The sequence below is a fragment of the Rossellomorea sp. KS-H15a genome, from assembly GCF_024195245.1.
Taxonomy (GTDB): Bacteria; Bacillota; Bacilli; order Bacillales; family Bacillaceae_B; genus Rossellomorea; species Rossellomorea vietnamensis.
On the sequence record NZ_CP096886.1, the window covers coordinates 2,722,742 to 2,779,663 of the forward strand.

A 56,922-nucleotide genomic window follows, 5' to 3' on the forward strand; every position below is an offset into this window, starting at 1 on the left:
AAAGATCAATGATCGATACTTCATCAATATTGTGGCAGTCGGAGCATTGGCAGAGGCTTCATTTTCCACACCGGTTGAACAGAAATCAAAACTTGGTCCACTTGCCTATATAATAGAAGGAATGAAGAAAATGAAAGAGAAGCAGCCGTTTGAGCTTAAAGTCCAATCCGAACATGATTGGGAAGGGGAAGCCCTTCTTATGCTTGTTGCCCTGACCAATTCTGTGGGGGGGATGGAAACCATCGCACCGGAAGCCAAGGTGAATGATGGACAGCTTCATGTCTTTATCATTAAAGATATGGCCCTTCCCAAGTTCCTTTTATTACTTCCTAAAATCCTGCTGGGTGAATTAGCGGAAAGTGAACATGTACACTATATGAAAGTGACCAAACTTCAGGCGAAATCCACCTATGAGATGATAGCCAATGTTGATGGGGACGAGGGAGACCAACTCCCTATCACAATAGAAAATTTGAAACAGCATCTGGACATTCTCGTTCCCGTTCAAAAATAAGAATTCACATAAGGAAATGGAGAGGTGGAGGGCAATCCTTTTTCAGGGAAGTACTTCGTAGTATAGTAATTCTATCCTTTTTGTGTTACCATTACTTCTTAGAGCAAACAAAGGACGTGACCATTCATGATAAACATTCAAATCCCTCAAGCGGATATTTCCATAACGGAACGAAAACAAGCAAAAGACTCAGAAGAACCAAAGATCAAAAGTATCCAGGGCTTTATCGATCTTCACGAAATTCCAAGAGATAAGGGAGGCATCATCTTATTTTATAATATCAATGATGAACTTCTATTCGTTGGGAAAGCCAGAAAGCTGCGACAAAGAGTGAAGAAGCATCTTGAGGATACTGTATCACCACTGCGTAATCACAGAGATGAAGTCTACCGAATCGATGTAGCTATCGTAGAGGAAGCGATGGATCGTGACATTTATGAAACATACATCATCAATAAACTTCAAGCGAAATATAATGTAGACAAAGTATTCTATAAGTAAGAAATTAAAAAGGTACCAGGGTCAGATTAAGGACCCTGGTACCTTTTTGATTTATAGAGATGTATATAAGCTTCTAGCGGGTAAGTGTGGATTCCATTTAACCAACAATTCTTCCCGAACTCCAAAATAGGTTGTAGCTGTCCGATCAGTCACCCCATAAGAAACCTCGGTTCCTTCCTCACTCCAATGAATGGTGATCGATACGATTACAGAAGGTCTCTTTACCCCGGCTATCTCAATATCAACCGGTTGCTTCAGGTCAAATAACGTTTCAAAGCTGATTTCCTGTCTTTGGATTGATGGGGGCGAGAGGGAATCTTCAATATTCACATATTTCTTTTTATGATCCAGGATATCATATGTTATAAAAGATTCCCCGGGATTAATCCAGTACACGATGTGCACAATGCGCCCTGCCTTTAAAGAAGTTCCGGAATATGTTTCATGAAAAAGATCCTCATACTCAATGACTTCATTCAATTTGATGGGATTTATGGTTCCGTTCACAAGAGCCCCTCCTGTAATAAAGATAGAAAGCCTTATAGTTATAGTTATTGGAGGGGTGTCACTCATAGAACCATGAGAAAAAACAACTGATCCATTTTTAAAGAATCATAGAGAAGGATATCTGAAGATGACTATCTATCGGTAAAACCATAATGTAAGAGCACCGCGCAGTTCAAAATAAAAGACCCTTCGTAAAAGAAGGATCTTAATAGTTTACTATCTTCTATAAGCAATGGATAATCGAAGATCCTCATCTGTCAACACATACTGATGAACCATCTCCAATGTTTCTGTCAACGTACTTGATAATCTGTGACTTGGATATGCACAAACAGATAGCATACCTTCTTGAAGGACATAATCATCCGCGATCGATTCAAATTCCTTGATTAAGTTTGCGTTCGGTTCTTTCGAAATCCATTCGACATGGCCCCAGGTTCTTATGGAAGGGTTCAATTTCTTTATGACAGAGAGATCCTTCTGGAAAGCGTTGAGAATATGCTGAGTGTTAAAATCCCCGTTTAAAAAATAGTAGTCAAAATTATCAACTAATGAAATGGATGAGAGCTGTTCCTCTGTATACAATCTGTTCATTCTATGCTTGACCTTGGTGATATTTCTCATGCTTTCAATAATAAGCATATGTTGATTGTTTTCCAAGCCAGCCCGAATAAATAACATCAGATTTCGAATGTAGGCTTCCTCCTGTTGAAAGGGGTAGAAAATATGACCTTTCTGTAACGTTGCGAGCTTCACATCATTTAACACTTCCAAATATCCTCACCTCTCGTCCCAAGAAAATATTGCCTTTATTCTACTTTAAGCATAACATAAACGTGTATGAAGCTATATACATTTAAGTTTGAATATTCTAACAATTGTCCACCTGATACATTCCGTGGTCATTTCACCATATTTACAGGATGAGAAAGAGAGGAAGAGACATGAATCTTCATATTGAAAAATTAACCCACCCAAATAGTGATATCCTTAATGCTTTAAATAAATGGGATAACCATCCCGATTTGATTCCTTTCATTCGGCCCAATCGGAACAGGGAAGAGCTTGAGCAATGTAGGAACATGGACATGGATGAGTTGAAAGATCGATTGGAATCTCATCCTATGTTTCTTATATACGTGGAAAATAAACTTGTAGGGGAAATGAATTATATGATTGACCCCCCTCATCTATTTAAAAAAGTGAGGGGAACTGCCTGGGTAGGGATTACGATTGGCGATCCTGATGCACGGGGGAAGGGAATAGGGTATGAAGCCATCCGGTATTTGGAAAAGGAAATAAAAGAACAAGGACTGGCCAGAATAGAACTTGGTGTTTTTGAGTTTAACGCTCAGGCACATAAGCTATACAGTCAGATGGGTTATCAGGTAATAGGCAGGATCCCGGATTTCACCTATTGGAATGAAAAAATGTGGTCCGATATCCGCATGGAGAAAGTCCTGGTTTGATTTTATAAAAATTTAGAGGGCGACCATACCGAATGCATTTTTATTTATTTCATTTTTGTAACAATTATGACAATAATGGTATTCCAACAGAATTCAACCCCTTACCTCAATTCAATCAGAATCCATCAGGTTGGATGATAACACATTTGGATACCCTTCCATTAATATGTATAAAGGGAACTTAATTAGGGGGTTGTGAACCCATACAAGCAGATAGAATCGTAAACTTCACCTCTGGTTCCTCCGCGAAAAAATATATTTGTAAAATCGTGGTAACCTACCTAATCTTGTAATAAAGTATACTGTAATCAGATGATGAAGGAGGGAACCATATGCAAGAAAGTATTCGTAATTACGATGATTTATTAACCATGCTTGATTCATTTTTACGGGAACCTGAACCATTTTGGGATGAGTTTTTTTCTGACCGCGAGAAACCAGTACCTATCTTTGTAAATGCACCCGACGAAAACTTAGTTTCTTATATAGACCGTGGAATCATCACAAGGGGAAAGGTACTCGAGCTTGGCTGTGGACCAGGCAGGAATGCCATTTTTTTAGCAGAACATGGATTTGAGGTTGACGCAGTCGATCTATCCAAAACGTCCCTTGATTGGGCAAGGGAACGGGCTGATGAAAGAAATTTGACCATCAACTTTCTACATCAAAATATATTTGATTGTGACCTCACCAATGAAAAGTACGATTTCATATACGATTCAGGATGTTTTCACCATATCGCTCCCCACAGAAGGATAAGTTACATAAATCTAATTGAAAGAGCATTAAGGGAAGGAGGATACTTTGGCATAACGTGTTTTTATAAGGGTGGTAAACTAGGCGGATCTGATCTATCTGATTGGGAAGTGTATAAAAAAGGATCTCTGATGGGAGGATTAGGGTATACAGAAGAACGTTTAATGAGAGTCTTTCAATCATTAAATCCCATTGAAATCAGGAAAATGATCGATAAAATAGGTTCAGATAACATGTTCGGAGCATCTGACTTACTGACAGGTCTTTTTCAAAAAAGGTAATCTATCCAAAGGATGCCATGGACACTAAATCGTGCCCATGGTATCCTTTTTTACACTCTAAATCGGGACAGAAAACGTAAAAATTCGTTTTGTGTTTTATGTTGGTATTTTGTAAGTGCGAAGGTCTTAGCTTCCGGCATGGGAAAAGCACTTGTATGAACTTCTAGCAGCCTCCCTTCCAACAGCTCTCTCCTGACTGAAGAGGAAGGAAGATAGGATACGCCAAGTCCTTCTGCAATGAACCGTTTCGTAATATGTGTCTGCGAAACTCTCATCATCCTTGTTGTCGGATAAAATTGTTTAATGGTATAACAGAGTTCATCCCAATAGGAAGGGTGATTGTGGGTCAATAAGTAATTCGATGCCAATAACTCTTCTTCGTCCAGGGGTGGTGCTGATTCAAAATCCCTTCCATCATGAGGAGCCACCAAAATGACCTTATCTGAGAATAAGAGAGTCTGTTCAAGTTCAGGACTAAAACAGGGGAGACAGGAAAGTCCGATATCCACCCTTTCTTCCAAAACCGCCTTCTCTATTTCCGCAGATTCAATGATTTCAACCGAAATTTCCACCTGGGGATGATTCTCAAGATACTGCTTTAATACAAAAGGCAGGACATTATCAGCAATCAAGGGGGAGATAGCCATTTTAAGTGTGGTTGTGTAACCCTGACTAAAGGATTGTATATCTGTAATCCCTTCCTCATACACCTCGATCAATCTCTTCGCATTTTGTAAATAGGATCTCCCCGCTTCTGTCAGTTTGATTTTCTTCCCATCTCTTTCGAATAGGATCACCCCGAGTTCTTTTTCAAGTTGTTTAATATGTACCGTGACGGTCGGTTGTGAAATATATAATCGCTCGGCAGCTTTCCTGAAATGGTTGAATTCAGCTGCAATAATAAATGTTTTAATAATACTCAAATCCACTAGACCCACCCCTTATTATAAAATGTAATCAATTCAATTAAATATATTTAATTTTCTTAATTATAAATCCATTATACAATCATTGTAATTAAGCGAAAAGGGGATGTTGGGAATGTTTAGTGAAGGGTTAAAAGGGATTGTGGCAGCTCAAACGTCGATCAGTCACATTGATGGAAATGAAGGTGTCCTCATTTATAGGGGATATGAAATCGGAGATCTCGGTCATCTGTCATTTGAAGAAGCTGCGTTTTTGTTGTGGTATGGGGATCTTCCGAAAAAGGAGGATGCAGTGGAAATCAAGAAGAAATTGAGCACCTATCGCACTCTGACACCTGCAATGAAGGAAATTCTTCATTCACTACCAGAAGAAATGGATATGATGAGTGTATTAAGGACGGTTATCTCTTCCATAGGAGGATCAGAATACAACTGGAAGCCGACAATAGAGCAATCTTTGCGATTGACAGCTGTCATACCGACCATCATTGCCCATCGATTTAATATGCTGATGGGTGGACCTTTATTTGAGAGTGATACCGAGTTAAGCCATGTAGAGAATTATCTATTTATGCTAACAGGAAAAAGGCCGTCTAAGGCAGTTGCGGATGCAATTGAAACGTATATGGTACTTACGATGGAACATGGAATGAATGCTTCGGCCTTCTCGGCAAGAGTCACGGCATCAACGGAATCTGATCTTGTTTCAGCCATCACTTCAGCGATCGGGACAATGAAAGGACCCCTCCACGGTGGGGCACCATCCGGGGTCATTGATTTATTGAACGAAATAGGTGTGGCTGAAAGAGCCGAAACAATCATTAGAGAAAAATTGCTGAAAGGTGAGAAGCTGATGGGATTCGGTCATCGGGTATATAAGACTCATGATCCAAGAGCCCTTGCTTTAAGAACAAAGCTGCTAGAAAATAAGGGTGGTGATTCCTCTTTGGATCTGGCAATATTTGTCGAGAAGAAGGCGATTGAATTGTTAGCTGAATTGAAGCCGGGAAGATCTCTGTACACCAATGTAGAATTTTATGCAGCAGCCATCATGAAATCGATTAATCTGCCAACTGATCTATTCACACCGACTTTTACGGCCGCTCGCATCGTTGGTTGGACAGCCCATGTATTGGAGCAGGCTGAAAATAATACAATATTCAGGCCACAGTCTGAATATATAGGAATACGAAACGCCTGAAAAACAACTCCTTCCTGTCTACTTGATGCAGACTTTTGTGTGAGACTGGGACATATCTAAATACATCTTCTCTAAAGACGATCAATAAAAATTAGGTAGGATCTCTTGTTACACCGCTTTTGATTTCCGTGCAAGACTTCGCTTTCCTCGGGCGGAAGGCAAGCCTCCTCGTCGCTAACGCTCCTGCGGGGTCTTACCTATTCCGCTTTTCCCGTAGGAGTCTTCGTCTTGCACTCCAATCAAAAGCTAGATCCTGCTCTCTACAGTGTTTAAACTTTAGCAAAAATATTAAAAGGCCCGTTACACTATGGTTGTTATTCATACAAAGACTTTATAGTTTCGGATGTTCGATCATTCGGAGCATAATGAGTCATTCTCATCAGGTAAGTAAGAGTATGTGTATAAGTAACGGTAATTGGTAATTGATCATTGGAACTTTATAAGATAAGAGTTGGTGTATGAAATGGGGGACTCTACAATGTTATAGTTAAACACTTAAGCTTGGAAAGTTGATTGGAACGGAAGTTGCTCGACTCCTGCGGGAAACGCTGGACAGTAAGAAAAGCGGAGGCGGCTCGCCTAGCCCCGCCAAGCATAAGCTAAATGGGCATAGAAGGCGTCTTTTGCCTTCTATGCCCATTTAGCTTATGACCTCGAGGGGCTAGCCGCCGTAGCTAGACAGGTGAGACCCCGCAGGGCTTTAGCCCGAGGAGGCTCACCGCCAGCCCCGCGGAAAGCGAGCAACTCTCGCTGTAATCAACCACTACTCACTACATTCAAAACCAACTGTATTTACGTAAACAGCTAAATGATAAATCCGAACGATTTCGAATGATCGTTCGGATTTTCTTTTAACTAAACTCTTTTGTCCAAACCTCTTTCTTTGCAAAACATTATTCGCTTGAAGGACAATGGGAAATTTTGTCGAATTGTAAATAGTGCGTAATGGTATCAGGGATCATCTTTAAGTGAGGTCAATTTAACATGATAAGAAATGTGGAGGGAATGAATGTGAAAAATCGAAATGGAAAAGTGGTTGGCTTTGAAATAAGCAGTCAGGCTCCAGAAAAAGCAGCAGCCTTTTATTCGAATGTTTTCGGGTGGGAAGTGGATGAACCCAAGTGGGACTACCATACAGTCTCGACCGGACACAAAGATGGAATAAATGGGGGGATTAGCAAGGGACCCCATGATCATCCACACGGTACACGAATTCAAATTGAAGTAGAATCCATTGAAGAAACCATTTCTGCAGCTAAAGAAAATGGGGCAATGGTGGTAAGAGACAGGATGGAATTCGAGCATTTTTTCCTTGCGTACTTAGTGGACCCCACCGGTGTTGGGATTGGATTGATTGAAAACAAATAGGAAATAAATCAACATAGTAGAAGGGAGAGTGAGACAACCTTGTTTGAAACTGAATTAGGAAAACCCAAAAGCTTGGTAACTGAATACAAAATGAAATATAGAACCGCCGTTAAGGCAGTCATCATACAAGATGGTAAAATTCTTCTTATGCATTCCAACAGGGGAGATTATAAATTTCCAGGAGGAGGAGTCGAAGAAGATGAAAGTCTGCCTGCTGCCCTGATAAGGGAAGTGGCCGAAGAGACCGGCTACATACACTGTCAGGTTAAAGAGCCTGTAGGTATCGTGATACAAAGGCATCTGGACTTATATGATGAAGATACAATATTCGAAATGACTTCACATTATTTTCATTGCGAACTATCAGACTTTGATAAAATACCTCAACAATTAGAGGAATACGAGTCGGAGTTGGAAATGGCTCCCCGATGGATCACCTTGGATGAAGCCATTGACGGGAATGAGAGGCTGATGGACAAGTATGAGAACAATCGATGGATCAAAAGGGAAAACTATGTTTTGGAAGAATTAAAGAAATTATACGAATAGATACGCTTACCCGGTATAGGGTATGGAAAAGAGCTGTCGATTTATTATGACCCAGCTCTTTTCGATATGAGAAAACGTGAATTACGTTTAGTACATTTCCTTTTAGTTAGATTTTCAATCCGTATTTTTTCAATTCTTCTGTATCATTGGGCAATGTCACATAACCGTCAGACGTCATACCCAACTTTTCAAGAAGTTTAGAAGAAGGTTCATTATCTTTTGACGTAATCGCTACGAGCCGTTTAATCCCCGATTCTTTAGCAAACTCCACCGTAGCGCATGCAGCTTCATACGCATACCCCTGAGTTTGATAGGCAGATAGAAAGGCAAAGCCAATATCCACGTCTTCCAGTCCGTCTCGCTTAATCAGTCCACACAAACCGATTGGTGTATGATCAAGTTTTCGTTCTGCCAAGAATAATCCAAATCCTTTTTGGGCATACATGGCTCTCGGACCATTCAAAATATAAAGATTTGCATCTTCTAAAGTATGAACCCCTTTATCTCCAATGTATTGAAGCCATCCAGGCTCATTCAATAATGTTAAAATAAATCCTGCATCCGACTCCTCCACCCATCTAAGGGAGAGGCGATTTGTTTCTGTAATTTTCATAAGGAACACCCCATTTCTTATTACTCCACCTTATTGTACTTGAAATATATAAGAGAGGAAATCGATTATTTTCATTCAACAATGCTCCATACTATAAACTTGACGACTAACATCATGGCGAGACACACACCTAATAAAAATCCAAGACTACAATTCAATTTTCTTCATGATATAGTTTCTTTATACAAAATGAAGATAATCCGAGGTGTAATCATGGCCCACAAATTTAAAATCGAAGACCCAAAAATCCCTGCTCGTTTAAGCTCTGCCAATTTTCAAGATATCTTTTATGAAGAAGATCCGTTCCTATCAAATGGTTTGATCGAAAATATAGGATTGGAAGGGGAAGAAATCGATCAGCTCGTGATTTCAAAAGTCATGTTTAAAAATGTCTCCTTCACCGGTGCATCTTTGCCCCGTATCGACATGACAGATGTTGTGTTTGAAAACTGTGACCTGTCGAATGCAAACTTCAGTGAAGGAATCATTCATCGGGTCATCTTCAAAGAATGCAAATTATTGGGTGTGAATTTTACCGGTGCTCATTTAGGAAATGTCCGTTTTGAAGAGTGCCTGGCGAATATGAGTGACTTTGTTGAAACACGATTAAAACAAGTAATATTTAACGAGACCTTTTTACAAAATGCCAATTACTCTGACTGTGAACTGCTTAAGGTCAGCTTTAATCAGTGCAATCTTAATGATATTGACTTCACTCAAACTGACCTCAAGGGTATCGATATTAGTACTTGCAAGTTTACACGCATCAATGTAGCTCTTGAAAATCTTTCCGGTTGTGAAATTTCACCTGAGCAGGCGATCGGGTTTGCAAGCTTATTGGGATTGAAAGTGAAGGAGTAATATAAAGGCTGTTGTTATTCATAACGACCTTCATCTAGGGGTTTAAATACGGTACAAGGCATGAAATGATTCAAACGAGAATAACTATGTATCAATAACACCTACCTGCTTTCAATTCGAAGGGGCTGGCGTTGTCAATTCATCCGAGAGATATTGAAAAACGAAAGGAGTGGAAGATAATCCCACTCCTATTTCTTTCGTTTCTTACTATTAGTTGAAACTTTTACCAATTATGATTCGTACATCTTATTATTATGAGGAACTGTTTGGAGGAGGTATATTCATGATCATGGTTGATAACGTAAGCAAGCGATATGATTCACTTCAAGCGCTAAACGACATTCATTTCTCGATTCAGGAAGGCTCTTGTTTCGGCCTTGTAGGACCCAATGGTGCGGGAAAATCCACTTTGATGAAAATCTTTTCCGGTGTATTGCAAAACTTTAATGGGGACATCAATGTCCAGGGCCTATCTGTCAAGAAAGATAGAGTAAAGGTAAAAAAGCTGATCGGCTACATACCTCAAGAAATCTGTTTGGAAGAATCCCTTACTGCCAAGGATAATTTATTGTATTTTGGTAGCCTTTATGGTCTGAAAGGAAAAGACCTTCAAGATCGAACCGGGAAAGTGTTACAACAAATCGGTTTAGAAGAACGAGGGAAAGATAAAGTCAGCACCTTTTCAGGGGGGATGAAGCGCCGGTTGAACATTGGCTGTGCCATTCTACATGCTCCCTCCATTATCATCATGGATGAACCGACAGTGGGAATTGATCCTCAATCAAGAAACTCAATTTTTTCATTCATACATGAACTAAAAGAGAAGGGAAGTACAATCATTTATTCGAGTCACTATATGGAGGAAGTAGAGCAGCTTTGTGACAGCATCGGACTGATTGATAAAGGTTCATTAATTGAATGTGGATCTCTGGGTGAGTTGCAGCAAAAATATAATAAACCGTCATTGTTTGTTTCCGGAGAAGGTTTAGATAATGTTGGTTTATCCAAACATGGAGAGGTCGAATCGAAAGGAAACGGATTTATTCTGCGAAGTGATGATCCTTTGATGACATTGGAAAAATTGATTGCCGAGTTCCGCATCTATAACATTTTGCCAAGAAGGCTAGAGTTATATCAACCGAAACTGGAGGATATCTTTTTCACATTAACTGGAACGCAACTTCGAGATTCATAGAAAGGGGAGGATGATATGTGGGCCATTGCCAAAATGGAATTTAAGAAAAATATACAGGATAAAGGCTTGTGGTTTTGGACATTTATCTTACCGATCGTCTTTATCATTGCCTTTGTTTCCATTTTTTCAGGTGATGAAAATACGAGTTACAAAGAAGTCGTCACTCAAATCATTGCAGGCTATACCATCATGTTCGCTTTTTATATTATGATTTCAATGGTCATCGGACTAGTGAAGGATAGGGATAAAGGAATGGTTGCGAGGATTGCCAGTACGCCACTTCCTATCATGAGCTATTTTATAGGGAAATGGATTCCTTTCATGGTGATCGTGTTGATTCAGATTGCTGTATTATTTGGATTTGGCGTCGTTGTGTATGACCTTCCTTTAGGGGATCCCCTTGGACTGATCATTTTATCCATTTCTTTGGCGTTTATTGTAACCGGTTGGGGCATGGCGCTCGCCGTACTCGTGAAAACGGAAAATATGGGTATTGCCATGACCCAGATCATAGCTCTTGGTGGTGCAATGCTTGGGGGATTGTGGTTACCAGTCGATTTGATGCCGGAGTTCATGCAAACAATCAGTAAGTTACTTCCTCAATACTGGGCAATTGAAGGGTACAAAGAGATCATTTTAGAAGATGGAACCATATTAGATGTCTTATTCAATATTATGATATTGGTCATTGCAGGAATATCTGGTGGCTTGATTGCCATCGCTGCCTATCCACGGTTTCTTCGTACCTCCAAGAGTTAAAGACAGATGGGAAATTTTCTATTTATTTTTAAAAATGAAAATCCTCTCCTTATTTCTTGAAATTCATGGTATGATTCTATGGTCTGAAATACAAGATCTTCGTAGATTGAAAGGGGAACATACTTGAATAAGAATCAAGTGAAAATCGCAGAAGTAAACGCAGAAAATTGGTACGAGTGTTGTCAACTGGAACTTTCCAGGGAGCAACAGGAATTTATTGAGCCTAATGCCATTTCGATTGCTCAATCGAAATTCGAAACTACTTTAAAACCATTCGCCATTTATTTTGAAGATAAAATCGTAGGGTTTTTAATGTTAAACTCTGTACCTGAAGAACTGGATGCTTATTGGGTTTACAGAATCATGGTGGATAAAAACCATCAAGGTAGAGGCATCGGAAAAGCCGCAACAGATCTGATGATGAATGAAATGATAGAAACCTATGGTATAAATAAAATTATAGTAGGATATCATCCTGAAAACCATGGGGCTCACCGCTTATATGCGAGTTTGGGGTTTGTCGATCACGGTGACCGATTCGGCAGGGAAATGGCGGTAGTGAAAGAAGTAACGATTAACTAAGATATCTCAAAAGGGCCAAAAACGCTTGGCCCTTTTTGAGCTTGCATTAAACCCCCTTTTCTAATACCTCTTGAGCAAACGGCTTATTATTCACCCGTTAATGTCCAATATCCCTCGAACCTTTTCCTTTGCTCCCTTCCGCCACTTTTTCACGGCGGATATGGACACATTCTCTACCTCTGCAATTTCACTGACTGTCAGCATATGCAGACAAGTATACATGACCCATTTTCTTTGGTTCGCAGTTAAGTCCCCACAGTAACTGAACAATAATTCTTCGGCCAGTCCTTCGTTGATATGCTCATCTTCGATCATGTCAAAAAACTCCGTCTCTTTGAAAATACTTTTCTCTTCATTTCGACTTTCACTTGTTAATTGAGAAAGTATTCTGCCTCGAACATATGAATAAGCATAAGCAGGAAATGCACCTTTTTCCGGATCGAATTTTTGATGTGCCTCCCAAAGTGCTATGAGACCGGTCTGATAGTATTCAGGTTTGTTTTTATAAATGTGCAGAGAATGAATGATCTTGTGAATCATTCTGTCATATTGCATATGAAGCTTTTCGAATTTCTCTAAGTCAGTATCCTTTTGACCGGCGCGCCGTTCTTTGTATTCCCAGGTAGCTTAACCTTACAAAGGAACTTGGCTTTTTGACAAAAGAGGATAACACTCGTTTTCATGGAAGAAATCTAGCATTACCAAGGTTAGTCATCATCATTTATCGGTAGGGAACAGACAGTTATGCTGGAATTTTCAGTGTGGTGAATTACTTGAGTTTAACTTTACCCACCAATAGCAATACTAAAAGGACCATCCACTTACAAGGAGGTCCTGGTATGCCTAATAAAAAGGATGAAAGCAACGATGTCCTCGGTCAGAAAAATGAAGAGATTGAAAAGCTTGAAGAGATGTTATCCGCCGTCCTTCACTACTTATCAGATGATGAAATCGAAGAAATCGATATCGAATATCTTCTTACGAATACAGATAACCTCCGGGAATGGTGGGATAGCTACCGGGAGAAAAACAAAAAGAAGCTGGAAGATGAGATTAAAAAGTCTTTGAACAGGTTATCTCTTGAGGAGTTAGAAAACATCCGGGAACAAATAAAGAATAAAAATGGCTAAATGACAACAGAGAAACCATAACAATATTATGTAAATTAAGTACAACACAGAAAAAAGCGGATAACGGTATGCCTCAAATAGCTCAGGAAGAGAACCCTTAGGGATAAGGCTTCTCTTCCTTGTCAATCATCTACTTACTAAATTTCTTTTTAACAGTTGATGAGCAAGTGACACAGCTCCTACAGGCATCTGATTCACGATGACCGTCGTAAAAATTTCATCATCGGGATAATAAAGTGTAACGGATTCATACCCATGGATGCCACTATGATGACCATATGCCGTCATTCCATTTTCAAATGTATACTTGTATAAACCCAAACCGTAAAATCGCTCCGGATCATCCGTTTCAGAAAATACAAGCATTTGTTTCATCGACTTCTGAGATAGCAGGGATCCGCCAAAAAGGTCCTTCATGAATGTTTGGATTTCTACGGGGTTTGAAACGAGTGCCCCTGATGTCCCCATGATTGAAACATTGAGATCTGTAATAGGTGTTATATCATCTGATAGGTCAGTCAAGTCAGGCGTCGCTTTCGAATGCCCGGTGGCAAAGGGGAGCCTTAGATCATTGGAACAAGGGAAGTATGTTCTCTCCAGTTGAAGTGGTTGGGTGATCCATTGATAGACTGCATCTTCAAACTTTTTTCCTGAACATTCTTCGACGATCAGTCCCAACAGGATACCATTCGTATTAGAGTATTTGAACGCAGTACCAGGTTCAAATTCCAGGTCGTGGTTGGCAATAAGTCTGACAAGACTTCGAGACGAAAAGAAATCCAGGGGACTTGAAACAGCGTGCTGGATACATTTTGTTCCTGCAACGTCCATCCATAAATAATCCTTAAGACCGCTTCTATGCTGGAGCAGTTGTCTCACGGATATACGACTGCCTTCTTTCAGGATACCGGGTAAGATGGATTCTACCGTTTGCTCCAATGAAAGCATGCCTTCTTCCTGAAGTTTTAGAATCACCACACTTGTTACAATGTTTGATAAGCTTCCAACCCGCTGATGATCATAAGGATCTAACAACGTATCTTGAAGAAGGTTTCGAACACCTGCTGCCATTATATAGTCTTCTCCGGAAGAATCAGTCAGACACAGCGATATACCTGGAATCCTGTATCTATCACGAAAGTATTGGACTGTTTTTTTCAATAAAGCAGGATCCTTCAAAGAAATCATCCTTTCAAGTCTAGGTTTGATAAAGAAAACACCTGCCATATGCATTTGCTTTTAAGCATAAAGCAGGATTTAAGCGGCTTTATATTGAAATGTATATATTTAGTATTTTTTTAATGCTATAGATCCACTAAATAGATAGTGAGTGTCATATAGTATGTTTTATACATATGTGAAATCAAGAGAAATAGAAGGAGAATGAACCGATGCCGATTCGTAACTCAGCAAAAGCCATCATTATCAAAGATAACAAGATACTATTGACTAAAAACAAAGACGAAGACAGTATTTTTCACCTTTTCCCCGGGGGTGGACAGGAACATGGAGAAACACTTCATGAGGCTTTAAAAAGGGAATGCCTTGAGGAAATAGGATGCGAAGTGTCAGTAGGGGAACTAATCCATGTCAGGGAGTATATCGGTAAGAACCATGAACATGCAGTATTTGATTCCGACTTGCATCAAATGGAGTTTTATTTTACCTGTACGCTCATCCACGAATGGAACAATGATCAAACTCCATCTAACCCCGATAGTCATCAAGTAGGGGTGGAATGGATTGATCTGAGTAAACTGAAAGAATACAGATATTATCCTAGAGAAATAGAATCGTATTTAGTCAATAAATCGACCAGAGTTTATCTGGGGGACATTAATTAGTTCTATTTCATTCAAATAAAGAGGGGGATGAGTGATGAGAATAAGTACTTTTATTTTGACAGGTATATTGGCAGGCATTTATTCAAGTGTGTTAGATGGTTTTGAACAGGACTACAGCTTGAATTCCCTTTACAGTGCCTTCATCTTAGCGCTGTTAACGATCGGGACGGGGCTTTTATTACACAGCCTCCCATCCATCAAAAAGTCGAGGGAATCCTGACTGAGCTCTTCGGGAGAATATACGTAAAAGTCTATGGTAAACGGAGTGATAATGATGGATTCTACATATGTATGGTGGGGGGAATCCAAAGTGAAGTTGACATGGAGGCAAAATTCGATCCTTCCTGACACATCACGGGTCACCAGTGTGCATGGATTCTGCTTTAAATATGGAAAGATGCTCTTGGTGAACCTTCATAAGCGAGGCTGGGATTTTCCAGGTGGGCATCTGGAAAAGGGTGAGTCCCCTGAAGGATGCTTGAAGAGGGAAGTGATGGAGGAAGCCTATGTATCCGGCTCTTCTCACTTTTTGGGTTATCTGATTGTGGATCATCATGATAATCTTCACTGGAATGAACAAAGCCCTTATCCAAAAGTAGGCTTTCAACTTTTTTATAGAGTGGACGTCGAAGAAATATATACATTCGAAGCAGAATATGAATCTGCTGAGCGATGTTGGATCGATCCAGATCAAGTAGCCGATTATTATTCCGGATGGAACGGAGTGTATGAGGAGATTCTTTCTCACGCCAGTACAATTAATTTGTAGGTTTTTATATGAAGTGGAATTCCAACAAGTTGAATTCTTACGATAAAGTTAATTTATTTTCAAAGGTTATTAAATGTAGAGGGGTGGAGATGGTTATTTATGATTAAAGCTGCACTATTCGATCTTGATGGGACGCTTTTAAACAGGGATGCGTCTGTCCAAGTATTCATCAAAGACCAATATGAACGATTCTGCCAATGGCTTCACCATATCCCGGCGGATTTATATACATCCAGATTCATTGAATTGGATCAGAGGGGGTATGTGTGGAAAGACAGTGTTTATAAGCAGCTGATCGAAGAATTTTCGATCCTGGAATTAACTTGGGAAGAACTGCTCGATGATTATGTCACTCAATTTAAACACAGCTGTGTACCGTTTCCTCATCTACATCATATGCTGGATGAATTACAGGCTTGTGGCATACAATTGGGGATGATCACAAACGGCTTCGGCAGATTTCAAATGGACAACATACTGGCCCTTGAAATCGAACCTTATTTTCAAGAAATCCTTATCTCTGAATGGGAAGGATTGAAAAAGCCCGACCCTGAGATTTTTAAGAGGGCGATAAAAAGATTACAGGTAAAACCTGAAGAATGTATTTTTGTCGGGGACCATCCTGAGTATGATGTGTACATTGCCCAAAAAATAGGGATGAAGGGTATTTGGAAAAAAGATCCCCATAGGACCGGTGTAAAGCATGCAGATGCTGTGATTGATGATTTGTCTGACTTACCACGCTACTTAAGGAGCTTATAATTTCTTTATTAGGCATTTATAAGGGTGAATCCCCCATCTAACATACTTATTTAGGTAAAGCTACCACTATTAAATTCATGAAATTTCTAGTATAATAGTCTTCTTGATACTACATATTCAGTGTAACGGACTGGAATTGAATCAAATCAGGAGGGTCTAAATTGTTAGAATTCAGTAAATTATTAACAGAACCAGTAAAAACAGTTGCCATCAATATAGCAATTGTTTCGATCGTCACCATATCGCTTACCACACTTATATATACGGTACTTAAATTCATTAAGTTACCAGAAAAATTCATAGAAAATATCATTGGCCTTATCGTCGTGTTCGTTGGAATCGGTACCGTTTATTATTCACTTAGATGGGATTTATTCCTCGCATTATAACGATCTATACTTTCAGTAAAAAGCATCTACATGGTGCTTTTTTTTATGTGCTTTTTTCTTAAAAGCATGTGTCGATCATGAACTTCATCCTAAAGTCTTATATCCTTTCATCTAAAATGACCATGATATGCCCCTGCCATATCAATATAGTATAAATAGAAATGAAATAATCCCCTTGATAATATGTAGAAATTTCTTTATATTTAGTAAATGTGATTTTACCAAATGTTGGAGGTAGCTATCTATGAATGACATGAAGAAATTTTGTAACTCCATTAATTCCTGTTTCACAAATGAGAATTCGTCTTTAGATGAACGAAATATGGGTGAAATTGTATCCTTACTGCGTGTGAAATCTCAACTGACGCAAGAGGAGCTGGCTCAAAAAGCAAATGTATCTACACAAACCATTAAAAGACTTGAAGGAGGCAAGGAAAAGGTAAGTGATATCACTTGTAGAGAAATAATAGAAGCATTGGGGGTTAATATTTCCCGACTGACAAAGCTTCTGGACGAATGAAATGAACGAACGCCCAATTGAAAGAGAGAAGGAATACATATGAGATTCAGAGATTTTCATAAAAATATTAAAATACGCATCATTGAAACATTTATGAGCCGCTTTATTGGGAGCATGATCTTTCCGTTTATGTCCATCTACCTGGCTGTTCATTTTGGAACAAAGGTAGCAGGATTATTACTTTTGATCAATGTGTTTGTAGGAATAGGAATCAATTTTCTTGGAGGATATTTCGCCGATCAATTTGGCCGCAAAAAAATTATGTTATTCGCAGAATCGCTCAGGTTTCTGGCTTTCCTCACCATGATGGTTTGTAACTCGCCCTGGTTTGAATCAGCCGCTGCCACCTTTGCCATGATGACGGTCAACAGCATTTGCTGGGGCCTTGCAGGACCTGCCAATCAGGCTATGATGATCGACGTCAGCACACCATCACAACGGAAACTCATGTATTCGATTACCTACTGGGCGAACAATCTGTCCATCGCGATCGGAGGAATCATAGGGGCTTTCTTATTCAAGGATTACCTTTTCGAGCTCTTTCTTGCATTGAGTGTTGTGTCCGCCATTACCGCAATCTTGGTCGCATTCTTCATTGATGAGAGCCATACGGTATCGGAATCCGAGTTGACACCCTCTCAACATGTTAAACAACTTATTTCAAACTACGGAAAAGTGATGCATGACAAGCTGTTTGTACTTTTTACCATTGCAGGTGTGCTCATTCTGTCCATGGAGTTCCAGCTCACGAATTACATCGGCATTCGACTAAGTGAAGAAATGCCTTCGCAACCGTTCCTATTCTGGGACATAGACGGCGTACAAACCATGGGGATCTTACGAAGTGAAAATACGATTCTGGTCGTCCTCCTCATGCTTTTTGTGACAAGGATTCCGCATTCATTAAAAGACGAGACCGTTTTAGTATGGAGTTGTTTCTTCTTTTCGATAGGGTACACGGCACTTGCTTATTCAAATAACGTGTTCATCCTATTTTTGATGATGGGGGTACTCACTATCGGAGAAGTCTTCCGCGTGCCGGTAGAGCAATCATATTTGGCAGCCATTCCACCTGACGATGCCCGCAGCTCCTATATGGCATTTAGTGGTCTGAAGTTTAACCTGTCCATGTTGATTGCATCCATCACCGTAACACTCGGAGCGATTCTTCCATCGGTCATCATGGCCGGGATCATTCTCACCATTGGACTTACTGGTACGGTGCTATTAAAAATCATTTCTCCAGAATTGGACAGGCGAAAAGAAGCCGTAGATCTGAAACAGAACCATGAAGCTTTTAAGGCAGGTTAGGATATTCAAGGCAAAATAGACTCTGGGAAGGTTCATTCAGGGTTTGTATAAAATTAATAGAAAGATGAGTAGGCTTTGAGTTGATATTTTAAATGGGCAGATGCTATATTATCCTGAATAAGGTACGAATTACGTTCATATCTTTAGAAGAATTAAATCGTACGAAGGGAGAGCCTATGGATAAGAAATGGGAAGTCGCACTACCTTCATTATCTCAGATGTCCGTCTCATCAAATGCAAATAACGAACCTGTCACCATCCATGGCGGAGATGAAACATTACGTTGCATTGGCGTCGGAACAGACGCGGCAGTCTTTCAATCCATTTATGCACCCGACTTTGCTTTCAAATTGTACGCTGAAGATAAAAGATCTAAAATAAAGAGTGAAGAAAAAGTTTATCAAACCATCGGAGAGTCCCCTTATTTCTCCACGTGCTACGCGGCTTATGATACGTTACTGGTGTTAAGTTTTGAAGAAGGACCAACCCTTTTCGATTGTTTGCTGCAGGGGGTCAACATTCCAGAACAAGTGGTTGAAGACGTTGAACATGCAAGACAATATGTTCGAGATCAAGGAATGAATCCGCGTGATATTCACTTGAAAAACATTTTATTGCAAAATGGCAGAGCCAAAATCATTGATGTGTCGGAATATATTCAGCCTGGAAATGATTTCAGGTGGGAGCATTTAAAGAAAGCTTACGACGATCATTACCACCTTATAGAAGGTCGGGCTTTGCCATTTTGGCTGTTGGAGACCATTCGAAAATGGTATAACTCATGGAATAAGCATTTTAGTTCATATGAGGAGTTCGTGAAAAGAGTATCACATTTCACTTCCTTTAAATAAGTCCCAAAAAAAGCGTTCAAGGCATTTGCTTTGAACGCTTTCATGATGAAGAAGAGGTCATGATGAACACGGATGAGTTGTACAACATGCTTTCCTTTGACATAATTCAATATAGAATATGAAAGAAACAGGAGGGAGACTATGTGGTATAAAAATGATGTAACGAAGAATCTCCGTACAAAATATCCTATCATCCAAGCAGGGATGGCCGGAGGGGTCACTACCCCTGAACTGGTTGCTTCTGTATCAAATTCCGGGGGGCTGGGAACGATTGGCGCAGGCTATATGTCTGTCACGGACCTCAATGAAAGTATTAAACAAGTAAAGAAGCAAACGAACCTTCCATTTGGGGTGAATGTATTCATTCCAGAGGAACCGGAATATACTGAAGACCAAATAAATCAAATGCAAGAATTACTGAAACCATTTATGAAAGAATTGAATCTATTCAATGATGATCCATTCACTTTAAAACAAATTGATTTTGAAAGACAGATTGAATCAATTTTAGAGGAAAGAGTCCCCGTCTGCAGCTTTACATTTGGAATCCCGCCAAAGGAAATAATGAAAGAGTTGAAAAAGGAAAGTATTCAAGTGATTGGAACTGCAACGACGGTGGAAGAAGCGTTGATCAATCAAGAATGTGGAGTGGATTTGATTGTCGCGCAGGGAAGTGAGGCGGGTGGTCACAGAGGTACATTTCTTGGTACATATGATGAATCGATGATTGGGACGTTCTCTCTACTTCCACAAGTAGTGGATGCTGTGGAAGTACCGGTCATAGCTGCAGGGGGAGTAATGGATGGAAGAGGCGTGGTAGCTGCAATGGCTTTGGGTGCAAAAGGAGTTCAGATGGGTACGGCTTTTCTTACCAATAAAGAAAGCGGGGCAAAAGAGATACACAAAAAAGCTATTTTACAAGCTGAAGAAACAAGTACAACCCTCACATCTGCATTCAGCGGTAAACCGGCAAGGGGCATAACAAACTCATTCATACACATGATGAAAGAGTATGAGAATCAAATCCTTCCTTACCCTGTGCAAAACGCCTTGACGAAAGAATTGAGAAGGGAAGCCGGCAATCAACGTAACCCTGAATTTATGTCATTATGGTCTGGCCAAAGTCCGCGGCTAAGTAAGGACGTTAATGTACATGAATTGATGGATTCCCTGGTAATGGAAGTGGAAAAAGGTATACACAGATTGACCGGGCAGTGACGGTTATAGAGGATTTCAATACCATTTATTCTCTTTAGTCCCATTATCACAAATCTTCTTTTCCCATTATTTAACCTTGTAATACTTTCTAGCAAAGGTATAATTTTGATATAAGGAAAGCGCTTTTTTATTTAACGTAAATTTTCATAATAATTAAAATTCATTTTTCGAGGTGCATTTTCTAGGAGGTTCACATGAGAGAAATTTTACCGGGATCCATATTGTCTCACATTCAGTACGGGTATCAAAAAGTTCCCAAGAAAGTCAAAAGTCAATGTCCAAGTTGCTCTAAGACCAGTGAATTTGTGCTGAAAGCCAACTTCTATCAAGTAAATAAAACAGGGTTGTTCGCAGAGGCAAACTGTTCGGAGTGTAAGAAACCGGCTGTTTTCGTTATCATGTTGAATGATGATTCGATTCATCACAAGGAGGAAGCGGGCCTTTATATTTATGATCCCCTGGCTACAAATGGACCTTTGGATCAAATCCAGGGGAATAAACGGATCCCCCAGGACCTTGTCCGGTCGTTCCGTTCTGCATTGAATGTCAGCCAGTCCAAAGATAACTCCGCAACCGCCGTAATGTCAAAGCGCGTGTTAGAAAGTGTCCTGAAGAATTTCAATGGAGATCAATCATCAGGTCAATCCCTGTCGGAACAATTCGATCAACTGCCGAAGAATGTAGATCTGTCAAAACCGATCCAGGCCCTCAGCCATCTTGTTCATCCCAAATCAGCATTTTATGAGATGTTGGAATTGGAACGGGAAATAGACGATGAAACTGCCGGCCTGCTCATTGAGTTATTGGAAGGTTTGATAGAATACCTTTATGTGCTTCCGGAAAAAATTGAAACATTACAGGAAAGAATTGAAAAGAAGTATTAGGGGGAGTAGAGTGCCGAAACTGGCACTCTACCTTTTTTTATAATGGTTTTAACCCGAGGGAATACAGTGCCTGGTTGACTTCATCCATGTCGTGAATTTCCTTCTCCAAACAAAACTGAATGACGAGATCGAATCGGTCATTGTTAGACAGGGAGAAACCAGCGGCATTCAACATCTCTACGGTATCTTCCTCAGACAATTTCATAGAAAGACACAAGGCTACCACTGTCCGTTTACTGGGCTTATAATCAGGAAGCGATCTTATTTTGGAAAAAAGCTTCCGGTCTACTCCGGCTTTTTTGTAAACGGAAGCATCTGTCAAACCCCGTTCATCGATATGCTGAAATAGCCTTTCTGAAAAAGACCACGAATGATGCATCTCAATAAACGCTTCAAGCTCATTTGCGTAGACTGCATCACTCAAAATGGTCTCTTCTTTATGTATATCATATACCCGTAAGTCTCCGCTTGCCTCCACAAAATCAAGAAGCTCCTTCAAAATCTGTTCGCTAAGCATAGCATCACCTCCAAATGTCGCTTTCAAAGCGACCAATCTCATACTCTATTTGGATATGATTATATCAGAACAATATGGAGGGGATGAGAAAAAATGAATCGAGAATACACTGAAATCATTTTTTTATTGGATAGAAGCGGGTCGATGAGCGGACTTGAACAAGAGACGATTGGAGGTTACAACTCTTTTATCAAGAAGCAGCGCAAGCTGTCCGGGCAGACACTTGTCACGACCGTTCTCTTTGATGACAAGGTCGAGCAGTTATGGAGTGGGGTTGAGGCTGGTAAGGTAGGGCTCACAAGGGAAGAGTACTTCGTACGGGGGTGCACGGCATTAATGGATGCTGTAGGTAAAACGATCATTGAAGTGGGTCATCGTCTATCCCGTATGGCTGAAGGGCAAAGACCGGGTAAAGTCATCTTCGTCATCACAACCGATGGTATGGAAAACGCCAGTGTGGAGTTCTCTGCTAGTCAGGTGAAGGACCTTATCAATCATCAACAGCAACGATACAATTGGGAGTTCATATTTCTGGGAGCAAATATCAATGCAGCTGAAGAAGCAATAAACATCGGCATAGACAAAGGAAGTGCGTACCAATTTGAAGCTTCTTCTAAAGGAGTTGAAGCGATGTATGATGTGGTGAGTGAAGCTGTGTGTGAAAGGAGAAATAAATGGTAATCGTGATGCCGGTGTCCCATCTTTTTGATGGGATTTTTTCGTTATTCTGATCAGTATTTATTTAAATTTTGCCAAAACTAGTTTATCATAGTGAGGTAGATTCAATTTATTCGGAAGTCAAGGTAATTAAAGGAAGGTACACGATGATGACAGAAAACGAAAAGAATATTACGAGAATACATATGGATGGGAAGGAATTTATTCTCATCGGAACCGCTCATGTGTCACGTCAGAGTGCTGAGCAGGTGAAAGAAGTGATTGAAGCTGAACGCCCGGATACGGTATGTGTTGAGCTGGACGAACCGAGGTATCAATCCATCGTTGAAGGAGATAAGTGGAGGGACACGGATATCTTTCAAGTAATCAAGGATAAGAAAGCGACCTTACTGCTTATGAACCTTGCGATTGGATCATTTCAGCGAAGAATGGCCAAACAGTTCGGCATCAAACCGGGACAGGAAATGATCCAGGGAATTGAATCCGCGAAAGAACTTAACACAGAACTTGTCCTTGCTGACCGCAACATCCAGGTGACATTTTCCCGGATATGGAACAGCGTCGGTTTCAGTGGGAAAGCCAAGCTGTTGACTCAAATCATCTACAGCATTTTCAGTACTGATACGATTACTGAGGAAGAACTCGAGAAAATCAAATCACAGGATATGCTTGATTCGATGTTGAATGAATTCACCCAGGTGTTTCCTAAACTGAAAACACCTTTGATTGATGAACGTGACCAATACCTGGCCCAAAAAATCAAGGAAGCACCTGGGAAAAAGATTGTAGCCGTCCTTGGTGCCGCACACGTTCCGGGGATCACGCAAGAAATCCATAACGAACATAATCTGGATAAACTCAATGAACGACCTGCTAAATCAAAATGGCCTAAAATCATCGGGTGGACCATCCCTATCATGATTCTGGCTGTCATTGCCTACACGTTCATATCAAACCCCGATGCAGGCATACAGCAGGGGATCAGTTGGATATTATGGAATGGGGGATTCTCGGCCTTGGGGGTAGCCATCGGCATGGGCCATCCATTAGCCATATTGACAGCATTCGTCGCAGCACCTATCACATCCTTGAATCCGCTTCTGGCAGCGGGGTGGTTTGCAGGATTCGTTCAAGCCTATTTCCGCAGACCCAATGTCGGTGACTTTGACTCTCTCCCTGAAGATGTCCTGAGTATTAAAGGATTCTGGAGAAACAAAGTAACCCGCGTCCTGCTCATTGTCGTACTTGCCAATTTAGGAAGTACACTGGGGACGGTCATTGGTGGAGCAGACGTCGTAAGATTATTTTTGGAAAATATATAGAAAAAAATGGGTCATCCTTCTGGATGGCTTTTTTTTTGGGAAAATATTGGAATATTATGTTAGAATAAGCTTACAAAAGCTTTGGAGGGGATCATGATAACTGAATTCATCAATCGATATGGCCATTGGCTCCTTCTTCTTATCACGGGGTTGAGTATGGGAATGGGATTTACCATTTTTACATCTTCGGCTCAAGGAGTCATTGCAGGCATATTTGGCATAGTAGGATTTTTGGGCGTAACCTATCTGGTCATCCTTATGGAAGGAAAGAAGAGGAAGAATAGTAAATAATAATGGAAGGAGGAGCTGCATGATCTACGTCATAAGACACGGTCAGACGGACTGGAATAAAGAAGGAAGACTTCAAGGTAGAAGAGGACTCCCTTTAAATGAAGAAGGCGTAAGACAAGCCGAAAATTTAAAACAGCAACTGAGTCATATCAGCTTCGATTACGTCTTTTCATCTCCACAGAAAAGAGCACAGGAAACGGCTGAAATTACCACCGGGGTCGCATGCATTACAGACTCCCGGTTGGATGTATATGATTTAGGGGAAGCAGATGGACTTTTTAAAAGGGAAGTGAAGATGGAAGGACCATTGCCTGATTCAGCTTCCTATAGTGGGGTGGAAAACCCTATGGAGTTTATGAAAAGGATAAAACACTTCATGGCAGAGTTAGAAACATTACATGGCAAGGAAGATAAAAACATTCTGATTTCGGGGCATAGATGCACTACAGGTGCAATTGGGGCTTTTTTTAACGGAATACCAGATGACCAAAATATAGTAAAACTCTCTTCCGATAATGGCGAATATAAGCAGTATGGATTCACGGCAAGAAAATGATCAAGCCTAAAATGTAACTGCTCAGCCACGTTTTCAAAATGGATCTTTGGGTAAATAGTAGTTAACCTTTACCCGCGACCTTGTGAGGAGAGAATAATAGGAGCTGTGACGATCGTTGCTCAATATACATGACAGATACTCCATTGTTTTGTATCAAACCTATATGGCAAGAAACCAGGCTTCCCGTACTTCTCAGAAGATTACCATTCAAATGCTCTCTCAGTACACAGGATTCTCTGAGGAAATCATCCTCGAAGCACTAGAATTTGGAAAGTTATCACCTGATTTATCTTTAAGATAATCACCTAGGGTTAAAGGTCTAAGAAAATTATTTTCTCCTCCAAGGTTGACTTATCATAGATTTATTCATTTTTGTTACATAATTAAATTTTGAAGAATATATTGAAAATACAAGCTTATATTTATTATAATAACAGAAAGGATTTATAGAGGAGGATCTAATGGAAACCCACAGGAGTAAAAGAATCTCAAAGTTATACAGAAAGTTGATTACTTCTGATGCAACGCAAGCTTTCCTTATTTATAAAGGCCTAGATGAGACAACGAAAGCAGAATTACTTGATTTAGTGGCAGAGATGGGCTCTCAGCACTCAGAAAAATTGATGAATAAAATAAGCTAACATACATGCACCGAGTTTAAGACCTGGAGAGATGAGTACCCCCAGGTCTTTTTCTTATGAAAGTCTTCATACGAATAAGGTTTAACAGCGAAATAAATAATATATCAATAAAATAAAGCTAAGTCTTATGTCCCTCATTGAATACTGTACATCGATGATATTTGACATATATATAGAAAAAGAATGCGGTGTGATTTCGATTAGGAAATCCATCGCATTTATTTATTTTGATCCGATTTTATCATTCCATTGAACTATTTCGTTTTCCTTCATGGAGAAAGATACAGTTGAAAATAACGTTTTATAGTCCATACTTCCTTTTTTTATGAAAATAGGAATATATTCCTTTTTATTCAAAAAATGATTGTAATTAAATGCTATAATAATTATAATATTAAGAAAATTTAATAAATATTTCCTAAGAAAGGAGGGAAAACTTTATGAACGTATATATGTCAGTTGATATGGAGGGTATAACTGGACTGGTTGATCATACTCATGTCTCATCAGATAAGCATAATTATGAACGCGGAAGAATCATTATGACAGAAGAGGCCAATGCCATTGTGACTGCCGCCTTTGAGTCGGGCTGTAAGGAAGTATTGGTAAATGACAGTCATTCACAAATGAACAATTTGTTAATAGAAAAACTGCACCCTGAAACGAAACTGATATCCGGTGGAGTGAAACCATATTCCATGGTTCAAGGACTGGATAAGACGTTTGATGGGGCTTTTTTTGTTGGTTATCATGCCCGGGCTTCCATGAAAGGGGTGATGTCCCATTCCATGATCTTTGGGGTGAGAAACATGTACATCAATGATGTGGCCGTTGGGGAATTGGGATTCAATGCATACGTTGCAGGGTACTACGGTGTTCCTGTATTACTGGTTGCAGGGGATGATCAGGCTGCGCTGGAAGCAGAAGCATTCATTCCAAATGTGACAACTGCCGTGGTGAAGGAAACGATTTCCCGATCTGTTGCGAAGAGCCTGACCCCGGAGAAATCAAGACAATTATTAAAAAAGAAAACAGAAGAAGCGATACATAATAAGAAAAATGTACAACCACTTACTCCTCCTGAACATCCTACTTTACGTATCGAGTTTGCGAATTACGGACAGGCGGAGTGGGCAAGTCTCATGCCGGGTACCATTCATGAAGAAGATACAACGATTGTGAGATTTAAGGCCGGGGATATCCTTGAAGCCTATAGAGCCATGCTTGTCATGACTGAACTCGCGATGAGAACAACATTCTGTTAGGAAGTGTTTGATCAATGAGTACATATTTATTGAAACGACTACTGGCCATGGTCATAACCCTCTGGCTGATTGTGACATTAACTTTTTTCCTGATGCATACCATACCCGGATCCCCCTTCAATGAAGAACGGAATACGAGTGAAATGGTACAACAAAATTTAGAAGCCCATTATCATTTGAACGAGCCCCTGATGGTGCAGTATTTTCTATATTTAAAATCGCTTATTTCATTGGACTTTGGTCCTTCTATCACGCAGCCATCCCAAACAGTGAATGATTTACTGGGGAGGGGATTTCCAATTTCATTTGAACTCGGTATGACAACACTGATTATCGCAGTGCTTTCAGGAATTATCCTCGGGGTATTAGCAGCCCTTAGGCATAATGGGATCATTGACTATATGGCGATGACATTTGCCGTACTTGGCATTTCAATTCCTAATTTCGTCATGGCGACATTATTGATTCAACAAGTGGCTGTAACGTGGGGAATCCTCCCGGTTGCCACATGGACAAGCTGGCGACACATGATTCTCCCGACTCTTGCATTAGCCACAGGGCCCATGGCAATCATTGCACGTCTTACCCGCTCGAGTATGCTGGAAGTGTTGACTCAGGATTATATACGGACAGCACGCGCTAAGGGATTGTCACCATTCAAGATTGTCGTTAAGCATGCGTTGAGAAATGCATTGCTGCCGGTGGTCACTGTCCTGGGTACACTTGCTGCTGGAATCTTGACAGGAACCTTCGTTATTGAACAAATCTTTGCCATTCCAGGTATGGGAAAATACTTTGTCGAAAGCATTAACCAACGAGATTATCCCGTCATTATGGGAACAACGGTATTTTACAGTGCCTTTCTTATCGTCATGCTATTTTTAGTCGACCTGGCATATGGTTTCCTTGATCCACGGATTAAGTTACACAAGAAGGAGGCAAAATGATGGGAGTCCCAAATCAACAAGAGCCACTCGTAACTCCAGATGTCAGGGATGAATGGTTCGCACCCAAGAAGAGGAATAAAGAGGATGCTGAAGCAGTGGTTAGACCCAGTCTTTCCTATTGGCAGGATGCCTGGAAGCGCCTCATGAAAAATAAACTGGCCATGCTTGGATTAGTATTCTTAACTACTTTAATCATCATGGCGGTCGTCGGCCCGATTATTTCTCCACACGACGTCACTAAGCAAACGCTCTCAAATCAAAATCTCCCACCTTCTGGTCAACACTGGTTTGGTACGGACGATATGGGCAGAGATGTATTCACCCGTACTTGGTATGGTGCACGAATTTCGTTGTTTGTAGGGTTCATGGCAGCGCTTATCGACTTTGTGATCGGGATTGTATACGGTGGCATTGCAGGTTATAAGGGCGGAAAAACGGATAATGTCATGATGCGTATTGTTGAAATATTATACGGGTTACCATATCTGCTTGTCGTCATTCTATTGATGGTAGTTATGGGACCGGGTCTCTTGACGATCATCGTAGCCTTAACGGTGACCGGGTGGATCGGAATGGCCAGGATCGTAAGGGGACAGGTGCTTCAGATTAAAAACTATGAATTTATTTTGGCTTCAAAAACATTCGGGACGAAAACCGCACGCATCATCAGAAAGAATCTGCTCCCTAATACAATGGGCCCGATTATCGTACAAATGACATTGACGATACCCAGCGCGATCTTTGCTGAAGCTTTCTTAAGCTTTCTTGGACTCGGCATTCAAGCACCCTATGCGAGCTGGGGAGTGATGGCCAATGATGGGTTATCTACGATCCTATCAGGGTACTGGTGGCGTTTATTCTTTCCTGCACTATTCATTTCATTGACTATGTTTTCATTCAATGTGTTGGGAGACGGATTACAGGATGCACTGGATCCGAAATTAAGGAGGTAATCACCATGAGTAAAGTATTATCTGTACAAGATCTCCATGTCTCCTTTACAACCTATGGTGGAGAGGTCAAGGCGGTCAGGGGAGTAAGCTTTGATTTATATAAGGGGGAGACGCTGGCGATTGTGGGCGAATCCGGATGCGGGAAGAGTGTGACATCACAAAGCATTATGAGACTGATCCCGAATCCACCCGGGAAAGTGACTGGAGGCAGGATCCTTTTTAAGGGAAGGGACCTTTTAAAGGTAACCGAACCCCAAATGAGGAAAGTGCGGGGAGCCGATATTTCCATGATCTTTCAGGATCCGATGACGGCACTTAATCCTACGTTGACCATTGGTGAACAAATCATGGAAGGGATTTTGCAACACAACGATGTATCCAAGAAAGATGCGAAACAAAAAGCAATCGACATGCTTAAGCTTGTGAGCATTCCAAATCCGGAGGAAAGGTTAAAGCAATATCCTCATCAATTCAGCGGGGGGATGCGCCAGCGTATTGTGATTGCCATGTCCCTTGTATGTGAACCGGATGTCTTGATTGCGGATGAACCGACAACGGCCCTTGATGTTACCATACAAGCCCAAATACTTGAATTGTTTAAAGAGATCCAGAAGAAGACGGGTGTATCGATTATATTAATCACGCATGACTTAGGAGTCGTGGCTCAAGTGGCTGACCGGATCGCCGTCATGTATGCAGGGAAGATAGTAGAAGAAGGAAACAGGAGAGAAATTTTTTATCATTCACAACACCCGTATACTCAAGGTCTACTGAGATCCGTTCCAAGGCTTGATCTTGATGGGGAAGACCTGATACCGATTCCCGGTTCTCCGCCAGATCTCTTTTCTCCTCCTGTCGGGTGCCCATTTGTCCCACGTTGTGAAAAAGCCATGGAAGTATGCGAGCGTGTGTATCCCGTGAAGACACAATTAACTGATGAACACCATGTCGACTGCTGGCTTCAGGATAAACGAGCCAACAAAGTGAAGCTTTCATCGGTCAGCTTAACCATTCGTTAAATTGATCGTTTGATAGAAAAATAGAATTAGAGGGGGAAAATTATGAAAAAGCTATTATCGGTCTTCCTAGTGGGGATGCTCCTGTTCATGTTGGCAGCTTGTACGGCCACGAAGGATGCAGGCAGTGAGTCAAGCAGCGGGGACAGTAAGAAAGAAGACGCAGGAAAGGTCCTCCATCTGAATAATGGAGCAGAACCAACGTCGTTCGATCCACCAATCGGATTTGATTCCTATTCCTGGACAGCATTGAACAATTTAATGGAAGGAATGACCCGTCTAAATGCCAATCATGAACCTGAAGCTGCCATGGCTGAAAAATGGGATGTCTCGGAAGATGGGAAAGTATATACCTTCCACATCAGGGACAATGCCAAATGGTCAAACGGTGATGATGTCACTGCCGGAGATTTTGTATTCGCGTGGAAACGCCTATTAAATCCAGACACAGGTTCACCGGCTGCTTTCCTTGGATATTTCATTGAAGGTGGCGAGGCATTCAACACTGGAAAGGGTTCAGCTGACGAAGTGAAAGTGGCGGCGAAGGATGAGAAGACATTCGAGGTCACACTGACAAGTCCACAAGCCTATTTCTTGAGCGTCATTGCCAATCCTGCATTCTTCCCGATCAATGAGAAGGTTGCTACTGAGAATCCGGAATGGTTTGCAGAAGCGGATACGTTCGTTGCCAACGGTCCGTTCAAACTGACGGAATGGGAGCATGACAGCCATTTCGTCATGGAAAAGAATGATCAATATTGGGATAAAGACTCTGTGAAATTGGATAAAGTTCATTGGGCCATGGTAAACGATACCAATACGGATTATCAATTATACAAAACCGGTGAACTGGATACAGCTGACGTACCGGCGGATTTAAGTAAACAGTTATTTGAAGAAGGTAAAGTGAATGTTGAAGACCAGGCTGGAACGTACTTTTATCGTTTCAATCTAGAAAAAGAGCCTTTCCAAAATCAAAACATCCGAAAAGCATTCGCCATGGCTGTGGATCAACAGCAAATGGTTGACTTTGTAACAAAGAATAAAGAAAAACCAGCTTACGGATTCGTTTCAAAAGGGTTTAAAGATCCGGCAGGCAAGGACTTCCGTGAAGCAAACGGAGACTTGGTGAAAACGGATGTGGAAGAAGCAAAAGCCCTCTTGAAAAAGGGGATGGAAGAAGAGGGATACGACAAATTACCGGAAGTCACTTTAACATACAGCACTAGTGATACTCATCAAAAAATTGCTGAAGCCCTTCAACAAATGTTCAAGGAAAACTTAGATGTCGATGTAAAGTTGGCCAATATGGAGTGGAACGTATTCCAGGATGAACAAAAGGCGTTGAAGTTCCAGTTATCACGTAGTTCTTTCTTAGCGGACTATGCTGATCCGATCAACTTCCTGGAAAACTTCCAGACGGGACATTCCATGAACCGGACAGGGTGGGGTAATGAGAATTATGACAAGCTGATCCAACAAGCAAAGAATGAAGCGGATGAAACAAAACGATTCGAAATGATGTATGAAGCAGAAAAAATCCTAATGGATGAAATGCCGATCATCCCGATTCACTTCTATAATCATGTGTATCTACAAAATGAAGATGTGACAGGCATCGTCCGTCACCCGGTCGGCTACATGGAATTAAAGTGGGCTGATAAAAAATAAAGATTTCATACAAGATGAGTGGAGGGGCGCGCCGGCACACTTTATGGCCATGCGCCCACTCCCTCTTTTTCTACGAAAGGGGTCCGGAACATATGATGATGAAACCTTCTAAACTAAAAAAAGGGGATAAGGTAGGGGTCATAGCTCCTGCAAGCCCGCCAAAATCAGAACCATTGAAAAAAGGAATACGGTTCCTTGAAGAATTAGGATTGGAAGTAAAGGTTGGGAACTCGGTACATAAGAAATATGGGTACTTAGCAGGTAACGACACAGAGAGAATAGATGATATCCATAAGATGTTTGCAGATCAGGATGTGAAAGCCATTTTCTGTGCATGTGGAGGTTTTGGAACGGGACGTATTGTTTCAAGATTGGATTTCGAACTGATCCGCCAAAACCCGAAAATTTTTTGGGGATACAGTGATATTACTTTTTTACATACGACCATTCACCAACAAACAGGTCTCGTGACCTTCCATGGACCGATGCTAAGTTCCGATATCGGACTCGAGGACGTTCATGAAGCCTCAAAGGAATCTTTCCGACAGTTGTTTCATACGGAAGATATTGACTATACGTATGCCAAAACCAAACTTGAGACGGTCTCAGAAGGTGTAGCGACCGGCCACGTGATTGGCGGGAACCTCACCCTGCTTGTGAGCACATTGGGGACACCCTTCGAAGTGAATACCAAGGGAAAGATCATTTTTATTGAAGATATCGATGAGGAGCCCTATCAAGTCGATCGAATGCTGAATCAGTTGAAAATGGCCAATAAATTTAAAGATGCTTCCGGAATCATCATTGGTGACTTTAAGAACTGCGTGCCTAAGAAGCGCGAACGTTCCCTGACTCTTGATGAAGTTCTGACAGAACATATTGCGAATGCCGGAAAACCTGCTCTAAAAGGTTTTAATATCGGTCATTCTTCACCTAATATAGCCATTCCGGTGGGGAGTATTGGAACAATGAATACATTTGAACATTCATTTATAATCGAATCAGGCATAAGCGAGGGTGAGAACGAGTGAAGATCCATCAACTTGAAACGTTCAGGACAGCCGTCCCTTTACATACCCCTTTTAAGACCGCTTTGCGTACGGTGACAGTGGCGGAAGCCATCGTTGTCAAACTGACTTGCGACAACGGGGTCATCGGCTGGGGGGAGGCACCTCCTACCGTGGTAATTACGGGAGAAAGTTTATCCAGCATCGAACATAGCATCCAACAAGTAATCAAACCCGCGATAATGGGCAAAAACCTATTAAACCATGAGAATCTTTTTCAACATCTTCACTCGCTACTCATCAGGAATACCAGTGCGAAGGCTGCAGTGGATATGGCCATTTATGATTGCCTGGCTCAACATTGTCACTTGCCACTCTATCAATTTCTGGGAGGGTACAGGGATGAGCTTGAGACAGATTATACGGTGAGTGTGAACAACCCGAAAGAAATGGGTGATGACGCATCAGCTTATGTAAATAAAGGGTTTGATGTACTGAAAGTGAAGGTAGGCAAAGATGAAATCGAAACAGATATAAAAAGAATTCACGAAATCCGCCAACGAATCGGTTATGATGTCAAAATCCGCCTTGATGCCAATCAAGGATGGGAATCAAAAGCCGCAATCAGAGCGATTCGCAAGATGGAGGATCTTGACCTGAATATCGAATTAGTTGAGCAGCCAGTCCCCGCGCATGACATTGAAGGCTTGAAGATGGTCACGGATGAGGTCGAAACCCTGATCATGGCTGATGAAAGTGTGTTCACTCCGTATGAAGCCTTTGAAGTATTAAAAACACGAAGTGCCGATCTCATCAATATTAAACTCATGAAAGCGGGGGGAATCTATCAAGCTCAGAAAATAAACGACCTAGCGGAAGTGTGCGGAGTTGAATGTATGGTGGGCAGCATGATTGAAACCAGACTGGGAATAACGGCTGCAGCCCACTTTGCGGCAAGCAGGAAAAATGTCACTCGGTTTGATTTCGATGCACCACTCATGCTGGCTGATGATATCGTAGTCGGGGGAATACTTTATAACGGCCGGAAGATTATGTTGCCGACAAAAGCCGGTCTTGGAATAGAGAGAGTAAAAGTATGAATAGAGGGGGAAATCAAATGACGACTAAGGCGCAAATTGCAGTACCTGTAGCAACTCTATGGACAAATAGTGATTCTGCACGTGACTTGGATACACCCGCCATAACCAATCCTGCTCATATTACAGATTGGTTGGACTCTTTAACGTATGATACGCGCTTAGCACTTTGTGATGAGAACCGTATACAATCTCAAGCATTATTCGGTCAGGAAGTATTCGTGTTGGAAGAGAGTAACGGTTGGTCCCATGTCCTCATACCGGATCAATCATCTTCAAAAGACGGACGCGGGTACCCCGGCTGGATCCCGAGTGTTCAGCTAATACCGGGAGAGTCAGCCCAAGGGGACACATATGCCATTGTCATAAGTAAATTTACGGACTTGATCAATAAAGAGAATGAAGCCGAATTAGAACTCAGCTTTCAAACCAGTTTACCGATTGTGAAAGAGCATGATGAATTAGTAGAAGTGGAGACTCCTTTGGGCACAAGGTTTTTAAGGCAGACAGATATCCTGGTATCTAAATCGAAAGTGAATGATCGAAGGGGAAGTGGCCAGGACATCGTCTCATCAGGAGAATTATTCCTTGATCTTCCTTATTTATGGGGCGGGATGTCAAGCTACGGGTTTGATTGCTCTGGATTCAGCTACACGATGTGCAAAACACAGGGGTACTTGATTCCAAGGGATGCAAATGACCAGGCAAAAGAGGGGAGAGAGGTACCGTTGGATCGCTTATTACCTGGTGACCTCTTGTTCTTCGCATACGAGGAAGGAAAAGGCAGCATTCATCACGTTGCCATCTATTATGGTGAAGGTAAGATGATACACTCCCCCAACACCGGGAAAACAATAGAGATTCTATCATTTAATGGAACGTATTATGAAAAAGAGTTGTGCGCAGCCAGACGCTACTGGGAAGAAACGGAGGAATCCCCATGACGAATCATGCGTTACTCGAAGTGAAAGAATTGAAGAAATACTTCCACCTGGAAAAGGGAAAGACATTAAAAGCCGTGGACGGTATTTCATTTGATATATATAAAGGAGAAACCTTCGGATTGGTGGGGGAATCCGGTTGTGGAAAGTCCACGACCGGTCGCACCATTATCGGTTTATACGACCGGACAGAAGGGGAGGTCTTATATGACGGTAAAAACGTACACAGACTTTCGGATAAGGAGAAACAATCATTTTACAGGAATATGCAGATGATCTTCCAAGATCCATATGCATCTCTGAACCCCCGCTCAACCGTAAGGGAAATCATAGCTGAACCTATGGAGGCACACAACTTATTCAAGGATAAAAGAAAGCAGATGGAACGCATTTATCAACTTCTGGAGGACGTAGGGCTTAATCGTGATCATGCCAATCGTTATCCTCACGAATTCAGCGGGGGCCAGCGTCAACGTATTGGCATTGCAAGGGCACTTGCCCTTGATCCGGATTTCATTATTGCAGACGAGCCTATTTCTGCACTTGATGTTTCTGTACAGGCACAAATTGTAAACTTATTAACGAAACTGCAAAAAGAAAAGGGCCTCACCTTTCTCTTTATTGCACATGACCTTTCGATGGTCAAACACATCAGTAACCGTATAGGTGTGATGTATCTAGGCCATATCGTTGAACTTACCGAAAGTAAAGAGTTATATAAGAAACCTCTCCACCCCTATACTCAGGCATTGCTTTCCGCGATACCGATTCCCGATCCGGATGTGGAGGATTCACGTGAAAGGATGATCATACAGGGAGAAATACCAAGTCCGATCAATCCCCCGACTGGCTGTGTGTTCAGAACCCGCTGCCCGGCTGCCATGGAAGCGTGTGCCACCCATAAACCTAAATGGCAGGAAGTAGAGGAAAGGCATTTTGTAGCTTGTCACCTTTACGACAAGGAAATCACAATGAAACATGACGAAGTGGCAGTCACAAAGTAAGGGAATGAAGAAAATAAATGAAGAATGTACTGGAATATAAAATAAGGGAAATAATGGTTCGCTGTAAAGGAAGGGTGAGCGTGGCCGTTGAGCTTCCATCCCACTCCTTCCACATTGATGGGGACCGCTCTTATTCAGCTGCCAGTTTAATTAAGATCCCCATTTTACTCGAAACTTTCCGTCAAGCACAGGAAGGGGACATTTTCCTTAGTGATATAGTTACAATTCCTAAAGAGGGGAGAGTTGGCGGGGCTGGAGTTCTTGTGTCACTTTCAGATCAACTTACCCTAACTATAGAGGACCTTGTTACGCTTATGATCATCGTTTCCGATAATACTGCCACAAATTTTCTTATCGATCGGCTTGGTTCGAATGCCATACAAGAGCTTTGCCATTCATTAAAATTAAAGCATACCAGGTTTCTTAGGAAAATGATGGATTTCGAAGCTTTGGAGCATGGGGTGAATAACTATACCTCGGCACTCGATATCATTACCTGTTTGAAGGTATTGGACATTGGTAAGGAATACTGTCAGACGAGCAGGGGGAAAATGCTGCATATTTTAGGGCAGCAACAATTTGATACCAAACTCCCATCGAGAATGGACAGGGAAGCAGTATATATCGGAAACAAGACAGGAGAATTGCCCGGGGTTGAGCATGATTGCGCCATTATCAAGTTCCGGGAGAAAACGGCTTATATAGCGGTACTTATCGATGGACTGGGAGAGACCGAATCAGGGAAAGACACGATTGCTCAGATCGGGAAAATGATTTACGATTTTTTAATCAAAGATAACAGCTAAAAAAGCAGGTGAGCCATATGAATGATGGCACATCTGCTTTTGTCTGTTTTATGGCGAAAATAAAAACAATACAAACTATTTAAATAGCTTATTTCGATCTTCCATACTTGGAGGCTGTTCCATCCAACCGTTCTTGGCCATTATTTTACCTCCATCATGCCCATAAGCTAAAATGTCCTTTGCAGTCGAAGCCAGCTTGACTGGAAGATCGCTGCGTAAGCTGAAAGCAGTTCCCAGGGCATTGCTCCCCAAGCCGAAATTAGTGAAAAGGGAGGTGCAATACATCATGAGCTTATCTGAAAAGGGCGCAACCGTTGAATCGGTTGCTTTCGCTCCGGGTGAAGAAGGGGCTTGGATATCACTTTCCAGCAGCAGTTTAGAATAGTCGCTTACGATTTTCTTTGATAATTCTTTTCCTTTAATGAAGTATTTCTTTACTTCCGATTCATTTGCCACCTGGGCAAAGCCCGTCATCATCTGCATTCCCAAAGTATTTGATTCTATCCCAAAATAAAGGTAGGCAACTTCTACCGTATTCAACACCCTTTTATCCGAAAAGATGTTGAAACCAGCCATATAATTAGGACTTTGAGCAAATTCGATGGATTTTGGGAGTGTCACGGCAGGAGACCCAGGTAGAACATCCTTTTGGCGTAAGTAGTCCATGCACTTTTCATATACAGATTGAGTGAAGCCGGTCAACTCTTTGTATAAGAGGATAAGATCTTTCCGGTATGACATATTGACGTGTAACGTATGTAACCCCATACTGATGGCATTAAGCTGCCTAAGAAACACAATATCGAAGTGGTGATCAAATAGTTTAGGAACCCCGGGATTTACATCCTCTTCGTTAAACCCGCGGGGAATCACACATCCCTCCTCTTCGAACAAAGAGGTTAGCCTTCCGACGTATTCTTTCACATTTGTATGTGTATCAACCAGGATATGTTTTGCTTCCTCATCGTCCGCTTTCTCTATTAAATACCTCAAGTATACGCTGAGTCATTGTCTTTTGTTGATATGTCATCCACAAAGTAGCCAGCTCACTTGAACATAGCGCTTTCTTATCAGTCATGCACACCATCCTTTTTCATTCATTTCATTCCGAGTTGATCATGGTTCCCGGAAATTTCATATCCTCAATTTTCCTCTTGAACTAAAAAATATTCTCTAATGTATTAGATAGCGAAGGCAACGTTTGATTTGTGATGGAGCATGAAAAAAGCAAGAGCACCCTAACCCTTATGGATGCTCTTGCTTTTTTGTAAATGTATGAGGGCAGTATGGAGACTGGCGAATGTTGGGATATGCGTGATGACAATTCCCAGATTAACCATGGTTTGAGCAATTTCTGGTCGAATCCCTGTCAAAACTGCCTGAATTCCGGCTAATTTAAGGGCTGCCACCACTTTAAATAATTGGTCTGCCACCATCGTGTCAACAACCGTAACACCCGATAGATCAATAATCAGATAGTGTAAACCCATTGCAGACCCTTTTGTGAGGGCCCTTTCCATTAAATCTTTCGATCGTGAGGCATCAATGTCTCCAATAAGTGGAAGAATGGCAATCGAATTGGTCACCTTGACGATGGGGATGGACAGCTCAGCACTGATCGAATCCGAAAGGGGATGAGAATAAGCGATCGTGATTCGAAAAATGGCCCGGTCCACCCCTGTATGAAAGTGAGAAAGTAAATCGTAGAACGTTTCAATCGACAGCTCCTGATCGATCGCCTCTGCTTTAATCACTTCTCCGATCATTTTGCGAAAGTAATGAAGATCGTTTATCGCAACTTCAAGAGAAACGTCCAGCTGCTTGAATAGCGTAACAGAAGAACAAGCCCACTTTTCGATGTTTCCTGGATGCTTAGCCATTCGCAATGAATCAGCCAGTACCTCGATGGAATCGCCTCTCCACTTTCTAAGGGATACTTCGACAATATTCGAATAGGAAGGGTCTATATTCGCTCTCTCCTGAATCAGCCCTGATTTTGACTCGACGATACGATTAATGAAATCAAGATATTTATCTTCGTCCTGAACGGCCTTCATAGGCATATGATAACCTCCTACTATTAATCAACTTTGAGGGTTGTCTAATTATGTAAATATATTTGGAAAAAAGAATAGAGGTAACGTTGGATTCTATGTTATGATTTTTAATAAAGAGTACAAAAGCAATGTTACTATTTGAGGAAGTAAGGTGTTTCATTGAAGAGGTGAAGGAATGATGTTTGATATATTCCTACCTATTTATTATACAGAAGATTCGCACTCAAAAAAGTGTCTGTTTAGACACTTTCTAACATGCAGTGTTCATTTGTTGTTCTGTCATTATGGTTCAGAAGGGGGATTGAGGGTTGAATAAAAGAACTTGGCTTACTAAGTTGAGAAAAAGGAAAAAGATGACCCAGCAGGAAGTAGCTGCAAAAGCCTTTATTGAAAGATCCTATTATGCCCAAATTGAAAATGGAATCCGGAAACCCAGTGCTGAAGTGACGATCAAGTTAGGTCAAGTGCTGGATTTTCATGCTTCAAGTTTTAACCTGGAGGAGAATCCATTCTCCATCGCCTTACAAAATGCCCCTGTCATACTGGCTCATTGTGATACACAATTACGGTACACATGGATTTTTAATACTCCTGATCTCATTCCCGAAGATCATATCGGAAAAACAGATGTGGAGCTGGATGATAATGAAGGGAATCGTGCCCTGATGAAACTGAAGGAAGAAGTATTGATTGAAAAAATGCCCATCAGTCGTGTCATTACCCTTCCGTTGCCATCTGGTGAGATCACATACAATGTTTATGCTCACCCCCTTCTAAACGAGGATGGTGCCATTATTGGAGTTGCCACTGCTTCAACCGAAATACATAAGAACAGACCTAATGAAGAGATCTAATTGATATGGGCGGTGAAAGTGGCAAAAAGAGATCGAAGGATGAAGAATCCTTTGATCTCTTTTTTTGAAAAAAACTAGCGATCCGTTTCCCTAAATTTAATATCGAGAAGTTTCTCGGTTTCCGTTTCAAACTGAATATCAATAAACACTCCGAATTCTTTACCATTCTGCCTTAACCATAACTTGAACTTTTCGGTTGAAATCTTCGTTCCATGCTCTTTTCCAATGTGAAGGTAATCCACGATCTCAGCATTAGGATACCTTTCTTTCGTTTTTCTCACAGCCAGACTTCCCCATTTTGCATAAGACGGAATTTCCTGCTGAGCATGAAGGATATGAGTACCGTCCCCGATTGACAGGTTCGGTATGACCATCAAACAAAGAACAATTGAAACTAACCTGATCCATTTCAAAAGCATTACCCTCTTTTTATCTTGTAGGTTGTCTTGTCTGTCTGAAATTATTCCCTTTTTATGATTTGAAGACTAATGAATTATTTTTTTAGTTAGAATATTCTTTACTTAATCCGCATAAAATCTTACACTGTGGATGTGGGAAGAAAATCTTTCCAACACATTGAAAGGAGGCGATGACGATGATTTCAATCGTCGATGCAAGTCAAAATATCAATGATTATGAGGTTCTTTCAATTAAAACATAGCCTGGGAGGATATTATGAAGACAATGCTTCAGCAAGTGAAAATCGTAGAATATCATGAAGGATTAGCAAAAGGTATCGCCAAAATGTGGAATGAAAGTCGTGAAAACTGGGGCGGGGATTCCACCGTTACAACAGAACAGGATGTGAAGGACAAGGAAGAGAGTTCCACCAATCTTCATCTATTTTTAGCCATGGTAGGGGACGAGGTTGCAGGATACTGCGGACTTTCTGAATATCGTGAAGATGCCGGTGCATTATACATTCCGTTACTGAATGTCCATCCTAAGTATCAGGGGTTAAAGATTGGTAAACAGCTTGTCTTAAAAGCCATTGAGAAGACGGTTGAATTACAATGGCCACGACTAGACTTGTTTACCTGGCCTGGAAATACAAAAGCTGTTCCACTTTATAAGAAATGCGGATTTTTCTGGGAAGACCGTGATGATACCGTTCATTTAATGAATTTCATCCCAATGGTGCTTCAACTCGATCTTTTGAAGCCTTTTTTCGAGAAACATGATTGGTATCAAACCAGTCAGCGTTTAATTGAAGTCAAACCGGATGCTTTGAAGGTTAATGAACACACGTATTATGAATACAAGTGGGAAGCAGATGGAGAGTTCGTCCGCATTCAATTTGAACGATCGGGAAGGGGCATTCGCTTAATTGAAACACAGGATTATTTAGTTCAAATGAACGTACCGGAATTCAAACTTCTGGAAAATGAAGACCATTATGTAAACTATCATGTTGAAAATCGCAGCAAGGAACCGATTGAAGTTTCAATAAAAGGTGTTTCCTCATCGATAGCTGAACATGTTTTCGAAGATACATTTCAGGTCGAAAACAAATGGATCAGGGATTATACAGCGAAGGTTTCTATGCCTCAAAGTGACCCAGGTCCATGGAAAACCCACCCCACGATTGGGGCGGAAATCAAAATAAATAATCAAGCCCTTTCGCTGAAAATGGGGGTATACCCTAAGCAGGCAGGCAAAGTGAACGTAAGATCTGTTAAAAAGAATTGGAGACCCCACAGTAAGGGAATCGTTTATCTGGACCTTGAAAGTCAGGTGGGCGAAGATACCACTTGGACAGTCAAATTACCTGAGAATAAAGTGATCTCTTGGGAAGAGCATGAGGTGAACGAGAAAATCGGCGCCAATGGGAGAGTTTCCATCCCAATACCTGTTGAACTGTTGAAAAATGGGTTTTTATCCGAAGAAATAGTCGTAGAGGTCAAGTGGGAAAACGGACACCTCTCTACCTTTACGACTACTTTGAAATTTGCATTTCCCGGGTTCGGGGCGAAATTCGGCGGGGAAACAGACGAGCACTGGTTTGGATATAATGGACCGCACTATGTAGAGATCGAAAAAAGAAATCATATGGTGAAAATCGGCTCCACTGCTTTCACCAGGGATCCCATTTCCTTTTTCACTCCCAAATTGGGTAAACCATATAGCGAAGAGTTTTCAAAAAAAGAAGCCTCTTCCATTGAATTCATCGAGTTACCTGAGGCATTGGTTGTGAAAACATCACTCATTTCAGAAGCCTTTCCTTCCGTATTACTGAATTCATATTTCAAGATATATGGAGAGGGATTAGTGGAAGTCAAGCATGAGGTGGTCAATACAGGGGATCAGGAAAAGAAGAATCTTTCTTTGATTCAGCCGGTGTTCACAAGTCTGGAAGGCCTGTCAGTACCTCAAAATGAAGGGGTCTTGAAGTGTAATGAGTCCCTGGTTCCATTCGTCGAGTATATTGATGATAAAGCTATTTCAGAGCGATGGATGTTTCTCGAAGCATCCATCGGGGATACAATCGGTTTATCCTGGCCTGAGAATGCCATTGCCAGAAAAGATGATTGGCGAATAGGTTTGGAATATGATATGGATTTGATTCCTGCCCATGAGGAGCTATGTTTAGGTCCGATCCAGGTTGGGATCAACACTTCAAAACACTGGTCGAAGTGGCGTGAATTCATTGTAGGGGATGAAACCGAGCGGAAGGAACTCCCTCTTTATACTTTCGGAAAAGCAAATGGAGATGTTGTTTCTACTATCGGTGCCATAGAGGATTATTCATTCAATTCCATGATGACCCCTTATATTCAGGGGACTTTAACTGTTGGGCACGAGGGTGGTACGCTTGTGAAGGAAGTATTGAAAGATGATGCTCTCACTCAAGTGACTGTGGAAGTTGAACATAATTCCCCTGGAGTAAAATGGATCTCCGGAGATTTTTCGTCTAACAGTCAAACGGCGAGGGTGGATTCCTTGAAATTTGTTAAAGGAAAAAGCGATGTGAAGATCGGACAACATGATGATATTTGGTCTGTTGATAATGGGGTGGTGTCGTTTAAGGCCTCATCGGATTATTATCCTGGAATTTATTCATTAAGTATGAATGGAAGGGAAGCACTCGATCATCAATACCCGACCCCGGGACCCCGTGCCTGGTGGAACCCATGGGGCGGTGGGATTGCCTACTCCTTCCGAAATATCAGTGCGTATTCCATGCTGAAAGAGAAGACAATGATTGAATCAGTGACGAAGGTGGATCATAACGGTCACAGTTGGTCAGGCCTCTGTTTAACTACAGAGTTTAAGCAGCATGAGAAAATGAAAGGTGTCATTCTTCACCAATACGCCTTGACCCTGCCGGAAGTACCGGTGCTTACCGTTTATGCAGAAATTCATCAACATTCAGGGCAAACGATTGAGAAAGAATTACTCGATCTGGATGCTTTCTTCAAGTTGGGAGAAACGTTACAAACCAGTTACATTACACTTCCTTCGGAGGGAATCTTCCATAAATACTATGGAGGAGCGGAAGAATTCGTCTTAAGGGATACACCGTTTGTCGTGTTGGGATCTGACGAACGGGAAGAGATGATAACGTTTGTTCATCCAGCTAATAGAAAGATGTCAGAAGCGTATATTAACCAAGACGCGCTTTTAGTAGCATCCACTAAAGAGTGGTCTTCTCCCACTGGGAAAATCATAAAGGTAGATCCAAGTATTCTCTTCTACGGAGAACTGAAGGATACCCAAAGCATTAAAACATTACAAAACATCAAATTCAATTAAATCAGCACGAACTTGCCTGCACTCAGGCAGGTTCGTGTTTTTTAGAGGGGAGGGACGGACCTCCAAAAAAGGTGTTTCCCGTGGAGAACCTGATTGTACAAGGATCGGGGAGGAAAAGTGGAGAGTTATGGGAGGTCCGTCCCTCTAAAGATTTTCTGGAGGTGACGGCATTTTGAGACAAAGTGAGCTTAGTAGGATCAATAGGGCAGGATGGAATGATGGTGCTTATCAGGCGTGGGTAAATCGTCATGGATCGCCAAAGGATTATGCTCTTACACTTATGGAAAATCCACAACAGAAAGTAATGAAATATCTAAACCATATGGGAGATATCAGAGGGAAAAGAATTGCCAATCTACTAGGATCAAAGGGTAATAAAGCAGTGTCCTTTGCTTTATTGGGCGCAGAGGTTACTGTGGTGGATATTTCGAAAGAAAATAGCAAGTACGCCATGGAATTGGCAGAAGCCGCTGGTGTCGATATTCGTTATATCGTTTCTGATTTAGTAGAAATCACCTCTGGAGAGAAAGAAGCAGATTATGATTTTGTCATTTTGGAAGTTGGGGTTCTACACTACTTTGTGGATTTGGTGCCTGTTTTTACGATCGTCTTTAACATGCTTAAGAAAGGCGGAACTCTCATCTTGAGGGATTTCCATCCGATGCTTACCAAGCTATTGACGCTTAAGGGGACGAAAATGGTGGCAGCACGCGATTATTTTGATAGTGGTGCACAGGAAGTGGATGTTGCATTCCGGAAACTATTGAAGACCGATACACTGCACCCATCAGCTAAGAATAGAATTCGCAGGTGGACACTTGGTGATATCATCACAGCAATCGGCACTACCGGCTTAACCATTACTCAATTAGAAGAGGAAGCCGGAATAAGATGGGCGTTTCCAGCCAAAGCGCCTATAGGAATTGAAGATAACATACCTGGTTTATTCACAATCATTGCAGAGAAAAAATAGCGGAAAGGAATAAAAGAGGGACGGACCTCTTAGAGAATAATAATGACGAAAGAATCATCACTCCTAGAGGTCCGTCCCTTGTAATGGTTACATATTATTGTTCTTGTCTTCCTGATTTGAAGGCGGCTGATTTTGTTGTTCTTCGTCTTCCATTATTCCACTTACTGCCTTTTTGAATTCTTTGAGGGTAGCACCGGCGGCTTTTCCAAGCTCTGGCAGTTTGCTTGGTCCAAAGAATAAAAGCGCAACAAACAGTATAATCGCTATTTCACCGAATCCCAGATTCATCGTATATTCCTCGCTTTATTGAAAGTCGTATAATTTAACATTCATCTATCTCCAGTCGAATATCTTCAATTTATATTAGTAAAATGCAGGACAAATAATCTCTTTTCTGTCAGAAACAAGCTTATTAACAATGATGAAAAAGGAATGTAAGGTTCAGAGGTAATTTGAATGGGACCTGACCACTTCTAGAAAACCCAACGAATCGGGAAGAACTTCAAAGCAAAATGGACGTTGTTCGAAAGCCTTCATGCCGAAGTCCGAGTCAAAGGTAATGGTCATTTTATTAAGAGGAATATCATCTTGTTTATGGACGAGAGAAGGGGCCGTGTCGAGAATCATGGCTTCATCTGCTAGAAACAGGTGATCCGAAATGGTAGGCTCATCATCAAAGCTTGATAATATGGATTGATGTGACTGTTGTTGAATCGGATTGGTCATAAATGCCATACACAAAAGCACCATTAACATAAGTCTCGCCATTGTTCCTTAACCTCCCAAGATCATATTACACTTAATTATAGCTATAATTTTTTTGGTGTCTATAAACATTCAGAGGGACGGACCTCGGGAAGAAGGAAGGAAAGAGCCCGCCTTCAATCCTTTAGAGGTCCGTCCCTCAAATGTTAGGTTTAAATATAGTAATTTCGGGTATAGGAGATTGGATATGTATATTTATGGAAGGGGACTGGTCATGGAGGAGAAGGTTGTTGATTTTTATGAATCTAAGAAGAAGTTGAGTTTGATTGCGGTTGGATGTGTGTTGTTTGTTCTATTGTGTTTGTATTTAACGTATGAGTTTTTCTTTATCGATACGAACTATATGATAGGGGGGATTGTTGCGTTAGGAGGAGTGTTTTTTCTCTTTTGTTTGATTCAGATCTTTAAGAAGCTCTCTAATGATGTACCTCATGTAAGCATGACTATGGAGCATTTGGTTTTATATGTGTTGCCTGATGAACCCGTTCACATTCGCTGGGAAGATATTGAAAGCTATGTTCCTTACGAAATTTACCGGAATTCTTTTATTGGGCTCGTTCTGATCGATGAAGAGGAATACCGCGACAAGATGCCTGATAAGCTAAAACGCATGTCCAGGATGAATGTGAAAATGGGGTATCCACAATACAATATTGTAATAGGAAATTTAAAAAAGCCACAAAAATTACTCCAAGAATTGAATAGTCGAATTCCTCATGCGAATGTGGTTACTGCAGGAAAGACTGTTTCTCCTACGAATTCATTGTGATATAACCAAAAAAGGTGAGCAAACATTGCCCACCTTTCACCTTTTAAAGATTAATATACTTTATCCCCATTAAAGATCGAATTCTTAACCACGACGTAATCTACAGTACGGATGGATTCAAGTTTTGTTCCCCCGGCATAGGAAATGGAGGATTGAAGATCTTGTTCCATTTCAATCAGGGTGTGTTCTAATGAACCTTTATGTTCAACATACATTTTCTTTCCTTCAACGTTTTTCTTTTCACCTTTTTGAAATTCGGATGCAGATCCAAAGTATTCTTTGAATAGTTTACCGTCTTTTTCAATCGTTTCTCCAGGAGATTCTTCATGGCCGGCAAAAAGGGATCCGATCATCACCATAGTGGAACCAAAGCGGATTGATTTTGCAACATCACCATGGGTACGGATGCCTCCATCCGCGATGATAGGTTTAGTAGCCGCTTTAGCGCACCATCTCAGTGCAGCCAGCTGCCATCCACCTGTACCAAAGCCTGTTTTGATCTTTGTAATACAAACCTTACCCGGTCCGATTCCAACCTTGGTAGCATCGGCCCCGGCATGTTCTAATTCTCTTACGGCTTCTGGTGTACCAACATTCCCGGCAATCACAAAGCTTTCAGGTACATGCTTTTTAATATGTTGAATCATATTGATGACGGCATTGGAATGGCCGTGTGCAATATCGATCGTAATGAATTCAGGGACAAGCTTTTCTTCAGCAAGCTGTTCGACAAAGACGTACTCTTCTTCCTTTACCCCTACTGAAATAGAAGAGATCAATCCACGTGACTTCATATCTTTAATGAATGACACACGCTCTTCAGGATTAAAACGATGCATAATATAGAAATAATTATTTTCAGCTAAATAGACAGCGATTTTTTCATCAATAATGGTTTGCATATTGGCTGGGACTACTGGCAGTTTAAACGTATGTCCACCCAGTGTTACACTCGTATCACATTCAGAACGGCTGTTAACCACACATTTTGCAGGAATTAATTGAATATCTTCGTAATCAAATACATTTTCCATCATTACACCCCTAAACACGAATATTAAAGTTTGTTTATTTTATAAATGTTCGTCCATAAGGTAATTTACATCATTTTCTTACCGATGTCAAAGATTTTATTAAATTTTAGGATATATACAAACTATTCATGTAGTTAATCTTTAAGCGTTTACATTTGGTTTATCTTGAGGGAGACTGTGTTAGAGTTAGACATACCGGATATGTTACATTCCGTATGTGAAGAAAGGTGGTTTGCCTATGTATTGGGTCATCGCTCTATTCGATGAGCAAACAGAAGAGCTGATTAAAGGGATTTGGAAAGAACTAGCGGTTAAGGACATTTCTTATTATGAAGAAGAAATCAAAGATGCCCGTCCTCATATTACATTAGGCAGTTACACGGAATTAGACAAAGAGGCATACATAGATTCTTTAGAAACCTTTTATGAACATACCGCATCCTTCCGCATCACATTTAATACAGTAGGATCTTTTTTGAACTTCGGCACTCTTTTTCTTTCCCCAACCGTTACGAGGGAGCTTCTGGACTTTCACTCGTCTCATTACAATTATTTTCATTCTTTTAAACGGAAGGCCAATCCACTTTATCTTCCTGGAAATTGGATTCCACACTGTACTTTGGCCAATAAACTTTCCCCTGAAAAATTAGCCGAGGGATTCGAGCACTGTTTAGGAAGGGGAGACACGATTAAAGCAAAGATAAATGGTGTAGCCATTATAGAATTATTGGATGATCCAGAGGATTGTATGAATGCTCCCATCATCTATACTAAATCATTTAGGTAGAGTGCAATATTTTGTATCAAACAGCGAGAGGCGGAATGATACCCCGCCTCTCGCTGTTTGATATTGCAGAGTGCAAACGCAACAAAGTTATTTATTGTATACCTTCTTCATCACGAAACCACTTTTCGGAAGCGTTGGGATTTCCCGGAGACTATAGCTCATATCCTGCTTCGGCAGCTCATAGTTAAGATGCTTACTCATGAAGGAGAAGCTCGCTTTCATGACTTCAATTGTCGGCCATTCACCTGGACAACGATGACCGGTATCATAATCTCCACCGCCTTGTGGGACCAGTTCATAGATACTGCCCTTGTAATCCTTGAACCGCCCGGGTTCGAAATGATCAGGGTTCTCCCAGATCCGGGGATCATGATTCGTACCATACAAATCAAGCATCACCATTTGACCTTTTTTAAAATGATATTGCTGCCATTCAAAATCCTTGGTTGTCAGGGCAGCCAGAAAAGGGAAGAAGGGGTAGTAGCGACGCACTTCCTGAACGAAACATCGGAGGTCTTCGTCATGAGAATGAATCTTTTCTTTCCACTCCGGATTTTCCTCAAGTGCAACAGCGCCAAACACCAGATAACGTGATATGGCTACAAGAGGGCGAATGACATTTATTAATTCGACTGCTGCCACTTGTTTATCAAGAAGGTCCCCGTTCAGGTCTTGGTGGAAAGCCATTTCGTAGAGGGCAGACCCTTTCCTGGTTTCTTGCTGCCCTTGACGCACCATATGAATGACGCTTTCAATCCATTTTTCCAATCGATTCCTTGCCCGTAGACTTGCAAGATACTGGGGGCCGATTTTTGATGCACCTTCAATTAATCTGTTTAAATCTTTGGAGCGTTTTGGTACTGCTTTCTCTTCGATTGGTATACCAGCCCATTCACATCCAACCTTTGTAAGTAACTCCAGGGATTCCTTGAAAAGATTGACTTTATTCTTTTTCTCCCACTTACGTGTATATGCATCCCACTGTCGAGTCGTCAATTTGTGCAATTCATCGAGTCCTTCTGGTGTCATCAGTGACATAAACAAACGTTTCCTGTGTTCATGAGACTTTCCATCTAACGTCTGGACCCCGCCTTTTCCAAAGAGTGTGTTCAGTATGTGAGGAGGCATCGCTCCATTCCTCTTCATCTTTTCATTATCATAGAACAGTTTCACACCTGATTCACCGCTTAGAAGAGCGACCTTCTTACCAAGAACTTTTGTTTCATACACATCTAGATGATGCTTCTGAGTACGTTTTTGAATAAACTCATAACCATCCATAAAGATCGACAATGTTCGGTCAATTCCTTTATCTTTCGGTACTTGAACTGGCATTATGTATTCACATCCCCTTCTATTTGATTATTTTGTACTTTCCCACCTTTCTTATGAAAATAAACCCCACTCTTAAGCTATTCATTTTTTGGGAGACCGAAAAGTAGTTATTTTTAAAAAATCGGTTGAACTTTACGTCAACGTCAATGATAAAATGAAAGTATCAAAATTTTCAAACAAAGAGTTGATGATGATGCCTTATACCATTTCCCAATTAGCAAAGGAGTTCAACGTAACGACACGCACTATCAGATATTATGAGGAACTTCGTTTATTAAAGCCTGAAAGGAGTGATTCAGGGAGGAGACTATACTCCAAGAGTGATGTCACCAGACTTACATTAATATTCCTTGGAAAGCGCTTCGGTTTTACTTTAGAGCAAATCAAGGAAATGATTCACCTGTTTGATCAAGATCGAAGTGGAAGGAAGCAATTGGAACGCACAGTCGAATATGGGAACATGAAAATAAAGGAGATAACCAATTTCATACAAGAACTAGAAACAATGAGAAATGAAATGGAAGACTTAAGGGATGACTTCCTTAAAAAATTAAACGAGTCAGGGGAGAACCGAGAATGAATATCTCAGAATTATTATCTCGAAATTCCAGGAAATATCCAACACGGAAAGCGGTTGTCACAGAGGGCGAAGAGATGACTTACAGGGAGTTGAATGAAAAAGTCAATCAGTTGGCCAATAGCTTGAAAATGCGGGGGATAGGTGTTGGGGATAAAGTGATGCTGTTCATGCCGAACACAGCGGAATTTGTTATCAGCTACTTCGCAGTCCTGCGGTTGGGGGCGATCATAGTCCCTGTTAATGCAAAGCTTTCTTCTGATGAATTATCATTCATAGTCCATCACAGCGATGCCCGAGCCATCCTTGCCCATGAGCGGGTTTGGGAAACGGTAGAAAGCATTGATCCCGGTAATCTCTTATGTGTGAAGACAGGGAAGACACGGGGATCATGGAAGTCATTTGTGGATATCTTGAATGAAGGGAGTAAAGAAGAAGTTGACTGCACAATGAGTGAAGAGGATGATGCTACCATCCTTTATACTTCCGGTACGACAGGTCAACCAAAAGGCGTACTCTTCACTTACCGAAACATTTTAACGGTATCCATCATGATGTGTGTGGAATTTGAGATGAAACCCGAGAGCAGGATTCTCCATATGATGCCTCTCAGTCATTCTGCTCCACTTCATCTATTCCTGATAGCGGGTACATATGTAGGAACCACCCATATATTATCACCGACCTTTACCCCTGAGAATCTACTTAAGTTGGTAGAGCAAGAACAGATCACCCACTTTTTCGGCGCGCCGGTCGCCTACTTATTTACATCTAAACTGCCTAACATCCATACGTATAATCTTTCTTCTATGAAATATTGGGTCTATGGCGGAGCACCCGTCTCCGGTGCAGAAATTGCATATATTAAAGAAAGGTTGGGGACGGACCTCCTCCATTGTGTTTATGGTCTGACAGAAGCTGGACCCAGCGGAACCCTGTTAGCAGCAGATGAACATCACCAAAAAGGGGGGAGTATCGGGAAGAGAGGGGCCCTCGGAACAGAAATTAAGATTGTTAACGAAGCGGGGAAGCCAGTGGACACGAATGAGGTGGGAGAAATTCTCCTATATGGAGAAGGTAATATGAAAGGATACTATAAAGATCCGGAGAAGACGGAAGAAGCCTTTATCAATGGATGGTTGAAAACGGGAGATCTTGCCAGAGTGGATGAACAAGGATATATATGGGTGGTGGACCGCAAGAAGGATATGATCATTTCCGGTGGGGTAAACGTTTATCCTAAAGAAATTGAAGAACTGCTTGTGGAGCATCCGGCTATTTCTGAGGTGGCAGTCGTTGGAGTCCCCCATCCTGAGTGGGGGGAAACTGTTAAAGCGTATGTCGTCAGTTCGCTATCCTCGAATGAACTTTCCACGGTATGTAATGAATTCCTGAAGGGTAAACTGGCAAGTTATAAAACTCCAAAACTCTATGAATCCTTGCATGCACTCCCGCGTAATGCAACAGGCAAAATACTGAAACAGCCTTTACGGGATATGATTCAGGAGGTGAATCTATGAGAAAGCTGGAAAATTTTTATCAGGAAGATCCTCATTTAAAAGAAATCCTTGAAAGCTATCTGGATAAAGATTTTTTTACGTGGGCCGACCATGAGCTGAACACTTTCGGCGAGCTTTGTGCAGGTGAAATTGATGAACGGGCCGTCCATACGGATCGTGAGGGACAGCCTAAGCTTATTAAATACAACAGATTCGGAGAAGAGATTTCTGAAGTCTGGGTGAATGAAGGATATAAGAAAACAGTTGAACAAACATACAATAAAGGAATTGTCGGGTATATCCATAAAGAAATACCCGGGCTTGGGACGAAAGGAAATTATATGTATTCCTATGCCCAGGGATATCTTTTATCTCAAAGCGAGCCCGGTTTCTATTGCCCGGTCACCCTTTCCATGGCAACGGCCCTCCTTCTTGAGAGGTATGCATCTCCTGATGTGAAAGCCAGGTTCCTTCCACATGTCCTTTCAACGGGAGAAGTTGAATTATATGAGGGGGCGACTTTTTTAACTGAGAGACAGGGAGGGTCTGATGTCGGCGCAAATGAAACAAAGGCCCTTCAAGATGGTGAATCCTATCAGCTATGGGGAGAAAAATATTTTGCCTCCAATTCAGGGATGTGCGGAGTGACAATGGTGCTCGCTCGGATAGAGGGATCCGGTAAAGGAACAAAGGGACTTAGCTTATTTGCTGTCCCGTGGAGAAACGATGATGGCTCCCTAAATGGGATCCACATTCGAAGGCTGAAGGATAAGTTGGGTGTCCGGGCAGTGCCTTCAGCGGAGGTGGAGTTCAAAGGTGCAAACGCCTATCTGGTTGGAGAACCGGATAGAGGCATCTACTATATGATGGAAGCACTTAATTTATCCCGGATTTGCAATGCCATTGCATCGATCGGCATTATGAGAAGAGCCTATCTCGAAGCAAGAAATTACGCATTCCATCGTGAAGCGTTCGGACAGCCTCTGGCTCACTTTCCGATGATAAAAGAATCCTTGACCCGACTTGCCTCTAAACAGGAAGTGGAAACCAGTGCCGTGTTCCATCTCGTTCACTTGTATGATCGAGTCGTGTCCGATGACATTCCTACAACAGAGGAAGAATCTGTTCTACATCGTTTGCTGATTGCCATACTGAAGAAAGAATCAGCGGAGCAGGCGATTCACTTTTCTCATGAAGCAATCGAACTTCATGGTGGAAATGGGTACATTGAAGATTTCGTCCTTCCGCGTTTACTCAGGGATGCCCAGGTATTGACGGTATGGGAAGGGACAGCCAATATTCTAGGACTCGAAGTTCTGAGATTAATGAATAAACACCGGGCTCATGTATACTTTTTAGCCAAAATGAAAAAAGAGCTATCCCTTGTTCCAGAAGAATTCATTTTGTTAACGATTCCCGTGACAGAAGGGATCTTAAAACTGGAACAACTATTGACACTAGTGACCACGTCCAATCATGATACACAAACCTATCATGCGAAGAGGATAGCAGAACTGATGGTCCATATTTTCGAAAGTGTAGTGGCACTTAAAGATGCCTATACGTTTGGCGGAAAAAGAAAACGTATGATTGCAGAGGTTTTTATCGAGCACACATGGAAAACAACAGAATGGATGGATGAAGAAATGAAATCCGTTCAATACTTCGACGAAATAGTCGGGGGAAAAGTAATGGTTTAAATAAAAAAATCCCGGGCAACGTCCAGGGATTTCTTTTTATTTTTCACAGCAGCAGGGACAATCACATTCTTTTTTCGTTTTACACGTACAGCGGTCACAAGGACATTCTTTCTTTACCAAGAATGACACCTCCTTTATGCAATAGGTTATTATTCATCGTTTCCAAATCACTGAATTCCATACACATTTTAGAAACAGAATACCCACGTGTTAATAGTTAACGTCAAAGTACGGAAATCAGCATGTCTATATAAAAAAAATTACAATTAATACTAAATGATATCCATTTGTTTACAAATATTAAGTTATAAGGTAATATATGTAATTGTAGGAACGAATGAATGGGGAGGAATTACAGATGAAAAAATTGATGCTACCCTTTTTCTTGCTATCTATGAGTTTATTTATTGCTGCATGCAGTAGTGATGAAGGTAGTACAGAGGAAAAAGAGTCAAACACTGAAGCAACTGAAGAAAGTGCAAAATCGGACGAGATGGAAATGAAATCCGCTCTATTAGACTTTCAAAAAGAAATCATCAACACAGTGAATGCCAATGATTCAGCTATTTACACGTTTGAATCGGCAAAAGCTAAAGAAGAGGATAAACCAAGTGCAGAAGAGATTGCCAAACTTAAAACCGATGCTGAAAGTTCTGCTAAAACCGTAGCTGAAGACGTTCAAGGGCTCGAAGTACCTGCTGCGTTGGATTCAAAGAAAGACGAAATTCAAGGCGCATTGGACGATCTTGCAAAATCATATGAAACCAGAGCTGCAAATCTTTCAGACGAAGCAAACGCAGAATACACAGAATCTGATGAACAATTTGCATCATTTGAAGAAAAAATGGCTGCTGTTTATGAAGAAGCTGGATTGACTAAGCCTAGTTTTTCAGCTGATATTGTAGATTAATAGCATAGAAAAATATAGATTAGACTTTTGACTGGAGTAGACTCAGATTTTTGACTCATTCGGGCGAAACTAAAGTTTCGCCCGAATGAGTCAAAGCTGAAAAGTAGCTCGTGTAGAAAGGCAGCCTGAATCAAATGCAGTTGATCCAGGCTGCCTTTCTACACGGGCTAAATGAGTCAAAAATCGTTATAAATAGGACTGCATCTTCGGTCCTGTTTTTTTATACCTTCACAAAAGTTTGCTCCTGGAAACATTGTTCACCTCTTCATATTAAGATAGCTTCACTAAAGAAGGTTGCTATAGACCCACATGGGAAGAGGTTGCTATGATATTCAGGTACATATTAAATGTGGAGGAAAATGATCGTGAACCAAGAAAAATATGATCAGTTAAAACTGGGTGAACGTGGTGCACTGATAAGCATTATCGCCTATATACTGTTATCAATTATTAAATTCCTCATTGGAACATCAGCAGGGTCGGAGGCATTACGTGCTGACGGCTTGAACAACGCCACGGATATCGTGGCTTCCGTTGCGGTACTTATCGGCCTAAGGTATTCAAGGAAGCCAGCCGATCAAGATCATCCTTATGGGCATTGGAAAGCGGAAAGTGTAGCCTCTTTACTGGCATCCTTTATTATGATGGTAGTGGGGATACAGGTGCTATACAATGCGATTCAATCTGTATTTGACGGAAAAACCCAGGCACCGGATCTAATTTCCGCATGGACTGGTATTGGGGCTGCAATCGTCATGTACCTTGTCTATAGATACAACAAAAAATTAGCACAGAAAATTAATAGTCAATCCCTTATGGCTGCAGCAAAAGATAATCTCTCAGATGCATGGGTAAGCATCGGCACGGTGATCGGTATCCTTGGTGCTCAATTTTATTTGCCTTGGTTGGATCCCCTCACGGCAGTCATTGTCGGCCTTCTCATCTGTAAAACCGCATGGGGCATTTTTATAGAAGCTTCCCATTACTTAACGGACGGATTCGATGAAGAGCTTATAGAATCGTACGAAAAGACCGTCCTCGATCTCCCCGGGGTTAAAGGTGTAAAAGATATTCGGGCAAGAAATTATGGAAACAACACTGTCGTGGATGTAGTGATTCTGGTGAGGTCCACCCTCGATATAAAACAGGCACATGATATTTCAAGCGAGGTAGAAGAAGAATTGATGAATAAGCATGAGGTGTATGATGTGCACGTTCATGTGGAGCCGAATTAAAAGCGATTCACTTCGAAAGGCCCTGCTTAGGGTCTTTTTTAGGTTCAAATCCATTTCAAACCTTTTTTCAAAACTTAGCATGAATATGTTGGATGATAATGGTAAGATAAAAGAATAAGAGACGGAAAGAAATACATAGGGGATGAACACCATAAAACGTTATTTTATTCAAAAACAACTCCAGCAAATACACATATCGGAATGGGGAGATCCTGCGAAACCAGTGATTTTTTGTCTTCATGGATTGGGAAGCACAGGACTCAGCTTTATAGAAATAGCGAACGATTTAGAGAAAGACTATAGAATCATTTCCATCGATGCACCTGGTCATGGAAAGACTACCCCATTTGAACGCGGGGAAAATTATGAAATGAATAACATGGCCGAATGGCTGAATGAAGTGATTGAGCTCCTTGAAATCGATTCATTCTATTTCCTGTCTCATTCATGGGGGGGCTTTGTAGCGCTATTTTATGCAGCCAAATATCCCGATAAGATCAGCGCATTGATGTTGATCGATGGAGGTTATCAGGGAAAACGGCATTCACAACAAACCGTAGAAGAAGAAGTCGCTTATTATGAAAAAGATTTTGAACAGACATGGGGAACATGGGAAGATTTCCTCACCCTCGTTAAGAGTGAAACGTTAAATTGGTCTTCTTTAAAGATGGTGGCCGCTCAAGATCTTTCCCTTTATCATGACCAGCAATATTATTGGCATGCCCGTGGGGAGACAGCTGCTCACATCATCCGTGCCATGCACAAAGATGAGGCGGAGGATATTTATCACAAAATTGAAAATCCGGTTTTATTATTAAGAGCATCCCTTCATGAAAATCTTGCTGAAACCCGTAAAAAGACAGCCGACAACTTTAAGGTACAGGTAAGGGGAGAAGTAAAGTGCATTCCGGATACGACCCACCTTCTTCATTGGGACCGTCCTGAAATAGTAGTAAGGGAAATAAGACAGCGCTGGAAATAAGTAAAGGAGGAATCACTCTATGATTACATTAAAAACGATGACAGAGAACGAATATCATGATTGGATAGAAGAGTCCATCAAGGAATATGCAGAAGAAAAAACGAAGGCAGGCAATTTCAAGAAAGAAACGTCCCTGGATCAAGCAGAGGAGGAATTCAATAAACTATTACCGGAGGGAAGGGAAACAAAAGATCATTATTTATTTACCCTGTTTCATGAAGAAAAGGAGGAAATAGTAGGAAACTTATGGGTTCATTTAAATGATGAAGCAAAGGAAATATTTATATATGATATTAAGATCCATGAAAGCAAAAGGGGATCAGGGTATGGGAAGGAAGCTTTAGCGTCATTGGACTCGTTAGCCAGGGAAAAGGGTATCCCGAAAATATCCCTCCATGTATTCGGTCATAACAAAACAGCTATATCTTTGTATCAAAAAACCGGTTATGAAGTAACAAATGTGTTAATGTCCAAATCGCTTTAAAACAAAAGGGCACCTGTTCATACGGTGTCTTTTTCTTCTTAGAGGAGGATCTTTCACCATGTCAACTGTAAAAGAAACATATCGTATTGCCGACAGTTATTTCTTTATTGGAGATGCAGGGATTCTTATTATAGCTCTCATCTTGGTCTTAGTATTTCTATACATATTATTAAGGAAAAGAAGGTCGTGACTGTTATGAGAGAAGTAAAATATGCTCAATTATCAGATCTGGAACCGATCGTTGCGATTGATCAACAAGTCATCGGGCATGCAAACAGGAGGGGAGAAATCGAGAAGGCGATAAGGAATCAAGCATGTCTGGTCATCAAAGAAGGAAAGGCTACTGGCTTTCTCTTATTCAATACCCAGTTTTATGGGAACGCGTTTGTCTCTCTGGTCATCATTGCTCCCGAGGAGAGAAGAAAAGGGTATGCGTCATCCTTATTGAAATATTTTGAGAAGAATTCCCCAACGGAAAAAATCTTTTCATCTACTAATCAGTCAAACATTGAGATGCAAAAAGTTTTTCAAAAGAATGGATACACTCCAAGCGGAATGATAGAAAACCTGGACCCTGGAGATCCTGAGCTGATTTATTTTAAATATAAAGAGAATCAATGAGATTGGGGGACTAAAATTGATGATCATGGTATTAGCTGTGTTTCTTCTTATTTTCTCGTTTGATTTCACGAAATTCAGGAAGCAGAATCAGACGATGATCGAGCAGAATGAAAGG

General features: G+C 41.2%; 65 protein-coding genes and 1 pseudogene (2 of these 66 only partly in view). 52 read left to right on the forward strand and 14 right to left on the reverse strand.

What is annotated here, in order from left to right; all coding sequences use genetic code 11:
- Both M1J35_RS13765 and M1J35_RS13770 read left to right on the forward strand, forming a co-directional pair.
- A protein-coding gene (locus tag M1J35_RS13765) for a diacylglycerol/lipid kinase family protein (RefSeq protein ID WP_034759582.1) crosses the window boundary here: on the forward strand, positions 1–514 show its 3' portion. Its footprint begins 374 nt before the window's first position; only the last 514 of its 888 coding nucleotides appear in the window; its start codon lies beyond the left edge, outside the window; its stop codon occupies positions 512–514.
- Between the two features lie 126 nt (positions 515–640).
- Positions 641–1,015 (forward strand): nucleotide excision repair endonuclease, encoded by a 375-nt coding sequence (locus M1J35_RS13770; RefSeq protein ID WP_229595151.1) that lies wholly within the window; start codon positions 641–643, stop codon positions 1,013–1,015.
- Between the two features lie 51 nt (positions 1,016–1,066).
- Here M1J35_RS13770 and M1J35_RS13775 read toward each other — a convergent pair whose 3' ends face one another.
- Positions 1,067–1,522 (reverse strand): hypothetical protein, encoded by a 456-nt coding sequence (locus tag M1J35_RS13775; protein WP_254651485.1) that lies wholly within the window; start codon positions 1,520–1,522, stop codon positions 1,067–1,069.
- Positions 1,523–1,738: 216 nt separating this feature from the next.
- Entirely contained in the window at positions 1,739–2,290 is a 552-nt protein-coding gene (locus M1J35_RS13780; protein WP_224521088.1) for an MEDS domain-containing protein, read from the reverse strand.
- A 176-nt stretch (positions 2,291–2,466) separates the two neighbouring features.
- On the opposite strand from M1J35_RS13780, the gene M1J35_RS13785 reads away from it, so the two are divergent.
- Positions 2,467–2,991: a GNAT family N-acetyltransferase gene (locus M1J35_RS13785; protein ID WP_224520042.1), complete on the forward strand. Its 525-nt coding sequence runs from the start codon at positions 2,467–2,469 to the stop codon at positions 2,989–2,991.
- A 332-nt stretch (positions 2,992–3,323) separates the two neighbouring features.
- Positions 3,324–4,028 carry a class I SAM-dependent methyltransferase gene (locus M1J35_RS13790; RefSeq protein ID WP_254651486.1) on the forward strand — a complete coding sequence of 235 codons (705 nt, stop codon included), beginning with the start codon at positions 3,324–3,326 and terminating at the stop codon, positions 4,026–4,028.
- A 50-nt stretch (positions 4,029–4,078) separates the two neighbouring features.
- On the opposite strand, the gene M1J35_RS13795 is transcribed toward M1J35_RS13790, so the two are convergent.
- Positions 4,079–4,957, reverse strand: a complete 879-nt coding sequence (locus M1J35_RS13795) for a LysR family transcriptional regulator (protein WP_061811310.1) — start codon at positions 4,955–4,957, stop codon at positions 4,079–4,081.
- 112 nt (positions 4,958–5,069) lie between these two features.
- Between M1J35_RS13795 and M1J35_RS13800 the strand changes: the two genes are divergently transcribed.
- The 3 genes from M1J35_RS13800 (at position 5,070) to M1J35_RS13810 (ending at position 8,072) form a co-directional block, all read left to right on the forward strand.
- Positions 5,070–6,155 carry a citrate synthase/methylcitrate synthase gene (locus M1J35_RS13800; protein WP_254651487.1) on the forward strand — a complete coding sequence of 362 codons (1,086 nt, stop codon included), beginning with the start codon at positions 5,070–5,072 and terminating at the stop codon, positions 6,153–6,155.
- A gap of 1,011 nt (positions 6,156–7,166) precedes the next feature.
- Complete coding sequence (locus M1J35_RS13805) at positions 7,167–7,523, forward strand: VOC family protein (protein WP_229595161.1); 357 nt, start codon at positions 7,167–7,169, stop codon at positions 7,521–7,523.
- A 90-nt stretch (positions 7,524–7,613) separates the two neighbouring features.
- A complete protein-coding gene (locus M1J35_RS13810) occupies positions 7,614–8,072 on the forward strand; it encodes an NUDIX hydrolase (protein ID WP_254651488.1) in 459 nt (152 codons plus the stop codon).
- A gap of 106 nt (positions 8,073–8,178) precedes the next feature.
- Here M1J35_RS13810 and M1J35_RS13815 read toward each other — a convergent pair whose 3' ends face one another.
- On the reverse strand, positions 8,179–8,685 hold the full coding sequence (locus M1J35_RS13815; RefSeq protein ID WP_254651489.1) for a GNAT family N-acetyltransferase: 507 nt from the start codon (positions 8,683–8,685) through the stop codon (positions 8,179–8,181).
- Positions 8,686–8,898: 213 nt separating this feature from the next.
- Between M1J35_RS13815 and M1J35_RS13820 the strand changes: the two genes are divergently transcribed.
- From M1J35_RS13820 to M1J35_RS13835, 4 genes are all read left to right on the forward strand, one after another.
- Positions 8,899–9,546: a pentapeptide repeat-containing protein gene (locus tag M1J35_RS13820; RefSeq protein ID WP_254651490.1), complete on the forward strand. Its 648-nt coding sequence runs from the start codon at positions 8,899–8,901 to the stop codon at positions 9,544–9,546.
- 283 nt (positions 9,547–9,829) lie between these two features.
- Positions 9,830–10,741, forward strand: a complete 912-nt coding sequence (locus M1J35_RS13825; protein WP_254651491.1) for an ABC transporter ATP-binding protein — start codon at positions 9,830–9,832, stop codon at positions 10,739–10,741.
- A 15-nt stretch (positions 10,742–10,756) separates the two neighbouring features.
- A complete protein-coding gene (locus M1J35_RS13830) occupies positions 10,757–11,500 on the forward strand; it encodes an ABC transporter permease (RefSeq protein ID WP_254651492.1) in 744 nt (247 codons plus the stop codon).
- A 123-nt stretch (positions 11,501–11,623) separates the two neighbouring features.
- On the forward strand, positions 11,624–12,082 hold the full coding sequence (locus M1J35_RS13835; RefSeq protein WP_254651493.1) for a GNAT family N-acetyltransferase: 459 nt from the start codon (positions 11,624–11,626) through the stop codon (positions 12,080–12,082).
- Positions 12,083–12,172: 90 nt separating this feature from the next.
- On the opposite strand, the gene M1J35_RS13840 is transcribed toward M1J35_RS13835, so the two are convergent.
- Complete coding sequence (locus M1J35_RS13840) at positions 12,173–12,622, reverse strand: sigma-70 family RNA polymerase sigma factor (protein ID WP_254651494.1); 450 nt, start codon at positions 12,620–12,622, stop codon at positions 12,173–12,175.
- A 299-nt stretch (positions 12,623–12,921) separates the two neighbouring features.
- Between M1J35_RS13840 and M1J35_RS13845 the strand changes: the two genes are divergently transcribed.
- The gene (locus M1J35_RS13845; protein ID WP_229595169.1) at positions 12,922–13,212 is read left to right on the forward strand and encodes a hypothetical protein; all 291 of its coding nucleotides are present in this window, start codon (positions 12,922–12,924) and stop codon (positions 13,210–13,212) included.
- Between the two features lie 126 nt (positions 13,213–13,338).
- On the opposite strand, the gene M1J35_RS13850 is transcribed toward M1J35_RS13845, so the two are convergent.
- Positions 13,339–14,445, reverse strand: coding sequence for a serine hydrolase domain-containing protein (locus tag M1J35_RS13850; protein WP_371928672.1), 1,107 nt, complete (start codon positions 14,443–14,445; stop codon positions 13,339–13,341).
- Positions 14,446–14,603: 158 nt separating this feature from the next.
- Between M1J35_RS13850 and M1J35_RS13855 the strand changes: the two genes are divergently transcribed.
- From M1J35_RS13855 to M1J35_RS13900, 10 genes are all read left to right on the forward strand, one after another.
- Positions 14,604–15,056, forward strand: coding sequence for an NUDIX domain-containing protein (locus M1J35_RS13855; RefSeq protein WP_254651496.1), 453 nt, complete (start codon positions 14,604–14,606; stop codon positions 15,054–15,056).
- Between the two features lie 34 nt (positions 15,057–15,090).
- A complete protein-coding gene (locus tag M1J35_RS13860; protein ID WP_224520029.1) occupies positions 15,091–15,276 on the forward strand; it encodes a hypothetical protein in 186 nt (61 codons plus the stop codon).
- 90 nt (positions 15,277–15,366) lie between these two features.
- A complete protein-coding gene (locus M1J35_RS13865; RefSeq protein ID WP_371928673.1) occupies positions 15,367–15,825 on the forward strand; it encodes an NUDIX domain-containing protein in 459 nt (152 codons plus the stop codon).
- A gap of 99 nt (positions 15,826–15,924) precedes the next feature.
- Positions 15,925–16,587, forward strand: a complete 663-nt coding sequence (locus M1J35_RS13870) for an HAD family hydrolase (protein ID WP_254651497.1) — start codon at positions 15,925–15,927, stop codon at positions 16,585–16,587.
- A 161-nt stretch (positions 16,588–16,748) separates the two neighbouring features.
- Positions 16,749–16,976, forward strand: coding sequence for a hypothetical protein (locus tag M1J35_RS13875; protein ID WP_034759521.1), 228 nt, complete (start codon positions 16,749–16,751; stop codon positions 16,974–16,976).
- Positions 16,977–17,220: 244 nt separating this feature from the next.
- The gene (locus M1J35_RS13880; protein ID WP_051758270.1) at positions 17,221–17,496 is read left to right on the forward strand and encodes a helix-turn-helix transcriptional regulator; all 276 of its coding nucleotides are present in this window, start codon (positions 17,221–17,223) and stop codon (positions 17,494–17,496) included.
- Between the two features lie 39 nt (positions 17,497–17,535).
- A complete protein-coding gene (locus M1J35_RS13885) occupies positions 17,536–18,807 on the forward strand; it encodes an MDR family MFS transporter (protein WP_254651498.1) in 1,272 nt (423 codons plus the stop codon).
- Between the two features lie 176 nt (positions 18,808–18,983).
- A complete protein-coding gene (locus M1J35_RS13890) occupies positions 18,984–19,658 on the forward strand; it encodes a serine/threonine protein kinase (protein ID WP_254651499.1) in 675 nt (224 codons plus the stop codon).
- A 141-nt stretch (positions 19,659–19,799) separates the two neighbouring features.
- Entirely contained in the window at positions 19,800–20,876 is a 1,077-nt protein-coding gene (locus M1J35_RS13895) for an NAD(P)H-dependent flavin oxidoreductase (protein ID WP_254651500.1), read from the forward strand.
- Between the two features lie 194 nt (positions 20,877–21,070).
- Positions 21,071–21,760, forward strand: coding sequence for a hypothetical protein (locus M1J35_RS13900; protein ID WP_061809293.1), 690 nt, complete (start codon positions 21,071–21,073; stop codon positions 21,758–21,760).
- 37 nt (positions 21,761–21,797) lie between these two features.
- On the opposite strand, the gene M1J35_RS13905 is transcribed toward M1J35_RS13900, so the two are convergent.
- Complete coding sequence (locus M1J35_RS13905) at positions 21,798–22,277, reverse strand: hypothetical protein (protein WP_254651501.1); 480 nt, start codon at positions 22,275–22,277, stop codon at positions 21,798–21,800.
- A 93-nt stretch (positions 22,278–22,370) separates the two neighbouring features.
- Here M1J35_RS13905 and M1J35_RS13910 point away from each other — a divergent pair, with 93 nt between their 5' ends.
- From M1J35_RS13910 to M1J35_RS13985, 16 genes are all read left to right on the forward strand, one after another.
- On the forward strand, positions 22,371–22,958 hold the full coding sequence (locus tag M1J35_RS13910) for a vWA domain-containing protein (RefSeq protein WP_254651502.1): 588 nt from the start codon (positions 22,371–22,373) through the stop codon (positions 22,956–22,958).
- Positions 22,959–23,104: 146 nt separating this feature from the next.
- The gene (locus M1J35_RS13915; protein ID WP_254653763.1) at positions 23,105–24,277 is read left to right on the forward strand and encodes a TraB/GumN family protein; all 1,173 of its coding nucleotides are present in this window, start codon (positions 23,105–23,107) and stop codon (positions 24,275–24,277) included.
- A gap of 93 nt (positions 24,278–24,370) precedes the next feature.
- Positions 24,371–24,568 carry a hypothetical protein gene (locus M1J35_RS13920; RefSeq protein WP_254651503.1) on the forward strand — a complete coding sequence of 66 codons (198 nt, stop codon included), beginning with the start codon at positions 24,371–24,373 and terminating at the stop codon, positions 24,566–24,568.
- 19 nt (positions 24,569–24,587) lie between these two features.
- Positions 24,588–25,124, forward strand: a complete 537-nt coding sequence (locus M1J35_RS13925; RefSeq protein ID WP_254651504.1) for a histidine phosphatase family protein — start codon at positions 24,588–24,590, stop codon at positions 25,122–25,124.
- Between the two features lie 115 nt (positions 25,125–25,239).
- Entirely contained in the window at positions 25,240–25,425 is a 186-nt protein-coding gene (locus M1J35_RS13930; protein ID WP_034759495.1) for a hypothetical protein, read from the forward strand.
- A 160-nt stretch (positions 25,426–25,585) separates the two neighbouring features.
- Positions 25,586–25,765, forward strand: coding sequence for a hypothetical protein (locus M1J35_RS13935; protein WP_254651505.1), 180 nt, complete (start codon positions 25,586–25,588; stop codon positions 25,763–25,765).
- 440 nt (positions 25,766–26,205) lie between these two features.
- Complete coding sequence (locus M1J35_RS13940; protein ID WP_224520020.1) at positions 26,206–27,030, forward strand: M55 family metallopeptidase; 825 nt, start codon at positions 26,206–26,208, stop codon at positions 27,028–27,030.
- Between the two features lie 14 nt (positions 27,031–27,044).
- Complete coding sequence (locus M1J35_RS13945) at positions 27,045–27,977, forward strand: ABC transporter permease (protein ID WP_079533849.1); 933 nt, start codon at positions 27,045–27,047, stop codon at positions 27,975–27,977.
- Positions 27,977–28,930, forward strand: coding sequence for an ABC transporter permease (locus M1J35_RS13950; RefSeq protein WP_224521084.1), 954 nt, complete (start codon positions 27,977–27,979; stop codon positions 28,928–28,930). Before M1J35_RS13945 ends, M1J35_RS13950 begins: the two co-directional genes overlap by 1 nt.
- A 5-nt stretch (positions 28,931–28,935) precedes the next feature.
- On the forward strand, positions 28,936–29,949 hold the full coding sequence (locus M1J35_RS13955; protein ID WP_254651506.1) for an ABC transporter ATP-binding protein: 1,014 nt from the start codon (positions 28,936–28,938) through the stop codon (positions 29,947–29,949).
- Between the two features lie 42 nt (positions 29,950–29,991).
- Positions 29,992–31,617, forward strand: a complete 1,626-nt coding sequence (locus tag M1J35_RS13960; RefSeq protein WP_224520018.1) for a peptide ABC transporter substrate-binding protein — start codon at positions 29,992–29,994, stop codon at positions 31,615–31,617.
- 92 nt (positions 31,618–31,709) lie between these two features.
- Positions 31,710–32,648, forward strand: coding sequence for a S66 peptidase family protein (locus tag M1J35_RS13965; RefSeq protein ID WP_254651507.1), 939 nt, complete (start codon positions 31,710–31,712; stop codon positions 32,646–32,648).
- The gene (locus tag M1J35_RS13970) at positions 32,645–33,724 is read left to right on the forward strand and encodes a mandelate racemase/muconate lactonizing enzyme family protein (protein WP_254651508.1); all 1,080 of its coding nucleotides are present in this window, start codon (positions 32,645–32,647) and stop codon (positions 33,722–33,724) included. The genes M1J35_RS13965 and M1J35_RS13970 overlap by 4 nt, the downstream gene beginning before the upstream one ends.
- Positions 33,725–33,741: 17 nt before the next feature.
- Positions 33,742–34,665 (forward strand): C40 family peptidase, encoded by a 924-nt coding sequence (locus M1J35_RS13975; protein ID WP_224520015.1) that lies wholly within the window; start codon positions 33,742–33,744, stop codon positions 34,663–34,665.
- Positions 34,662–35,666 carry an ABC transporter ATP-binding protein gene (locus tag M1J35_RS13980; protein ID WP_224520014.1) on the forward strand — a complete coding sequence of 335 codons (1,005 nt, stop codon included), beginning with the start codon at positions 34,662–34,664 and terminating at the stop codon, positions 35,664–35,666. Before M1J35_RS13975 ends, M1J35_RS13980 begins: the two co-directional genes overlap by 4 nt.
- Before the next feature lie 17 nt (positions 35,667–35,683).
- A complete protein-coding gene (locus M1J35_RS13985; RefSeq protein ID WP_224520013.1) occupies positions 35,684–36,472 on the forward strand; it encodes a serine hydrolase in 789 nt (262 codons plus the stop codon).
- Positions 36,473–36,547: 75 nt separating this feature from the next.
- Here M1J35_RS13985 and M1J35_RS13990 read toward each other — a convergent pair.
- Positions 36,548–37,550 (reverse strand): annotated as a pseudogene (locus M1J35_RS13990) (DUF3231 family protein).
- A gap of 160 nt (positions 37,551–37,710) precedes the next feature.
- A complete protein-coding gene (locus M1J35_RS13995; RefSeq protein WP_254651509.1) occupies positions 37,711–38,535 on the reverse strand; it encodes an STAS domain-containing protein in 825 nt (274 codons plus the stop codon).
- 302 nt (positions 38,536–38,837) lie between these two features.
- Here M1J35_RS13995 and M1J35_RS14000 point away from each other — a divergent pair, with 302 nt between their 5' ends.
- The gene (locus M1J35_RS14000; protein ID WP_224520011.1) at positions 38,838–39,383 is read left to right on the forward strand and encodes a helix-turn-helix domain-containing protein; all 546 of its coding nucleotides are present in this window, start codon (positions 38,838–38,840) and stop codon (positions 39,381–39,383) included.
- 74 nt (positions 39,384–39,457) lie between these two features.
- Here the strand turns inward: M1J35_RS14000 and M1J35_RS14005 are convergent, their stop codons facing one another.
- Positions 39,458–39,802, reverse strand: coding sequence for a DUF3889 domain-containing protein (locus M1J35_RS14005; RefSeq protein ID WP_371928674.1), 345 nt, complete (start codon positions 39,800–39,802; stop codon positions 39,458–39,460).
- Between the two features lie 256 nt (positions 39,803–40,058).
- On the opposite strand from M1J35_RS14005, the gene M1J35_RS14010 reads away from it, so the two are divergent.
- Complete coding sequence (locus tag M1J35_RS14010) at positions 40,059–43,136, forward strand: GNAT family N-acetyltransferase (RefSeq protein ID WP_254651510.1); 3,078 nt, start codon at positions 40,059–40,061, stop codon at positions 43,134–43,136.
- A 172-nt stretch (positions 43,137–43,308) separates the two neighbouring features.
- Positions 43,309–44,109: a class I SAM-dependent methyltransferase gene (locus M1J35_RS14015; RefSeq protein ID WP_254651511.1), complete on the forward strand. Its 801-nt coding sequence runs from the start codon at positions 43,309–43,311 to the stop codon at positions 44,107–44,109.
- 87 nt (positions 44,110–44,196) lie between these two features.
- On the opposite strand, the gene M1J35_RS14020 is transcribed toward M1J35_RS14015, so the two are convergent.
- Together M1J35_RS14020 and M1J35_RS14025 are read right to left on the reverse strand one after the other, a co-directional pair.
- Positions 44,197–44,397 (reverse strand): twin-arginine translocase TatA/TatE family subunit, encoded by a 201-nt coding sequence (locus M1J35_RS14020; protein ID WP_254651512.1) that lies wholly within the window; start codon positions 44,395–44,397, stop codon positions 44,197–44,199.
- Positions 44,398–44,550: 153 nt separating this feature from the next.
- Positions 44,551–44,877, reverse strand: coding sequence for a hypothetical protein (locus M1J35_RS14025; RefSeq protein ID WP_224520007.1), 327 nt, complete (start codon positions 44,875–44,877; stop codon positions 44,551–44,553).
- Positions 44,878–45,088: 211 nt separating this feature from the next.
- Between M1J35_RS14025 and M1J35_RS14030 the strand changes: the two genes are divergently transcribed.
- Complete coding sequence (locus M1J35_RS14030; RefSeq protein WP_224520006.1) at positions 45,089–45,643, forward strand: STM3941 family protein; 555 nt, start codon at positions 45,089–45,091, stop codon at positions 45,641–45,643.
- A 50-nt stretch (positions 45,644–45,693) separates the two neighbouring features.
- Here the strand turns inward: M1J35_RS14030 and guaC are convergent, their stop codons facing one another.
- Entirely contained in the window at positions 45,694–46,677 is a 984-nt protein-coding gene (gene guaC / locus M1J35_RS14035) for a GMP reductase (RefSeq protein WP_305882345.1), read from the reverse strand.
- A gap of 238 nt (positions 46,678–46,915) precedes the next feature.
- Between guaC and M1J35_RS14040 the strand changes: the two genes are divergently transcribed.
- Complete coding sequence (locus tag M1J35_RS14040; RefSeq protein ID WP_254651514.1) at positions 46,916–47,464, forward strand: 2'-5' RNA ligase family protein; 549 nt, start codon at positions 46,916–46,918, stop codon at positions 47,462–47,464.
- Positions 47,465–47,551: 87 nt separating this feature from the next.
- Here the strand turns inward: M1J35_RS14040 and M1J35_RS14045 are convergent, their stop codons facing one another.
- Positions 47,552–48,799 (reverse strand): CYP152 family fatty-acid peroxygenase CypC, encoded by a 1,248-nt coding sequence (locus M1J35_RS14045; RefSeq protein ID WP_254651515.1) that lies wholly within the window; start codon positions 48,797–48,799, stop codon positions 47,552–47,554.
- Between the two features lie 154 nt (positions 48,800–48,953).
- On the opposite strand from M1J35_RS14045, the gene M1J35_RS14050 reads away from it, so the two are divergent.
- The 9 genes from M1J35_RS14050 to M1J35_RS14090 form a co-directional block, all read left to right on the forward strand.
- Complete coding sequence (locus M1J35_RS14050) at positions 48,954–49,379, forward strand: MerR family transcriptional regulator (RefSeq protein ID WP_371928675.1); 426 nt, start codon at positions 48,954–48,956, stop codon at positions 49,377–49,379.
- Positions 49,376–50,896 carry a class I adenylate-forming enzyme family protein gene (locus M1J35_RS14055; RefSeq protein ID WP_224520003.1) on the forward strand — a complete coding sequence of 507 codons (1,521 nt, stop codon included), beginning with the start codon at positions 49,376–49,378 and terminating at the stop codon, positions 50,894–50,896. The genes M1J35_RS14050 and M1J35_RS14055 overlap by 4 nt, the downstream gene beginning before the upstream one ends.
- Entirely contained in the window at positions 50,893–52,575 is a 1,683-nt protein-coding gene (locus tag M1J35_RS14060; protein WP_224520002.1) for an acyl-CoA dehydrogenase family protein, read from the forward strand. The genes M1J35_RS14055 and M1J35_RS14060 overlap by 4 nt, the downstream gene beginning before the upstream one ends.
- Before the next feature lie 358 nt (positions 52,576–52,933).
- The gene (locus tag M1J35_RS14065; RefSeq protein WP_224520001.1) at positions 52,934–53,485 is read left to right on the forward strand and encodes an Hsp70 family protein; all 552 of its coding nucleotides are present in this window, start codon (positions 52,934–52,936) and stop codon (positions 53,483–53,485) included.
- 365 nt (positions 53,486–53,850) lie between these two features.
- Entirely contained in the window at positions 53,851–54,720 is an 870-nt protein-coding gene (locus M1J35_RS14070) for a cation diffusion facilitator family transporter (protein ID WP_305882316.1), read from the forward strand.
- A gap of 151 nt (positions 54,721–54,871) precedes the next feature.
- Positions 54,872–55,702 carry an alpha/beta fold hydrolase gene (locus tag M1J35_RS14075; RefSeq protein WP_254653766.1) on the forward strand — a complete coding sequence of 277 codons (831 nt, stop codon included), beginning with the start codon at positions 54,872–54,874 and terminating at the stop codon, positions 55,700–55,702.
- Between the two features lie 19 nt (positions 55,703–55,721).
- Positions 55,722–56,186, forward strand: coding sequence for a GNAT family N-acetyltransferase (locus M1J35_RS14080; protein ID WP_254651517.1), 465 nt, complete (start codon positions 55,722–55,724; stop codon positions 56,184–56,186).
- Between the two features lie 195 nt (positions 56,187–56,381).
- The gene (locus M1J35_RS14085; protein WP_224519998.1) at positions 56,382–56,807 is read left to right on the forward strand and encodes a GNAT family N-acetyltransferase; all 426 of its coding nucleotides are present in this window, start codon (positions 56,382–56,384) and stop codon (positions 56,805–56,807) included.
- Positions 56,808–56,826: 19 nt separating this feature from the next.
- Positions 56,827–56,922, forward strand: the 5' portion of a protein-coding gene (locus M1J35_RS14090) for a hypothetical protein (protein ID WP_179126100.1). Its footprint extends 42 nt past the window's final position; the window shows 96 of its 138 coding nt (coding positions 1–96); its start codon is at positions 56,827–56,829; its stop codon lies beyond the right edge, outside the window.

Coding starts and splice junctions, on each gene's coding strand:
- M1J35_RS13770 (WP_229595151.1), top strand. CDS start 641: ATGATAAACATTCAAATCCCTCAAGCGGATATTTCCATAACGGAACGA.
- M1J35_RS13785 (WP_224520042.1), top strand. CDS start 2,467: ATGAATCTTCATATTGAAAAATTAACCCACCCAAATAGTGATATCCTT.
- M1J35_RS13790 (WP_254651486.1), top strand. CDS start 3,324: ATGCAAGAAAGTATTCGTAATTACGATGATTTATTAACCATGCTTGAT.
- M1J35_RS13800 (WP_254651487.1), top strand. CDS start 5,070: ATGTTTAGTGAAGGGTTAAAAGGGATTGTGGCAGCTCAAACGTCGATC.
- M1J35_RS13810 (WP_254651488.1), top strand. CDS start 7,614: ATGAAATATAGAACCGCCGTTAAGGCAGTCATCATACAAGATGGTAAA.
- M1J35_RS13815 (WP_254651489.1), bottom strand. CDS start 8,685: ATGAAAATTACAGAAACAAATCGCCTCTCCCTTAGATGGGTGGAGGAG.
- M1J35_RS13820 (WP_254651490.1), top strand. CDS start 8,899: ATGGCCCACAAATTTAAAATCGAAGACCCAAAAATCCCTGCTCGTTTA.
- M1J35_RS13825 (WP_254651491.1), top strand. CDS start 9,830: ATGATCATGGTTGATAACGTAAGCAAGCGATATGATTCACTTCAAGCG.
- M1J35_RS13830 (WP_254651492.1), top strand. CDS start 10,757: ATGTGGGCCATTGCCAAAATGGAATTTAAGAAAAATATACAGGATAAA.
- M1J35_RS13840 (WP_254651494.1), bottom strand. CDS start 12,622: ATGATTCACAAGATCATTCATTCTCTGCACATTTATAAAAACAAACCT.
- M1J35_RS13845 (WP_229595169.1), top strand. CDS start 12,922: ATGCCTAATAAAAAGGATGAAAGCAACGATGTCCTCGGTCAGAAAAAT.
- M1J35_RS13850 (WP_371928672.1), bottom strand. CDS start 14,445: ATGCATATGGCAGGTGTTTTCTTTATCAAACCTAGACTTGAAAGGATG.
- M1J35_RS13855 (WP_254651496.1), top strand. CDS start 14,604: ATGCCGATTCGTAACTCAGCAAAAGCCATCATTATCAAAGATAACAAG.
- M1J35_RS13860 (WP_224520029.1), top strand. CDS start 15,091: ATGAGAATAAGTACTTTTATTTTGACAGGTATATTGGCAGGCATTTAT.
- M1J35_RS13870 (WP_254651497.1), top strand. CDS start 15,925: ATGATTAAAGCTGCACTATTCGATCTTGATGGGACGCTTTTAAACAGG.
- M1J35_RS13880 (WP_051758270.1), top strand. CDS start 17,221: ATGAATGACATGAAGAAATTTTGTAACTCCATTAATTCCTGTTTCACA.
- M1J35_RS13885 (WP_254651498.1), top strand. CDS start 17,536: ATGAGATTCAGAGATTTTCATAAAAATATTAAAATACGCATCATTGAA.
- M1J35_RS13890 (WP_254651499.1), top strand. CDS start 18,984: ATGGATAAGAAATGGGAAGTCGCACTACCTTCATTATCTCAGATGTCC.
- M1J35_RS13895 (WP_254651500.1), top strand. CDS start 19,800: ATGTGGTATAAAAATGATGTAACGAAGAATCTCCGTACAAAATATCCT.
- M1J35_RS13900 (WP_061809293.1), top strand. CDS start 21,071: ATGAGAGAAATTTTACCGGGATCCATATTGTCTCACATTCAGTACGGG.
- M1J35_RS13905 (WP_254651501.1), bottom strand. CDS start 22,277: ATGCTTAGCGAACAGATTTTGAAGGAGCTTCTTGATTTTGTGGAGGCA.
- M1J35_RS13910 (WP_254651502.1), top strand. CDS start 22,371: ATGAATCGAGAATACACTGAAATCATTTTTTTATTGGATAGAAGCGGG.
- M1J35_RS13915 (WP_254653763.1), top strand. CDS start 23,105: ATGACAGAAAACGAAAAGAATATTACGAGAATACATATGGATGGGAAG.
- M1J35_RS13920 (WP_254651503.1), top strand. CDS start 24,371: ATGATAACTGAATTCATCAATCGATATGGCCATTGGCTCCTTCTTCTT.
- M1J35_RS13925 (WP_254651504.1), top strand. CDS start 24,588: ATGATCTACGTCATAAGACACGGTCAGACGGACTGGAATAAAGAAGGA.
- M1J35_RS13935 (WP_254651505.1), top strand. CDS start 25,586: ATGGAAACCCACAGGAGTAAAAGAATCTCAAAGTTATACAGAAAGTTG.
- M1J35_RS13940 (WP_224520020.1), top strand. CDS start 26,206: ATGAACGTATATATGTCAGTTGATATGGAGGGTATAACTGGACTGGTT.
- M1J35_RS13945 (WP_079533849.1), top strand. CDS start 27,045: ATGAGTACATATTTATTGAAACGACTACTGGCCATGGTCATAACCCTC.
- M1J35_RS13950 (WP_224521084.1), top strand. CDS start 27,977: ATGGGAGTCCCAAATCAACAAGAGCCACTCGTAACTCCAGATGTCAGG.
- M1J35_RS13955 (WP_254651506.1), top strand. CDS start 28,936: ATGAGTAAAGTATTATCTGTACAAGATCTCCATGTCTCCTTTACAACC.
- M1J35_RS13960 (WP_224520018.1), top strand. CDS start 29,992: ATGAAAAAGCTATTATCGGTCTTCCTAGTGGGGATGCTCCTGTTCATG.
- M1J35_RS13965 (WP_254651507.1), top strand. CDS start 31,710: ATGATGATGAAACCTTCTAAACTAAAAAAAGGGGATAAGGTAGGGGTC.
- M1J35_RS13975 (WP_224520015.1), top strand. CDS start 33,742: ATGACGACTAAGGCGCAAATTGCAGTACCTGTAGCAACTCTATGGACA.
- M1J35_RS13980 (WP_224520014.1), top strand. CDS start 34,662: ATGACGAATCATGCGTTACTCGAAGTGAAAGAATTGAAGAAATACTTC.
- M1J35_RS13985 (WP_224520013.1), top strand. CDS start 35,684: ATGAAGAATGTACTGGAATATAAAATAAGGGAAATAATGGTTCGCTGT.
- M1J35_RS13995 (WP_254651509.1), bottom strand. CDS start 38,535: ATGCCTATGAAGGCCGTTCAGGACGAAGATAAATATCTTGATTTCATT.
- M1J35_RS14005 (WP_371928674.1), bottom strand. CDS start 39,802: ATGCTTTTGAAATGGATCAGGTTAGTTTCAATTGTTCTTTGTTTGATG.
- M1J35_RS14010 (WP_254651510.1), top strand. CDS start 40,059: ATGAAGACAATGCTTCAGCAAGTGAAAATCGTAGAATATCATGAAGGA.
- M1J35_RS14020 (WP_254651512.1), bottom strand. CDS start 44,397: ATGAATCTGGGATTCGGTGAAATAGCGATTATACTGTTTGTTGCGCTT.
- M1J35_RS14025 (WP_224520007.1), bottom strand. CDS start 44,877: ATGGCGAGACTTATGTTAATGGTGCTTTTGTGTATGGCATTTATGACC.
- M1J35_RS14030 (WP_224520006.1), top strand. CDS start 45,089: ATGGAGGAGAAGGTTGTTGATTTTTATGAATCTAAGAAGAAGTTGAGT.
- guaC (WP_305882345.1), bottom strand. CDS start 46,677: ATGGAAAATGTATTTGATTACGAAGATATTCAATTAATTCCTGCAAAA.
- M1J35_RS14040 (WP_254651514.1), top strand. CDS start 46,916: ATGTATTGGGTCATCGCTCTATTCGATGAGCAAACAGAAGAGCTGATT.
- M1J35_RS14045 (WP_254651515.1), bottom strand. CDS start 48,799: ATGCCAGTTCAAGTACCGAAAGATAAAGGAATTGACCGAACATTGTCG.
- M1J35_RS14050 (WP_371928675.1), top strand. CDS start 48,954: ATGAAAGTATCAAAATTTTCAAACAAAGAGTTGATGATGATGCCTTAT.
- M1J35_RS14055 (WP_224520003.1), top strand. CDS start 49,376: ATGAATATCTCAGAATTATTATCTCGAAATTCCAGGAAATATCCAACA.
- M1J35_RS14060 (WP_224520002.1), top strand. CDS start 50,893: ATGAGAAAGCTGGAAAATTTTTATCAGGAAGATCCTCATTTAAAAGAA.
- M1J35_RS14065 (WP_224520001.1), top strand. CDS start 52,934: ATGAAAAAATTGATGCTACCCTTTTTCTTGCTATCTATGAGTTTATTT.
- M1J35_RS14080 (WP_254651517.1), top strand. CDS start 55,722: ATGATTACATTAAAAACGATGACAGAGAACGAATATCATGATTGGATA.
- M1J35_RS14085 (WP_224519998.1), top strand. CDS start 56,382: ATGAGAGAAGTAAAATATGCTCAATTATCAGATCTGGAACCGATCGTT.